The following is a 56,511-nucleotide window of genomic DNA, read 5'->3' as shown; positions in this document are numbered from 1 at the left end:
AGTACCCGCAGGGCGCGCCGGGCCGCGCCCGGGACCGGGGCCGGCTTCGGCGCGTATGTGCCGCCGTACGGCGCGAGCCCCACGTCCGCCGGGTGGTCGCGCATCAGCAGCCACACGAAGGGGGCGACGGCCAGGGCCGACAGGGAGACCGTCACCGTTGCCGGGCGCCAGCCGTGGTGGTCGACCAGCGAGGCCAGCAGGGGCAGGAAGACCAGCTGGCCGGAGGCCCCGGCCGCGGTGAGGATGCCGGTGACCAGGCCGCGCCGGGCGGTGAACCAGCGGCCCGTCACCGTGGCCGCGAAGGCCAGGGCCATGGAGCCGCTGCCCAGCCCCACGAGGACGCCCCAGAACAGCACGAGCTGCCAGGGCGCGGTCATCCACACCGTGGCCAGCGAGCCCGAGGCGATGACGAGCAGGGCCAGGACCACGACCCGGCGGATACCGAAGCGGTCCATCAGGGCGGCGGCGAAGGGGGCGGTGAGCCCGTACAGCGCGAGGTTGACGGAGACGGCGAGGCCGATGGTCCCGCGCGACCAGTCGAACTCCGCGTGCAGCGGCTCGATGAGCAGTCCCGGCAGGGAGGCGAAGCCGGCCGCGCCGATGATCGTCACGAAGGCGACGGCGGCGACGAACCAGGCGCGGTGGACGCGGGCGGGCCGCTGTGGGGAGCGGCGGTCCACGGGAGCGGAGGCGGGAGCTGTCTGGGGCACGCCGACAGCCTCCGGCCACCTGGGGACCGCACGAAAGTGGCTTGACTGTCATGCTTCGCTACGATCGGGCCATGGAGTCGGAGAAGCCGGAGAAGAAGGCACACCGGGTCGTCGTCCTCGCCCTCACCGGGCTGCTGCCCTTCGAGCTCGGTATCCCGCACCGGATCTTCGGGCGGGCCAAGGACCCGGCCGGGCGGCCGCTGTACGAGATCCTCACGTGCGGGCTCGCCCCGGGGCCGGTGCGTACCGACGCCGACTTCGCGATCCACGTCGAGCACGGCCCGGAGCTGCTGGCCACCGCCGACACGGTGGTGGTGCCGGCCTCGTACGAGCTGGGCCCGGTGCACGAGGAGGGCCGGCTGACCGGCGAGCTCGCCGCGGCCCTCGCCCACATCCGGCCCGGCACCCGGCTCGTCTCCATCTGCACGGGCGGCTACGTACTCGCCGCGGCCGGGTACCTGGACGGGCGCCCCGCCACCACCCACTGGGCCTCCGCCGAGCACTTCCAGCGGCTCTTCCCGGCCGTCCGGGTCGACCCGGACGTGCTCTACACCGACGACGGGGACGTGCTGACCTCGGCCGGGGTCGCCGCCGGGGTCGACCTGTGCCTGCACATCGTGCGCCGCGACCACGGCGCGGCCGTCGCCAACGAGGTGGCCCGGCGGACCGTCGTACCGCCCCACCGGGAGGGCGGGCAGGCGCAGTTCATCGCGCGCCCGATGCCGGAGCCGCAGCTCGCCACCACCACGGCGGCCCGCGCGTGGGTGCTGGACCGGCTGCACGAACCGCTCCGGCTGACCGACCTGGCCCGGCAGGAGGCCATGTCGGTACGGACCTTCACGCGCCGGTTCCGCGAGGAGTCGGGCGTCAGCCCCGGCCAGTGGATCGTCGGCCGGCGGGTGGAGCGGGCCCGGCAGCTGCTGGAGCAGACGGAGCTGCCGATGGAGCAGGTGGCGCGGGACAGCGGTTTCGGTACGGCCCAGTCGCTGCGCAAGCACGTGCAGGCGGCGCTGGGAGTGAGCCCGACGGCCTACCGGCGCACGTTCCGTGCGGGAGGTGAGACGGGCAACCTGCCATCTCCTGATGGGCCATCAGTTGCTGCCGGACCCGCGCATTGACTTCTCCCGCCCCCCGCTCGTGAATGGCCCCCTGCGCCGGGCTCGGGCGCGCGGGAACCCAGGGGGCGGGCAGTGCGATCAGGTGCGCGGAAGCGGAGATGGCCGGCGGCCGTGGGCATGGCCGCGCTGGCGGCCACGACCGGGGGCGCGCTGAGCGCACCCGCCGCGGCCGAGGGGGAGACACCCCCGGGCCAGGTGGACTTCCCGACCCACTGCCCGGCGCCCCAGGAGGCCGGCCTCCCGCCCGCGGACGGGCCGACCACCGCGCGGATCACCGTCGACAACCCGGCCCCGCAGGTCGGCGACACCGTCACCGTGACCTACCAGGTGGTCCGGACCCCCGCCCTCAACCCGGTCGGCGGCGAACTCCCCGCCGACGTGCTCACCCCGACCGGCCGGATCCTGCTGGCGGGCGCCCAGAGCGGCGAGGTCACCGTGGTCGGGGCCAAGCGCAACGACCCCGTCCCGGCGGGCGCGGCCCTCCCCGCCGTCACGATGACCGGCACCTTCACCGTCACCGCGCCAGGCGAGACCACGCTCGCCCCGGGCGGCTACACCCTGCATACCAGCCACCTGCTGGACCTCGACACCACCTGCACCGCTGATGCCGCGTCCACCGCCCCCGTCTCCGCCCGCCTGACCGCGACCGGGCTGCCGACGGCCAACCTGCGCAGCGTCTTCCTCGGCGCGGCCCAGGGCCGGCCGGGCGCCAAGGTCAAGGTCACCGCCGCGGGCTTCCCGCCGGGCGCGGCCGTCACGGTGGCCGGCCGGGCCGGCGCCGCCGAGACCGCCGACCGGGTGAGCGCCACCGCCGACGAGCTGGGCACGGCCCTGGTCGAGCTGCCGGTCACGGACAAGGCCACCACCGCGGTGATCGCCTACGAGGGCGGCGCCTGGTCGGCGCGCCAGGGCTCGGGCCCGGCCGCGTACACGGTCATCGACGCGGCTCCGCCGCCGTCCGCCACCCGGAAGGTCACGGCCACCGTCGAGCCGGGCGTCCTGGGCATGACCCAGACCGGTGAGGACATCACCCTGGGCGCGGTCCCGTACGGCGACGGCGGCGCCGCTCCCGGCCGGATCGGGACGGTGATCGTCACCGACGCCCGCGGCGGCCCGGCCGGCTGGTCCCTGACCGGCAAGGTCACCGACTTCACCGGCCCCGGCGGGATCCGCATCCCGGGCGCCTCCCTGTCCTGGACCCCGAGGTGCGTGGCGGCCGCGGGCAGCCACAGCACCTGTACGCCGGGCAGCGCGGGCGTGGTCGGCCCGGAGGGGGCCCTTCTGGCCTCCACCCCCGACGCCCCGCTGGTCGGCGGCACCTTCACGATCGACGCCACGGTCACCCTGCGGGTGCCGCCCTACACCCCGCCGGGTGCGTACACGGCGGTCCTCACCCTGACCTTGTCGTGACGCCGCGCCTCAATCTCCCCCGGCTACCGCTGGGAGGTGCCCCCTGGCGGGGCTTCAAGACCGGGGCTCCGCCCCGGACCCCGCGCCTCAAACTCCGCCGGCTACCGCTCGGAGGTGCCCCCCGGCGAGGCTGGATTTTTCAGCCGGGAAGGGGCGGGGCGGGGGACAGGCTCCGCGCGGCGGCAGCCCTGCTCGTCGCCGCCGGGCTCGTCCTCCTGCTCGCCGCGCCGGCCGGGTCCGCGGACAACGGGCAGTGGTCCGTGCTGCCCGCCGCGAACACCGTCGGGCAGCGGCCCTGCTTCTACCTCGCCGCCGCGCCCGGCCAGTCCGTCGCCGACGCCGTCACCCTCACCAACCGCACCGACCGGCCCCGCACCTTCCGCCTGTACGCCGCCGACGCCTACAACACGGCCCGCGACGGCGGCTTCGCCCTGCGCGGCCCCGACGAGCCGCGGCTGGCCACCGCCGCGTGGGCGAAGCTCGACCGGGAGCGGGTCACCGTGGCGGCCCGCTCGTCGGTCTCCGTCCGCTTCACCCTCACCGTCCCCGACCGGGCGGAACCGGGGGACCACCCCGGCGCCGTCGTGGCCCTGGAGGAACGGCCGGCCGCCTCGGCCGACACCGGCCGGGGGATCGGCGTACAGCAGGCCGTCGCCGCCCGGCTGTACCTGCGGGTGACCGGCCCCACCGCCCCCGCCCTGACCGTCCGGGGGGTCACCGTGAACCGGCGCGGCTCCGGCGCGGACATCTCGTACACGCTCCACAACATCGGCAATGTCACCCTCCGCCCCCGCGCCGCCCTCACCGCCACCGGCGCCTTCGGCCGCCCGCTCCTCACCCGCGAGCTCGGCGGGCTGCCCGCCGAACTGCTGCCGGGTCAGGAAGTACGGCTCGGCGCCCGTTGGGAGGGCGCGCCCAGAGCGGAATGGGCCGAGGTCACGGTGCGCGCCCGGGCCGACGGAACCACAGCTCAGGGCCGTGCGGACCTCGCCGAGTACCCCTCGCTCACGGCCGTGCCGGCCCTCGTCGCCGTGATCTGGTCGGCGCTGGGAGCCGCATCGGGGAGAATGGCCCGTATGAGCGATCGTTCCCCCGAGTCCACCGCCCCGCACCGTGCGGGGTTCGCCTGTTTCGTCGGCCGCCCCAATGCGGGGAAGTCGACCCTCACCAACGCACTCGTGGGCACCAAGGTCGCGATCACCTCCAACCGGCCGCAGACCACCCGCCACACGGTTCGCGGCATCGTGCACCGCCCCGACGCCCAGCTCGTCCTCGTGGACACGCCCGGCCTGCACAAGCCGCGCACCCTGCTCGGCGAGCGCCTCAACGACGTCGTACGGACCACCTGGGCGGAGGTCGACGTCATCGGCTTCTGCCTGCCGGCCGACCAGAAGCTCGGCCCCGGCGACAAGTTCATCGCCAAGGAGCTGGCGGGGATCAAGAAGACCCCCAAGATCGCCATCATCACCAAGACCGACCTGGTCGAGTCGAAGGTGGTGGGCGAGCAGCTCATCGCCGTCCACCAGCTCGCCGAGGAGCTCGGCTTCGAGTGGGCCGAGATCGTTCCCGTCTCGGCCGTCGGCGACACCCAGGTCCAGCTGCTGGCCGACCTGATCGCGCCGCTGCTGCCGGAGAGCCCGCCGCTGTACCCCGAGGGCGACCTCACCGACGAGCCCGAGATGGTCATGGTCGCGGAGCTGATCCGCGAGGCCGCGCTGGAGGGCGTACGGGACGAGCTCCCGCACTCCATCGCCGTGGTCGTCGAGGAGATGATCCCGCGCGAGAACCGTCCGGCGGACCGCCCGCTGCTCGACATCCACGCCAACGTCTACATCGAGCGGCCGAGCCAGAAGGGCATCATCATCGGCCCGAAGGGCTCCCGCCTGAAGGAGGTCGGGATGAAGTCGCGCAAGCACATCGAGGCGCTGCTCGGCACCCCGGTCTTCCTCGACCTGCACGTGAAGGTCGCCAAGGACTGGCAGCGGGACCCCAAGCAGCTGCGCAAGCTCGGCTTCTGAGGCGCGAACCGCGCACGAAGCGACGACACGACGACACGACGGCGAACGGACGCCGCCCCCGCACGGGGGCCGCGTCCGTTCGCCGTTCCGTCCGCCGGTGCGTCCGGTTACGCGGGCCGGCGCACCCGGACCACGTTGTCCGTACGGGTCCCGGGCGTTCCGTCGGGCTGGTTCTGGACCCGCTCGGTCTCCTCGGCCCGCAGCACCTCCCAGCCCGCCGTGACCGGCTCCAGCTGCGCGAGGACCTCCTCGGGCGTGGGGAAGTGCGCCTCCTCCCGGTCCTCCTGCCACGGCGCCCAGCCCGCGTGGCCGACCACCAGCAGGGTGCCGCCGGGGGCCACGGCCGCGGCGGCCGTGCGCAGGACCGCGTCACGGGGGAAGTCCCCGTAGTTGTGCAGGAAGCACGCGGAGACGAGGTCGAACTCCCCCTGCGGGAAGGACTCCGTCAGATCGTGGCGTGCGAAGGAGACACGGTCGGTGACCCCGGCCTCCGCCGCGTGCTCGGCCGCCCGGCCGAGGGCGACCCCGGAGATGTCGGTCCCGGTGACCGTCCACCCGCGGCGGGCCAGCCAGACGGCGTCGGCGCCCTCCCCGCACCCCAGGTCCAGGGCCCGGCCCGGGGCGAGGGCGGACACCTCGTGCACCAGCATGGCGTTGGCCTCGCCGCTCCAGATGCGGTGGTTCTCCCCGTACCGGCCGTCCCAGAACTCCGCGCCCGCCGCCGCCCCGGGCTCGGGGTGGTGGTGGGTGTGCGGGTGCGGGTGGGTGTGCGCGTGCTCGGTCATGGCTTCCTCTTCCAGTCCGGGTGCCGGTAGGGCCGATGCTCCGCCCGCCCGACGACCCACAGCAAACTTTGTTGCCGACCTGGCAAAGAGGAATGCAGCCTGCCGCCCGAGCGGGCGCATCACGCCTGCGGTTCGGCGATCAGGGCCGTGGCCACCCGGCGGAAGCCGATGCGGGCGTAGACGCGGGCCACGTCCTCGTCGCCCGCCGACAGGAAGACCGTACGGGTCCCGCGCGCCCGGGCCTGTGCGACCAGGGCGGCCGTGACCCCGAGGGCCAGGCCCTGGCGGCGGGCCGACGGCAGGGTGCCGACGCCCACCACCTCCACGACGTCCCCGACCGGGTTGTACTGGCCCGCGCAGAGCACCACCCCGTCCCGTACGGCCGCGGCCAGGACCGTGGTGCCCGCCGCCAGCTTCCCGGACACCCGGGCCCGGCTCGCCTCGGCCGCCGGATCCGCCATCGCCGCCGCCAGTTCGGCGGGGCCCGCCTCGCCGACCGACGTTCCCGGGGCCGCGAAGGCCAGGGCCGGGACCGTCACGGCGGCGGTGAGCAGCGGGTCGTCGGCGTCGAGCAGACGGACTTCCGGGTGCGGGGGAAGGGCTTCGGCCGAGGGGTCCAGGACCATCAGCGGGTGCGCGTGGACATGGAGTCCCGCCGCCTCCACCGCGGCCCGGAGCGAGGGGCTGGTTTCGGCCACCCACTCGAAGGCCTCGGGAACCTTCAGCTCCCGCTGGCGCTCCCAGACCCGTTCCACGTCGGCACGGGTCGCCTCGGGGCCGCCGAGCGCGGGCCGCGCGTAGTACGGCCAGCCCGTGCCCTCCTGGACGAACAGGGTCAGCGGGCCGAAGTCCTCGGCGCGTGCCCCGCCCACCCGCGGCACCGTGTCGTAGTACCGCTCGAGCTCGGACAGCGTTGAATCGATCATGTGGTCGGTCATCCGGCCATCCAAACAAAGCGGCGCCGCGCGGGCACCTCCTTTCCGGACCCGCTCAGGCGCCCTCCTTCAGCACGCGCGAGATCAGTGCCCGCTGGGCCTCCGACAGATTCGGCTCCGCGCAGGCCACCGTCCGCCCGTCCACCGTGATCCGGTACGAGAAGCCGTCCCGTACCCGGTCCGCCGGGTCGCCCGGCGGGCCGGGCCGCAGCGCGAGCTGGGCCAGGGTCTTCCACTCGTTCTCGTCCGGCCGGCCCGCGGTGTCCACCTCGGCCCGTCGCTCGATGCCCGCGAAGCCGCCCGTCCGTATCACCTGAATGCGCATGGGAGCCCTCTACCCCGCGAGCGGGACACCCACCGCGGACCACGCCTTCTGGAGCGCCTGGTGCTCCGCGCCGCCGTCCCCGTACCGGGCCACGGCCGCCGCCGTCGAGAGCCGGGCGAAGGCCGCGAAGTCCGCCCTGGGGGTGAGCTCGCCGCCGGTCAGGGTGTCGTACCAGATCTGCCCGGCCCGCTCCCAGGCCTTGCCGCCCAGCTCGGTCGCCACGATGTAGAAGGCGTGGTTGGGGATGCCGGAGTTGATGTGGACGCCGCCGTTGTCGCTGTGGGTGTTCACGTAGTCGTCCATCGTGGCCGGCTGCGGGTCCTTGCCGAGCTCGTCGTCGTCGTACGCGGTGCCCGGCGCCTTCATGGAGCGCAGCGCGACCCCGGTGACGTTGGGGCCGAGCAGTCCGGCCCCGATCAGCCAGTCGGCCTCCTCGGCCGTCTGCTCCAGCGAGTACTGCTTGATCAGCGAGCCGAAGACGTCCGACATCGACTCGTTCAGGGCGCCCGACTGCCCGCGGTAGGCCAGGTTCGCCGTGTACTGGGTGACCCCGTGGGTCAGCTCGTGGCCGATGACGTCCACCGACACGGTGAAGTCGAGGAAGAGGTCCCCGTCGCCGTCGCCGAAGACCATCTGCTGGCCGTCCCAGAAGGCGTTGTTGTAGTCCTCGCCGTAGTGGACGGTCGCGTCCAGGGGGAGCCCGGAGTCGTCGATCGAGCGCCGGCCGAAGCCCTTCAGGAACAGTTCGTACGTCGCCCCGAGCCCCGCGTAGGCGCGGTTGACGGTGGCGTCCTTGCTCAGCGGGTCGCCCTCCCCGCGGACCTTCGTCCCGGGCAGCCGGGTGCGGTGCTGGGCGTCGTAGACGGTCCGCTCCGGAGCGTCGGAGGCCGGCGCGGCGAGCGTGGGGACGATTCCCCGGACGGCGGTGACCCGGCGCCGGGTGCGCAGCAGGGAGTCGCGCTCCAGGGTGCGCTGGGCGAGATCGGCGCGGCGGGAGTCCTCGGACAGCGCAGCCTTGTCGAGGAGGTGCGGCGGTACGACCGTGCAGAAGACGGGGTGATGGCGGCGAGCGTGGGAGGCATTCATGCCCGGCAATGTGGCAGTGGGTCATGACGCTGTCACTACCTGCGACCATGATTCATTCACTTGTCTGAAAGCGGTAACGCTGGATTGACGGAACAACCGGACCCGGACGGGGCGAAGGAGGCTTGGCTCACATTTGGTGCAAATCGGACCCTCGGGTCTTGCATACTGAAACAGGTCCTCGCGATACGGCGCGGCTCGGCTAGGCTCGGCCCATCATGCGTTTCGGGCTGCTTCTCCTTAGCTGCCGCGGCGAGGGTCTGTAGTCGTAGGCCGACCCCCTCCCCGCGGAGTTTGGTGTTGCGGTTTTCACTACCGCCGTCGGCCGTCCCAGCGAACTACACGCGGACACGCGAGGAGCCCAACGCCATGAGCCAGCAGCCTTTTGTCGGTCGCCCCACGCCCATCACGAACGCGACCCACACCCAGAAGTCCTCCGGGATGCCGATCCACAAGTACGGCTCGTACGAGCAGGTGGACATCCCCGACCGCAGCTGGCCGGACGCCCGCGTCACCAAGGCCCCCCGCTGGCTCTCCACCGACCTGCGCGACGGCAACCAGTCGCTGATCGACCCGATGACCCCCGCCCGCAAGCGCGAGATGTTCGACCTGCTGGTGCGCATGGGCTACAAGGAGATCGAGGTCGGCTTCCCCTCCTCCGGCGAGACCGACTTCGCCTTCGTGCGCTCCATCATCGAAGAGGGCGCGATCCCGGACGACGTCACCATCTCCGTACTGACCCAGGCCCGCGAGGACCTGATCGAGCGGACCGTGGAGTCCCTGGCCGGCGCCAAGCGCGCCACCGTCCACCTGTACAACGCGACCGCGCCGACCTTCCGCCGGGTCGTCTTCCGCGGCTCCAAGGAGCAGATCAAGCAGATCGCCGTCGACGGCACCCGCCTGGTCATGGAGTACGCGGACAAGCTGCTGGGTCCCGAGACCACCTTCGGCTACCAGTACAGCCCGGAGATCTTCACCGACACCGAGCTGGACTTCGCCCTGGAGGTCTGCGAGGCCGTCTGTGACGTCTGGCAGCCGGCCGAGGGCCGCGAGATCATCCTGAACCTGCCCGCCACCGTGGAGCGCTCGACGCCGTCCACGCACGCGGACCGCTTCGAGTGGATGGCCCGCAACCTGACCCGCCGCGAGCACATCTGCATCTCCGTGCACCCGCACAACGACCGCGGCACCGCCGTCGCCGCCGCCGAGCTGGCCCTGATGGCCGGCGCCGACCGCATCGAGGGCTGCCTGTTCGGGCAGGGCGAGCGCACCGGCAACGTCGACCTGATCACCCTGGGCATGAACCTGTTCTCCCAGGGCATCGACCCGCAGATCGACTTCTCGCAGATCGACGAGATCCGTCGCACCAGCGAGTACTGCAACCAGATGGAGGTCCACCCGCGCCACCCCTACGCGGGCGACCTCGTCTACACCGCCTTCTCCGGCTCCCACCAGGACGCCATCAAGAAGGGCTTCGACGCGATGGAGGCCGACGCGGCCGCCCAGGGCAAGACCGTCGACGACATCGAGTGGGCCGTTCCGTACCTGCCGATCGACCCGAAGGACGTCGGCCGTTCCTACGAGGCGGTCATCCGGGTCAACTCGCAGTCCGGCAAGGGCGGCATCGCGTACGTCCTGAAGAACGACCACAAGCTGGACCTGCCGCGCCGCATGCAGATCGAGTTCTCCCGGATCATCCAGGCCAAGACCGACTCCGAGGGCGGAGAGGTCACGCCGAAGGCGATCTGGTCGGTCTTCGAGGACGAGTACCTGCCCAACCCCGAGAACCCGTGGGGCCGCATCCAGCTGCGCTCCGGTTCGACGGCCACCGACAAGGACGGCACGGACACGCTGACCGTCGAGGCGGTCGTGGACGGTGTGGAGACGGTCCTGGACGGCACCGGCAACGGTCCGATCTCGGCCTTCTTCGACGCGCTGGCCGGCATCGGGATCGACGCCCGCCTGCTGGACTACACCGAGCACACCATGAGCGAGGGCGCCTCCGCCGTGGCCGCCTCGTACATCGAGTGCGCGATCGACGGCCGTGTCCTGTGGGGCATCGGCATCGACGCCAACACCACCCGCGCCTCCCTGAAGGCGGTCATCTCCGCCGTCAACCGCGCGGGCCGCTGATCCCTCGTACGTGAACCCCGCTCCCTCCCTTCCGGAGGGGGCGGGGTTCCGTCGTTCCCGCGCAGGCCCGTCGTTCCCGCGCAGGCCGTCGGCCCGTCGGCCGGGCCCGCCGGGCGGGCTCAGCGGGCCAGGTAGCCGCCGTCCACCGGCAGGATCACGCCCGTCACGAACGAGGCCGCGTCCGAGGCCAGGAAGGCGATGACGCGGGCCACCTCCTCGGGCTCCCCGAGCCGGCCCATCGGGTGCGCCCCCGTGATCTCCGACAGGTACTCCGGCCCGCCCGGCTCGTCCTGCAGCGCGATCACCCGCTCCGTACGGATGGTTCCCGGTGCCACCGCGTTGACCCGGATCCCGTGCGCGGCCCACTCCACCGCGAGGTGCTTGGTCAGCCCCGACGCCACGAACTTCGCGGGTCCGTAGGCGGCCTGGCGAGCCTGCCCGGCCACTCCCGAGATCGAGGACACGCAGACCAGAGCCCCGCCGGGGCGCGGCTGCGCGGTCATCGCCTCGATGGCGTACTTGCAGGTCAGGAACATTCCGCGGCCGTCGACCGCCATGACGTGGTCCCAGTCCTCGGGACTGGTCTCCCGTACGTCGGACAGGGGGAGCACCCCGGCGTTCGCCACGGCGACGTCCAGGCGCCCGTAGGCCCCGACGGCGGCCGCGACCATCGCGCGGTTGGCCTCCGGATCGGCGACGTCACCGGCGACCGCGGTGATCGCGTACCCCTCGTCGGCCAGTTCCGTACGCAGGGCCTCGACCCCGGGGCCGTTGATGTCGGCCGCGGTCACCCGGGCCCCGGAGCGGGCCAGCAGCAGGGCGGTGGCCCGGCCGATGCCGCTCGCGGCGCCGGTGACCAGACAGGACTTCTCGTTCATGCGGCGAACCCTAGAGGGGCGGGGAGGGGGGCGGGGGGACGCCGGGGGCGCAGACCGGCCAAGTCCGGGGCCCGGGACATGTTGTCTTGTCACACGACTGACGCATCCTCATCGATGTGGCTAACATCACGCCCACCCGGCGATGTTGCCGGAAGGTTACGGAGGTGCGACGTGCTGCCAGTTCGGGGTGGGGACGGCCGGAAGCTGACGGTCTGGGGCACCCGTACCACCTGGAGCACCGTGGGGGACGGGGAGTTCTTCTGCCCCGCCTGCGGTGGGGACCGCAATTACCGCAGGCGGACCGGACGGCGCCGGTTCACCGTCCTCGGGGTGCCGCTGCTGCCCCGCGGGCAGGCCGGGCCCGTCATCGAGTGCCAGGGCTGCCGCGCGCGCTTCGCCACCGACGTCCTGGACCACCTCACCACGACCCGCTTCACGGCCCTCCTGCGCGACGCCGTGCACACCGTGGCGCTGGCCGTGCTCACCGCGGGCGGAACGGCCTCGCGCAGCGCGCTGGAGGCCGCGGTGGGCGCCGTACGGGCCGCGGGCTTCCAGGACTGCACCGAGGGGCAGCTGGAGTCCCTCGTGGAGGCGCTGTCCACGGACGAGGGCCGGCTGGGGCTGTACGACGTCCCGGAGTGCTGCGGGGCCGCGCTGTCGATAGAGCTCCACGAGGCCCTGGAACCGCTGGCGCCGCACCTGGCCGGCCCGGGCCGTGAATCGATCCTGCTCCAGGGGGCCCGTATCGCGCTCGCGGACGGTCCGTACACCCCGGCCGAGCGCGAGGTGCTCGCGACGGTCGGCGCGGCGCTGCGGATCGACACGGACGAGGTGAGCCGACTGCTCTCGGCGGTACGCGCTCCCTGAAGGGGGTGCTCCGCGGACCCGACACGGATCCGAAACGGCTCCGACCCCGAGCGGCCCTGTGCGCATTCATCGCGCAGGGCCGCTCGTGTCCGATCCGTGGACTCCGGACGGGCCCGTTCCGTCCGAAACGGCCTTCCGCGACGTAACGATCCGGCCTCGCAGGGCCCATTTCGGGACGTGTGAACGCCGTGTGAAGGGTGCGGGCGCGCGCGCCGTGCCCGATGCGTCCACCAGTCGGACGGCCGGAACAGTGCCTTCGAGTTTGCCTCTCCGAAGGGATGCAAACTCCATATCCGCACGTCACGAGGCAGGTGCTTCACGGGTGCGCGGCGGGAACGCCCGGCTTCGCACCGTCGTGCGCATACCCCTGCCGAAGGCTCCGCACCACTGGAGAAACCTACAGATCGGGCAGGCCTGAGCGTCAACAGTTTGTCGAAGTCGACGATATGTGTGAGGCCACCCACAGGCGTTCAATTCCGGTCACACGACAAGACGGCGCCGTTAACACAGCGCGGCTTCGATTCACTTCAACGTGAATGCACTGACAACCCTGGCGTACCAACGGGTTAGCGACCCACTGCGCCCAGGGATAACCAGATCTCCTCTCACTTACCTACCTTGAAGGGCAAGGCTGAGATGGCACGTGTCGCCGCCCGGCTTTCCACCGACGGAGAGCAGAGCACGCACCCGGTCGACGAGGTGCTCCCCCTCCCCAAGCTCGCGCTGTACGGCTTCCAGCACGTACTCGCCTTCTACGCCGGCGCGGTGATCGTTCCGATCATCGTCGGCAACGCGCTGAAGCTGAGCCCTGAACAGCTGGTCTACCTGATCAACGCGGACCTCTTCACCTGCGGTATCGCCTCGATCATCCAGGCCTGGGGCATCGGCCGGATCGGTGCGCGCCTGCCGCTGATCCAGGGCGTGACCTTCACCGCGGTCTCCCCGATGATCGCCATCGGCCTCGGCGCCGGCGGCGGTACCGCCGCACTGCTGGTCATCTACGGCGCGGTGATCACCGCCGGTATCGCCACCTTCGCCTTCGCCTGGCTCCCGGCCAAGGCGTTCCGGACGGTGATGCGGCTGTTCCCGCCGGTCGTCACCGGCACGGTGATCACGGTGCTGGGCATCGTCCTGATCCCGGTCGGTCTCAACGACGCGGCCGGCGGCCTCGGCAGCCCCGACTTCGGAGACCCGAAGAACTTCGCCTACGCCGGCGGCACGATGCTCTTCATCCTCATCCTGATGAAGCTCGGCAAGCCGTTCCTCTCCAGCATCTCGATCCTCCTCGGCCTGGTCGTCGGCACCACCGTCGCCTTCCTGCTCGGCGACGCGAAGTTCGGCGACGTGAGCAACTCCGAGTGGATCGGCGTCACCACCCCCTTCCACTTCGGTGTCCCGAAGTTCGAGTGGTTCCCGATCGTCCTGATGCTCATCGTCATGCTGATCACCATGGTCGAGACGACCGGTGACACCTACGCCGTCGGTGACATCGTCGGCACGGAGGTCGACAGCGAGACCGTGGCCCGCGCCCTGCGTGCCGACGGTGCCGCGACCGCACTCGGCGGTGTCCTCAACTCCTTCCCGTACGTGGCCTTCGCCGAGAACGTCGGCCTGGTGCGGATGACGAAGGTGAAGAGCCGGTTCGTGGTGGTCGCCGCGGGTGTCTTCATGATCGTCCTGGGTCTGCTGCCCAAGGCCGCCGCGATCGTCGCCGCCGTCCCGCACGGAGTCCTCGGCGGCGCCGCGACCGTCATGTTCGCCATGGTCGCCCTGGCCGGTATCCAGACCCTGGCCAAGGTGGACCTGAAGGAGGAGAAGAACGCGCTGATCGTCGGCGTCTCCCTCGCCTTCGCCCTGCTCCCCGCGACCGTCCCGGTCTTCTTCACCAAGCACATGGACCCGGACCTCTCCTCGCTGCTCAACAGCGGTGTGACGCTCGGTGCCACGGCCGCCATCGTCCTCAACCTGGTCTTCAACGGCCTGGGCAAGGAAGACGCCCACGACGCTCCCAAGGTCGAACTGCCCGCCCAGCCGACGGCGGGCGAGGAGTCCGCAGCAGCCGTACCGGCCCAGCCGGGTGAGGGCGAAGAAGCCCGCACGCCGGCCTCCTGACCCTCCCAAGGGGTGACCCCGGCCGGGCCCCGCGCCCGGCCGGGGCCGCTGCCGTTCGCGGCAGGGGCACACGCTGGCCGTGGTTCCGCCGCCGTACGGGACAATGGGCGCATGAGTCTGTTCCGCGACGACGGCATCGTGCTGCGCACCCAGAAGCTGGGTGAGGCGGACCGCATCATCACGCTGCTGACCCGCGGCCACGGCCGGGTGCGGGCCGTCGCCCGCGGGGTCCGGCGTACGAAGTCCAAATTCGGCGCCGGGCTGGAACCTTTCTCCCACGCCGACGTGCAGTTCTTCGCCCGGGGCAGCGAACTGATCGGCCGCAGCCTCCCGCTCTGCACCCAGACCGAGATCATCGCCCCGTACGGCAACGGCATCGTCACCGACTACGCCCGCTACACCGCCGGCACCGCCATGCTGGAGACCGCCGAGCGGTTCACCGAGAACGAGGGCGAGCCCGCCGTGCAGCAGTACCTGCTGCTCGTCGGAGCCCTGCGCACCCTCTCGCGCGGCGAGCACGAGCCCCACCTCATCCTCGATGCCTTCCTGCTGCGCTCCCTCGCCGTCAACGGCTACGCGCCCAGCTTCGAGGACTGCGCGAAGTGCGGCATCCACGGACCCAACCGGCACTTCTCCGTCGCCGCGGGCGGGGTCATATGCGGGGACTGCCGGGTGCCCGGCAGCGTCGTACCCTCATCGGAGGCCATCACCCTGCTCAGCGCCCTGCTGACGGGCGACTGGGGGCATGCCGACGCGTGCGAGGCGCGTCACGTGCGGGAGGGCAGCGGGCTGGTCTCCGCCTATTTGCACTGGCATCTGGAGCGCGGGCTACGCTCCTTGCGATACGTCGAGAAATAGGAGCTGGACACATGGCACGACGCGGGATTCTGGGGCGCTCTCGCCGCGAGTACAAGGTTCCCGAGCCGCACCCGTCCGGCGCGGTCCCGCCGAAGATCCCCGGCGAGCTGGTCCCGAACCACGTCGCGGTCGTCATGGACGGCAACGGCCGCTGGGCCAAGGAGCGCGGTCTGCCGCGTACCGAGGGCCACAAGGTCGGCGAGGGCGTCGTGCTCGACGTGCTCAAGGGCTGCCTGGAGATGGGCGTCAAGAACCTCTCCCTGTACGCCTTCTCGACGGAGAACTGGAAGCGCTCGCCCGACGAGGTCCGCTTCCTGATGAACTTCAACCGCGATGTCATCCGGCGCCGCCGCGACGAGATGAACGAGCTGGGCATCCGCATCCGCTGGGTCGGCCGCATGCCGAAGATGTGGAAGTCGGTCGTCCAGGAGCTCCAGGTCGCGCAGGAGCAGACCGTCGACAACGACGCCATGACCCTGTACTTCTGCGTCAACTACGGCGGCCGCGCGGAGATCGCGGACGCGGCGCAGGCGATCGCCCGCGACGTGGCGGCCGGCAGGCTGGACCCGTCGAAGGTGAACGAGAAGACCTTCGCGAAGTACATGTACTACCCGGACATGCCGGACGTGGACCTCTTCCTGCGCCCCAGCGGCGAGCAGCGCACCTCCAACTACCTGCTCTGGCAGAGCGCGTACGCCGAGATGGTCTTCCAGGACGTGCTGTGGCCGGACTTCGACCGCCGGAACCTCTGGGCGGCCTGCCTGGAGTACGCCCAGCGCGACCGCCGCTTCGGCGGCGCCGTCCCGAACCAGGCCGAGGGATCGGCCTGACCTGGCACTAAGATCCCCGCTCATGGACGACATGGGCGGGGATCAGCTGTACCGGATACACGAGTCGGCGTCGGCGGGACGGGCGGTCGAGCTCCGCTACACGCCGACCGTCGCCGACATGGCGGAGGGCCTGCGGCCCCACGGCCGGTCGAAGGCGGGCCGTCGCCAGCGCCTGCCGTTCGTCCTCATCGGCCTGGTGGGCCCCGGGTACGCCGCGGTCCTCGTCGCTCAGGACGGCGGGTCGGCCGGATCCGCCGCGGCGCTGGCCGTGGTGGGTCTCTTCGGCTGGGCCTTCGTGCTGTCCGGCCACCGGATCATGGCCTGGACGACCCGCGGGCTGCTGACGGCGGCGGGGGAGTGCCGGGCCGTCGTCGACGGGGAGGGAGTCACCGTCGACTCCGCGCAGGGCTCCACCCACCTGCGCTGGAGCGCGCTGTCGTGCTACGCGGAGACCCCCGCGACCTTCATGGTCTTCTCCGGCGACAAGCGGGTGCTCGGCGGGGTCCTGCTCCCCAAGCGCGGCCTCACGGACCCCGGGGAGCAGGACGTGCTGCGGGCGCTCCTGGACGGGAAGCTGGAGCGGATCTAGGGGTGTCCCGGCCTGCGGCCGGCGTCGGGCGCAGGCGGCCCCCGCTACGGCTGGGCGGTCGCCGCGCAGTCGGCGCAGGTGCCGAAGATCTCCACCGTGTGCGCCACGTTCACGTAGCCGTGCTCGGCCGCGATCGACTCCGCCCACTTCTCCACGGCCGGGCCCTCCACCTCGACGGCCTTGCCGCACTTGCGGCAGACCAGGTGATGGTGGTGGTCCCCGGTGGAGCACCGGCGGTAGACGGACTCGCCGTCACTGGTGCGCAGCACGTCGACCTCGCCGGCGTCCGCGAGGGACTGGAGGGTGCGGTAGACGGTGGTCAGGCCCACGGAGTCGCCACGGTGCTTGAGCATGTCGTGGAGCTCCTGGGCGCTGCGGAACTCGTCCACCTCGTCCAGCGCCGCCGCGACCGCGGCCCGCTGCCGGGTGGATCGTCCTCGTACTGGCGCGGTATTCATCTCGCCAGGCGCAGTCGCCACCGGTTCCTCCTCGTATAGGCCTGCGGCCATTGTGCCAGCCCGCTAGACCTTCACATCGTCGCGCGTGCAGACCGCTTCGGCCGCGAGCGCGGCTTTGGCCCGGCGCCGGGCCAGAGGGGCGGAGAGGGCGGTCATGACGATGAAGACGCCGATCGCGAGCAGCACGATCGTCGCGCCCGAGGGCACGTTGATGTAGTAGGTGGCCGCAGTGCCGGTCAGCGAGACGGTCACGCTGATGGCCATGGCCAGGCCCAGCGTGGCCGCGAAGCTGCGGGTGAGGCGCTGGGCGGCCGCGACCGGGATCACCAGCATCGCGCTGACCAGCAGCAGGCCGACGATGCGCATCGCGACGGTGACGGTGACGGCGGCGGTCACCGCGATCAGCAGGTTCAGGGCGCGCACGGGCAGGCCGGTGACCCGGGCGAACTCCTCGTCCTGGCAGACGGCGAAGAGCTGCCTGCGCAGGCCGATGGCCACGGCGAGGACGAACGCGGCGAGGATCGCCGTCGCGGTCACGTCCTCGGCGGCGACCGTGGTGATCGAGCCGAACATGGAGCCGAGCAGGCTGGCCGTCTGCCCGCCCCCGAGGTTGATGATCATGACGCCGCCCGCGAGGCCGCCGTAGAAGAGCATGGCGAGGGCGACGTCCCCGCTGGTCTTGCCGCGGGCTCGGATCAGTTCCATGCCGACGGCGCCGACGACGGCGACGAGGGTCGCCATCCAGACCGGGCTGGTCTGGAGCACGAAGCCGAGCGCGACACCGGTCATGGCGACGTGGCCGAGGCCGTCGCCCATGAGCGCCTGGCGGCGCTGGACGAGGTACGTGCCGATGGCGGGCGCCGTGATGCCGACCAGGGCCGCCGCGATCAGTGCGCGCTGCATGAAGGCGTAGTCGAGGATGTCCATCAGCTCAGCAGTCCCGTCCGCAGGGGCCCGGCGTCGTGCGCCGCGTGGGGGTGTACGTGGTCGTGGCCGGGCAGGGCGTGCTGCCCCACGGCCTCCGGGGGCGGGCCGTCGTGGACGACGCAGCCGTCGCGCAGGACGACGGCGCGGTCGATCAGGGGCTCCAGCGGGCCCAGCTCGTGCAGCACGAGCAGGACGGTGGAGCCGGCGGCGACCTGCGCGCGCAGGGCGCTCGCCAGGACCTCCTGGTTGGCGAGGTCCACGCCCGCCATCGGCTCGTCCATGATCAGCAGCTCGGGTTCGACGGCGAGTGCCCGGGCTATGAGCACGCGCTGGTGCTGGCCGCCGGAGAGGGCGTCCACCGAGACGTCGGCGTGCGAGTCCATGTCGACCAGGGCCAGGGCGTGCTCTATGGCGGCCCTGTCGGCCTTGCGCAGGAGGCCGAAGCGGGAGCGGGCGAGCCGGCCGGAGGAGACGACCTCGCGGACGGTGGCCGGGACGCCGCCGGCGGCGGTGGTGCGCTGGGGGACGTACCCGATGCGCGACCAGTTGCGGAAGCGCTTGAAGTCCGTGCCGAAGAGGCTGAGGGTTCCGTCGGTCAGCGGGACCTGGCCGACCACGGCGCGGACGGCCGTGGACTTGCCGGAGCCGTTGGCACCGAGCAGCGCGACGACCTCACCGCGGTGGACGGTGAGGTCGATCCCGCGCAGCACGGGGCGCGAGCCGAGCGAGGCCGTGGCCCCGCGCAGGGATATGACGGGCGGCTGGTCCGCTGCCTGTCCTGCTGTGGACTGCATGGCTCGCGCCTCCGTTGCTGCTGTCATCTACTTGGCTCCGAGCGCCTTCTGGAGGTTCTTCAGGTTGGACCGCATGACCTCGAAGTAGTCAGCGCCCTGGGACGTGTCGGTGATTCCTTCGAGCGGGTCCAGAACATCGGTCTTCAGGCCGGTGTCCGTCGCCAGGGTCTTGGCCGTCTTGTCGCTGGCCAGGGTCTCGAAGAACACGGTGGTGACATTGTCCTTCTTCGCGACGGCCTGAAGATCCTTCATCCGGGCCGGGCTCGGCTCGGACTCGGGGTCGACGCCGGAGATGCCCTCCTGGTCGAGGCCGTAGCGCTCGGCGAGGTAGCCGAAGGCGGAGTGGGTGGTGATGAAGGTCCTGGAGGCGGTGTTCTTCAGGCCGTCCTTGAACTCCGTGTCCAGCGCGGTCAGTTTGCCGACGAGCTCGTCGGTGTTCTTCCTGTAGTCCGCGGCGTGGCCGGGGTCGGCCTTCTCCAGGGCGGCGCCGACGCCCTTGGCGATCTCCGCGTACTTGACGGGGTCGAGCCAGACGTGCGGGTCCTTGCCGCCCTCGCCCTGGCTGTGGTCGTGGCCCTCGCCCTCGGCGTGGCCCTCCTCGGCGCCGTGGTCGTGGCCGGAGGAGCCGTGGGCCTCCAGTGCGGTCAGGGTCGCGGCGTCGACGACGTTCTTCACGCCGGACTGGGCGACGGCCTTGTCGACGGCGGGCTGCAGGCTCTTGAGGTAGAGGACCACGTCGGCCTCGCCGAGCTGCGCGGTCTGCTTCGGTGTGATCTCCAGGTCGTGCGGTTCGACGCCGGGCTTGGTCAGGCCGTCGACCTTCACGTGGTCCTTGCCGATCTGCTCGGCGACGAACTGCAGGGGGTAGAACGACGCCGTCACGCCGACCTTGCCGTCCTTGCTGCCGCCGGCGCCGCCGGCTCCGGAGCAGGCGGTCAGGGCCGTGGCGCCGAGGGCGACGGCTCCGGCGAGGGCGGCGGTGGGTATGAGGCGTCGTACGTTCATGACATCCATTTTCATCAAAGATGGAAACGATTGTCAAAAACCCAGGTGGGAGGCCTGGGCGGGCGGGCCTGGAAGGGGAACCGATTTGAAAGGGGGGGTGCGGGCGCCGGTAATCTAAAGACTTCGCCGTTCGTCCTCGTAATGAAGAGAGCACCGTGGCCGCCGACAAGATCGAAACCATCGTCAGCCTGAGCAAGCGCCGTGGCTTCGTTTTCCCGTGCAGTGACATCTACGGCGGCTCCAAGGCCGCCTGGGACTACGGTCCGCTCGGTGTCGAGCTCAAGGAGAACATCAAGCGCCAGTGGTGGAAGGCCATGGTCACCGGGCGCGAGGACATCGTCGGCCTCGACTCTTCCGTGATCCTGGCCCCCGAGGTCTGGGTGGCCTCCGGCCATGTCGCCACTTTCTCGGACCCGCTGACCGAGTGCACCTCCTGCCACAAGCGCCACCGCGCGGACCACCTTGAAGAGGCGTACGAGGCCAAGCACGGCCGTCTGCCCGCCAATGGTCTCGCCGACATCAACTGCCCCAACTGTGGTGTGAAGGGCCAGTTCACCGAGCCGAAGCAGTTCTCCGGCATGCTGGAGACCCACCTCGGCCCGACCCAGGACACCGGCTCGAAGGCGTACCTGCGCCCCGAGACCGCCCAGGGCATCTTCACCAACTTCGCCCACGTGCAGACCACCTCGCGCAAGAAGCCCCCGTTCGGCATCGCGCAGGTGGGCAAGTCCTTCCGCAACGAGATCACTCCGGGCAACTTCATCTTCCGCACGCGCGAGTTCGAGCAGATGGAGATGGAGTTCTTCGTCAAGCCGGGCGAGGACGAGCAGTGGCAGGAGTACTGGATGCAGGAGCGGTGGAACTGGTACCGCGACCTCGGCATCCGCGAGGAGAACATCCGCTGGTACGACCACCCGAAGGAGAAGCTGTCCCACTACTCGAAGCGCACTGCCGACATCGAGTACCGCTTCAACTTCGGCGGCAACGAGTTCTCCGAGCTCGAAGGCGTCGCCAACCGCACCGACTTCGACCTCAAGGCGCACTCCGCGGCCTCCGGCCAGGAGCTCGTGTACTTCGACCAGGAGACGAAGGAGAAGTACACCCCGTACGTCATCGAGCCGGCGGCCGGTGTGAACCGCGCCATGCTCGCCTTCATGCTCGACGCGTTCAACGAGGACGAGGCCCCCAACGCCAAGGGCGTCATGGAGAAGCGCACCGTGATGCGCTTCGACCCGCGCCTGGCCCCGGTCAAGGTCGCCGTCCTGCCGCTGTCCCGTAACGCGCAGCTGTCGCCGAAGGCCAAGGGCCTCGCCGCCGACCTGCGCAAGTTCTGGAACATCGAGTTCGACGACGCGGGCGCCATCGGCCGCCGCTACCGCCGCCAGGACGAGATCGGTACGCCGTTCTGCGTCACCGTCGACTTCGACACCCTGGACGACAACGCGGTGACCGTGCGCGAGCGCGACACCATGAAGCAGGAGCGCGTCTCCCTGGACCAGATCCAGACCTACCTCGGCAGCCGCCTGCTCGGCTGCTAGGTCCTGCCGCACGAAGACCGGTGGCCCGGTGCGCTCGCAGCGCACCGGGCCACCGGTCTTTTCGCGGGGCGGGCCCGGATCAGGAGGCCGCTGCCGCCTGGGCCGCCGCCTCGGCCGCGCGGCGCTCGCCCTCGGCCTTGGACCGCTTCCCGTACATGGCGGTCCATACGCCGAGTGCGCCCAGCACCCCGTAGATCATGATCGGGCTGACCGCCACCATGGTCTTGGTGTCCAGCGTGTAGGCGAGGAGGACGCGGACGAGGGCCTCGGTGACGTAAGCGAGGCCCCACACCAGCGTCATCCGGTTCATCGTGGTGCGGAAGCCCTCGTACTGCCACAGGCCGTTCCACCAGGCGGTGCTCTCCGGGGTGCCGTCGGTGGCGAACTTGCGGCCGAAGTAGAACATCAGCGGGCGCGGCGCGAGCAGCGTCCCCAGGCAGAGCAGCCCGAAGAGCCCGGTGACCCCCGAGTCCTTGATGAGCAGGGCGCGGGCCGAGTGCGCGCCGACGAGCGAGACGACGGCGGTGATCACCAGGAACACCAGGGTGACGACGGCGAACTCGTCGAGCTTGCGCCGCCAGGCCAGGCTGATGACGCTGTCGAGCACCGGCCAGGTGCTGCTGAGCAGCAGCGCGGAGAACTCGCTCCAGCCGTGGTCCTCGGTAAGCACGTTGTACGTGATGACCGGCGCGACCACGTTGAGCCCGATGGTCAGGATCCAGCCGAGGGCGGCGGCGCCGCCCGAGCGCTCCGGAGGTGCCGGCTGTGCGTCGTGAGTTGGCGGAGTGGACAAGGTTCCCCCCTGGAACGTGCCTGATGAAGTGTGCGGTAGGGGGACCGTAAGGAGCTTGACGGGACGCGAACAACCAAAACGCGGCCAAAATGATCATCAAGTTGACCGGACTGACGGATTCCGGACGGCTTCCGGCCGGTGGTGGCCCCGCGTCAGGCGCGCAGGCCCCGGATCACGAGGGCGGTGACCGCCTCGAACTCGGTGATGATCGTCGGCGAGAGCCAGTCGGCTGCGTACTGCGGGTCGTGGAAGCGGCCGGTGGCGTCGAACACCGCGCGGGCCGCCGCCGGCACATCGTCGGCGGCGAGCGAGCCCGCCGCGACGCCCTCGGCGATGATCCGGCCCAGCTGGTCGATCAGCTCGGTCAGGTGCGCGTCCACCACGCCGCTGTTCTCGGCGAGCAGCACGGTGTAGGTGGCGAACAGTTCCGGGTCGTCGCCCGCCTTGTGGCGCTTGGCCTCGAAGAGGGCCTCCAGCCATGCCTCCAGCTTGGAGGGGGCGCTCCCGGTGGGGGCCGAGGCGATCTCCTCCAGCATGACCACGCTCCTGGCGAGCCAGCGGTCCGTGACGGCCTCGCGCAGCGCCGCCTTCGACGGGAAGTGCCGGTACACGCTGCCGTGGCTGACGCCCAGGGCGCGGGCCACGTCCACCACGGTCGCCTTGGTGGGACCGAAGCGGCGCAGCACCTCCTCGGTGGTCGCGAGGATGCGCTCGGGAGTCAGGGGCTCGGCAGCAGCGGGAGGCATGGGTACGACCGTACCGTCAGCTCAGTGCTCACTGTCGAGGTGGGCCATCTGGGCCGCCGGGTACCTCTCGCCGGCCGCGGCGCCGGCCGGGACGGCCTCCTCGACGGCGGCCAGGTCGGCGGCGTCGAGGGAGACGTCCATGGCACCCAGTGCCTCGGCGAGCCGGTCCCGGCGCCGGGCGCCCACCAGCGGCACGATGTCGACCCCGTGCCGCGGCCCCTGCGCGAGCACCCAGGCGATCGCGGTCTGGGCGACGCTCACGCCCTTGCCCTCGGCCACCTTGCGCAGCGCCTCCACCAGGTCGAGGTTCCGGTCGAGGTTGCCGCCCTGGAAGCGGGGGCTCATGCCGCGGAAGTCGCCCGGGGCCAGTGCGCGGTCGCGGGTGAAGTGGCCGCTGATCAGGCCGCGGGACAACACCCCGTACGCCGTGATCCCTATGCCGAGCTCGCGGGCGGTCGGCAGGATCTCGGCCTCGATGCCGCGGGAGATCAGCGAGTACTCGATCTGGAGGTCGGAGATCGGGGCCACTGCGGCGGCCCGGCGCAGGGTGTCCGCGCCGACCTCCGAGAGCCCGATGTGGCGCACGTGCCCGGCCTCGACGGCCTCGGCGATGGCCCCGACGGTCTCCTCGATCGGCACGTCCGGGTCCACGCGCGCGATCCGGTAGATGTCGATGTGGTCCCGGCCGAGCCGCTGGAGCGAGTAGGCCAGGAAGTTCTTGACGGCCTCCGGCCGGCCGTCGTAACCGGTGAAGCCGCCCTCGACCGTGCGCAGCGCGCCGAACTTGACGCTGGTCAGCGCCCGCTCGCGGGCCTCGGCGGGCGCCGTGCGCAGGGCCTCGTTGATCAGCAGTTCGTTGTGCCCCATGCCGTAGAAGTCGCCGGTGTCCAGCAGCGTGTGCGTGCCGTCGGGGGTGGCGTCCAGATAGGCGTGGATGGTCGCGACGGACTCGGCGCGGTCCGCCTCCCCGTAGAGGGCGGACATCCCCATGCAGCCCAGCCCCAGCGGGAAGACGGTGGGGCCGGTGCTGCCAAGAGTGCGACGGTCGGCGGTCACGTAGGTGCTCTCGTTCTTCGTCATGCAACGAGAATGGCATGACGAGTGACAGATTTCAATATCTGTCACTCGTCAGTGTTAGGCGAGGGTCCGCAGCACCAGGGCGGCCGCCGCGACCAGGGTCAGTACGGCCGCCGGCGCCAGCTCGTAGTCCTTGACCCGGAGGTGGCTGATGACCGCGCCGATGAAGTAGAGGGTCACGCCGATGGCTGCGGCCACGCCGAGCGGAGTCACCCACAGGCCGGCCACCAGGCCGATCGCGCCCGCGGCCTTGAGTGCGGCCAGACGCGGCAGCCACGAGTCCGGGACCTGGACCTTCTGCATGCTCGCCACGATCTGGTCGTTGCGCTGGAGGGTGAAGGTGGCCGAGGCGGTGAGGACGAGGGCGAGCAGGACGCCGACGGCGGCATAGGCGATGAACATGAAGATCTCCAACGGTCGGTGATGTGAAATCATTGAATAGCATCAACGATATCCCCAATTCAATCATTTCCTGGTTGCTACGATGTGGACCATGACGGCAGATCAGGACGGACCGCACCCTCCCCAGCGGCTGGGCCTGCTGCTGGCCTGGCACGGATCGGTCACCCAGACGCGGATGAAGCGGGCACTCGGTGCGGCCGGGCTCACCCCGCGGCACGCGATGACGCTGATGCACCTGGAGGGCGGCCCCATGAGCCAGCGGGCGCTCGCCGAGCGGCTGGAGGTGGACCCGAGCGTGCTCGTCGGGATCCTGAACGACCTGGAGGGCGAGGGCCTGGCCGAACGCCGCCGGGACCCGGCCGACCGCCGCCGTCACAACGTGGCCATCACCGACGCCGGAGAAACGGCCCTCCACATGACGAACACCGCCCTCGACGAGGTCGAGAGCGGCATCTTCGCGGGCCTGTCTGCCGCGGAACGCGACCTCCTGCGCGGCCTCCTCGACCGGGTCAACACCTCGGCCGAGGACTTCAACTGCGGCGAGTAGCCACCAGGAAGAGGCGACCTAGCCGCGCGGCGAACCCGTCGTCGTCGCGGTGGTGCCGACCGCGTCCTCCAGGGTGCGGGCGGTCCGTTCCGCCGTCGCGCGGGCCCATGTACCGCTCGTCGCCGCGCCCACGACCAGGACGAGCAGCCCGCAGACCGTGATGATCCACCAGGCCGGCTGGGCCGCCGCGGAGAAGTCCGCGCCGCTCGCCAGCCCGGCCGCCAGCACCGAGCCGATCACCGCGACGCCCAGGGTGCCGCCGGTCTGCCGGCTGGTGGAGGCGATGGCGGCCGCGACCCCGGCCTGGGAGCGCGGCATCCCGGACACCGCCGTATTGGTGATCGGCGCGTTCACCATGCCGAAGCCGAGCCCGAACAGCATGTACCCGGTGAACAGGAGCGGGTTGGACGTCTCGGCCTCGAACAGGGCGAACAGCAGCCCGCTCGCCGCCATCGACACCCCCGCGATCAGCAGGCAGATCCGCGGCCCGCGGCTGCCCACCAGCCGCCCGGCCAGCGGGGCGAACAGGACGGTCAGGCCGGCCATCGGCAGCATGTAGAGCCCGGCGTGCAGGGCACTGAGCCCCCGTACGTCCTGGAGGTACAGCGTGTTCAGGAAGAGGAAGCCGGCCAGCCCGGCGAAGGCGCTGATCGCGATCACGGTCGACCCGCTGAAGGGCGCGCTCCGGAAGAACCGGAGATCGATCAGCGGCTCCTCGCAGCGGGGCTCGTGGATCAGCAGCCCCAGGAACGAGGCGACGGCCACCACCGCGCACCCCATGATCAGCGGCGAGCGCCACCCGGCGGCCGGCGCCTCGATGATCCCGTACGTCAGACTGCCCAGCAGGGCGATGACCAGTACCTGCCCCAGCGGGTCCGGGCGGCGCGGCCGGGCCGCCCGGGACTCGGGGATGTGCCGCAGGGTCAGCGCGAACGCCGCCAGCCCGATCGGCAGGTTGATCAGGAAGATCGAGCGCCAGCCCACGGAGTCCACCAGCACCCCGCCGATCAGGGGCCCCGCCGCCATGGAGATGCCCCCGACCGCCCCCCACACACCGATGGCCCGGGCCCGCTCCGCGGGATCGGTGAAGGTGTTGGTGATGATCGACATCGCCACCGGATTGAGCATCGCGCCGCCCACCGCCTGCACCATCCGGAAGACGATGAGCCAGTCGAGGCTCGGGGCGAGCGAGCAGAGCAGGGAGCCGCCGGTGAAGGCCACCAGACCGGCCACGAACACCTTCCTGCGCCCGATCCGGTCGGCCGTGGAGCCCGCGAGCATGAGCAGCGAGGCCAGCACGAGGGTGTACGCGTCGATGCTCCACTGCAGCCCCGCGACAGAGGCGTCCAGGTCGCGGCGCATCGAGGGCAGAGCGACGTTGAGCACGGTGTTGTCGAGGCTGACGATCAGCAGGCTCATGCAGCAGATCGCGAGGACGAGCGTGCGCTGCCGGGGACTCGGCTCGATCATGCGCCGATGCTACGTCCCCCGCACCCCCTCGGCATGCGGGACAATGGGCGGATGACCACGCTCCCTCCGCCTCTCGCGATCGGCCCGCACACCGTGCAGCCCCCGGTGGTGCTCGCACCCATGGCCGGCATCACCAATGCCCCGTTCCGGACCCTCTGCCGGGAGTTCTCGGGCGGCAAGGGGCTGTTCGTGAGCGAGATGATCACGACCCGCGCCCTGGTCGAGCGCAACGAGAAGACCATGCAGCTGATCCACTTCGACGAGACCGAGAAGCCTCGCTCGATTCAGCTGTACGGGGTGGACCCGGCCACGGTCGGCAAGGCGGTCCGCATGATCGTCGAAGAGGACCGCGCCGACCACATCGACCTCAACTTCGGCTGCCCGGTCCCCAAGGTGACCCGCAAGGGCGGCGGCTCGGCCCTCCCCTACAAGCGGAACCTGCTGCGCGCGATCCTGCGCGAAGCCGTCGCGGGCGCCGGTGACCTGCCGGTCACCATGAAGATGCGCAAGGGCATCAACGACGACCACCTCACCTACCTCGACGCCGGCCGGATCGCCGTTGAGGAGGGGGTCACCGCGATAGCCCTGCACGGCCGGACCACCGCCCAGCACTACGGCGGCACCGCCGACTGGGACGCCATCGCGCGGCTCAAGGAGCACGTGCCGGAGATCCCGGTGCTCGGCAACGGCGACATCTGGTGCGCCGAGGACGCGCTGCGCATGGTCCGCGAGACCGGCTGCGACGGCGTGGTCGTGGGACGCGGCTGCCTGGGGCGGCCGTGGCTGTTCAACGACCTGGTGGCGGCCTTCGAGGGGCGCCCCGAGGACTTCCGCAAGCCCACCCTGCGCGAGGTGGCCACCACCATGCACCGCCACGCGCAGCTGCTGGGGGAGTGGATCGGCGACGAGGCGCGCGGGGTGATCGACTTCCGTAAGCACGTGGCCTGGTACCTCAAGGGCTTCTCGGTGGGCTCCGAGATGCGCAAGAAGCTCGCGGTCACCTCTTCCCTGGCCGAGCTGGACGCTCATCTGAGCGAGCTCGATCTGGATCAAGCATGGCCGGAGAGCGCGGACGGGCCTCGCGGTCGGACGTCCGGAAACAACCGAGTTGTCCTGCCGGACGGCTGGCTGAAGGACCCGTACGACTGCGCGGGTGTGAGCGAGGACGCTGAACTGGACACCTCCGGAGGCTGACAAATCGCCCTCCGTGGTGCGTGATATACGCCACGCATGGGAAGGGTTTCGCTCAGATGAGCACAGAAGTCACGGGTAAGACTTTCAAAGGGTGGCACTGGGTGCCACCCTTTGTGCGTTCAAGACTTGAACGCAAATGTATCGATGATCGCTCATCCGGGCGTGATCAGGCCTCAGGAGCCCCCTCACCCTTCGGGATGTGAAGGCTCTTCGTACTTTCTGATTACCCATGAGTTACTTTCGATCTGCTGGCGCACGGGTGGTTACAGCCGTATGACGACCAAGTGGACGTACCCAGAAGCCTTTGATCTGGGTATGTTCCTGGCCGTCAGGGCAGCCACCGAGCCTCGAGGAGTCGAGACCCGTGTCGGAAAACAAAGATCAGAAGTTCGTCTACGACTTCACCGAGGGCAACCGCGACCTCAAGGACCTTCTCGGCGGCAAGGGAGCCAACCTCGCCGAGATGACCAACCTTGGTCTGCCGGTCCCTCCCGGCTTCACCATCACCACCGAGGCCTGCAAGGTCTACCTCGAGAGCGGCACGGCCCCGGCCGCGCTGCGCGAAGAGGTCAGCGCCCACCTTGCCGCCCTCGAGGCGAAGATGGGCAAGAAGCTCGGACAGTCGGACGACCCGCTGCTGGTCTCCGTGCGCTCCGGTGCGAAGTTCTCGATGCCCGGCATGATGGACACCGTCCTGAACATCGGCCTCTCCGACGAGTCCGTGACCGGCCTTGCCTCCCAGGCCGGTAACGAGCGCTTCGCGTGGGACTCGTACCGCCGCCTCATCCAGATGTTCGGCAAGACCGTGCTGGACGTCGACGGCGAGCTCTTCGAGGAAGCCCTCGACGAGGCCAAGGCCGCCAAGAAGGTCACCGTCGACACCGACCTCGACGCCGCCGACCTGAAGAAGCTGGTCACCCGCTTCAAGAAGATCGTCGCCAAGCAGGCCGGCCGCGAGTTCCCGCAGGACGCCCGCGAGCAGCTCGACCTTGCCGTCGAGGCCGTCTTCAACTCGTGGAACACCGACCGCGCCAAGCTCTACCGCCGCCAGGAGCGCATCCCGAGCGACCTGGGCACCGCGGTCAACATCTGCTCCATGGTCTTCGGCAACCTCGGCCCCGACTCCGGCACCGGCGTCGCCTTCACCCGCGACCCCGCCAGCGGCCACGCGGGCGTCTACGGCGACTACCTGCAGAACGCCCAGGGCGAGGACGTCGTCGCGGGTATCCGCAACACCGTGCCGCTCGCGGACCTGGAGGTCATCGACAAGGCCTCGTACGACCAGCTCATGACGATCATGACGACGCTGGAGACCCACTACAAGGATCTCTGCGACATCGAGTTCACCATCGAGCGCGGCCAGCTGTGGATGCTCCAGACCCGTGTCGGCAAGCGCACCGCCGGCGCCGCCTTCCGCATCGCCACCCAGCTCGTCGACCAGGGCCTGATCGACGAGGCCGAGGCCCTCCAGCGCGTCAGCGGCCACCAGCTGGCCCAGCTGATGTTCCCGCGCTTCGACGAGGGCGCCAAGACCACCCTGCTCGGCCGCGGTATCGCCGCCTCCCCGGGCGCGGCGGTCGGCAAGGCCGTCTTCGACTCCTACACGGCCGTCAAGTGGTCCCGCTCCGGCGAGAAGGTCATCCTGATCCGCCGCGAGACCAACCCGGACGACCTGGACGGCATGATCGCCTCCGAGGGCATCCTGACCTCGCGCGGCGGCAAGACCTCGCACGCCGCCGTCGTCGCCCGCGGCATGGGCAAGACCTGTGTCTGCGGCGCCGAGGAGCTCGACGTCGACACCAAGCGCCGCCGCATGACGGTCGGCGAGACGGTCATCGAAGAGGGCGACGTCGTCTCCATCGACGGCTCCACCGGCAAGGTCTACCTCGGTGAGGTACCCGTCGTACCGTCCCCGGTCGTCGAGTACTTCGAGGGCCGCATGCACGCCGGCGCCGACGACGCCGACGAGCTCGTCGCCGCCGTCCACCGGATCATGGCCTACGCGGACCGCGTCCGCCGCCTGCGCGTGCGCGCCAACGCCGACAACGCCGAGGACGCGCTGCGCGCCCGCCGCTTCGGCGCCCAGGGCATCGGCCTGTGCCGCACCGAGCACATGTTCCTCGGCGAGCGCCGTGAACTGGTGGAGCGACTGATCCTCGCGGACACCGACGAAGAGCGCGAGGCGGCACTCAGTGCCCTCCTGCCGCTGCAGAAGAAGGACTTCGTCGAGCTGTTCGAGGCGATGGACGGCCTGCCCGTCACCGTCCGCCTCCTGGACCCGCCGCTGCACGAGTTCCTGCCCGACATCACCGAGCTGTCGGTGCGCGTCGCCCTCGCCGAGTCCCGCAAGGACCACAACGAGAACGACCTGCGCCTGCTCCAGGCCGTGCACAAGCTGCACGAGCAGAACCCGATGCTGGGTCTGCGCGGTGTCCGCCTCGGCCTGGTCATCCCCGGCCTGTTCAAGATGCAGGTCCGGGCGATCGCCGAGGCCGCCGCGGAGCGCAAGAACGCCAAGGGTGACCCGCGCCCCGAGATCATGGTCCCGCTCGTCGGCACCGTCCAGGAGCTGGAGATCGTCCGCGACGAGGCCGACCAGGTCATCGCCGAGGTCGAGGCCGCGACCGGCACCGACCTCAAGCTGACCATCGGCACGATGATCGAGCTGCCGCGCGCCGCCCTGACGGCCGCCCAGATCGCCGAGGCCGCGCAGTTCTTCTCCTTCGGCACGAACGACCTGACCCAGACGGTGTGGGGCTTCTCCCGCGACGACGTCGAGGCCAGCTTCTTCACCGCCTACCTGGAGAAGGGCATCTTCGGGGTCTCGCCCTTCGAGACCATCGACAGGGACGGCGTCGGCTCCCTCGTCCGCCACGCGGTCAAGCAGGGCCGGGCCACCCGCCCCGACCTCAAGCTCGGCGTCTGCGGTGAGCACGGCGGCGACCCCGAGTCCGTCCACTTCTTCCACGAGGTAGGCCTCGACTACGTCTCCTGCTCGCCCTTCCGGATTCCGGTGGCGCGCCTTGAGGCCGGCCGTGCGGCCGCCGAGGCGAAGGGCAGCGACAGCCGCTGACCCACGGCCCGCCAAGGGCCCCATAGACCGCGCCTGTCCCCGGGTTCCCTGACGGCCCGGGGGCGGGCGCGCCTATTTTTGTTGTTCAACAAATCTTTACGCCAGCAGGCGGTGGACGGATCCCCACCCGTCCACCGCCGCTGTCATTCTGCCGGGCACGTCGGCGCTTCCCGGTGCGACCGACCGCCAGGCCCCGCAAAGCCCCCCACGGCCTTCGCGGAGCGTTTCGGTCGCACCGGAGTGTGCCCGGCGGAGTACAGGATTTCGGTTGTCACGCCCCCGCCGAAAGGGGTTTCAACTGTGGCCGAAAGGGCGTGGTGACAACGTGTGACGGCATGCATACTCATGGAGCGGGGGGATTGCGGTTGCACAGGTGGGGGTTCGGTGCTGCGTATCCATTTCACTGGAGTGGACCTGGCACGCGTACGGATGGCAGGGCGTCCCGATGCGTTGTGGGAAACGATTCTGAGCTTTCACCGCTTAAGAGACCGGCGCGATGCCCGGTTGTTCGGTGAATGGCGTACGGAAACCCGGAGCAGGTTGAATAGTGAAACACGCACGCTCGGTATGCTCATACCGAGTCGTGGCTATTTCCCCGATTTCTTAACCCCTGTGGAGGGGCAGTACGGGTGGGACGTGGGCCTCGACGCGCTGCGCGGGATCCGTCCCGAGCGCATGCGGCGCGAGCTGCAGCTGCTGGGCGCCGGTGCGCCGATGACCCCGCGGCTACGGGAGTTCATGGACGCCGGTGAGAAGCAGCTGCCGCGGCTCATGGGCGAGCTCCGCGCGTACCACCGGGCCGCCGTGGAGCCGTACTGGACGCATATCCAGGCCCAGATCGAGGCCGAGCGCGCCGCGCGCGGCCGGGCCCTGCTGGACGGCGGCGCGGACGAGCTGCTGGACTCGCTGCCGCCCATGCTGCGCTGGCGGGCCCCGGTGCTGGAGTGCGACTACCCCGTGGACCGTGACGTACGGCTGCGGGGGCGCGGGCTGCTGCTCCAGCCCTCCTTCTTCTGCCGGCGCACCGCGGTGACCCTGCACGATCCGGAGCTGCCGCCGGTACTGGTCTACCCGGCCGCCGCGCAGCTGGCCTCGGCGCCGGCAGGGGGTGAGGCGGCGCGGCCCGTGGAGGAGCAGCGCCAGCGCACCCTGGGCAAGCTGGTCGGGCACACCCGCTCGGTCGTGCTGCGGGCCATAGGGGACGGAGCGACCACCAGCGAGCTGGCCCGCCGGGCCGGGGTCTCGCTGGCCTCCGCGAGCCAGCACGCGTGCGTGATGCGGGAGGCGGGGCTGGTGACCACGCTGCGGCGGGGGAACGCGGTGCTGCACACGGTGACTCCGCTGGGGGCTGCGCTGCTGAAGGGTGGGGCCGTGGCCTCATGACGGTGGCCGCACCTCGGTGGGATGAACCCGTCGGGGTGCGGCCGGTTGTGCGGGTGCGGCGCCGTTGCGTGGGCGCTGCCCCCGGGCCCCCGCGCCTCAAACGCCGACGGGGCCGGAAGAGCGGGGCTGGCTGTGGGTCAGGTGCGGAAGGGGCCCGTCACCTCGTAGGTGATGCCGCCGGACGAGCTGCCGCTCGTACCGCGCTGGCTGGAGAAGTAGAGCCGGTTGCCGGCGGGCGAGAAGGCCGGGCCGGTGATCTCGGAGGAGGACTGGCCGGTGATCCGCAGGAAGGGCGCCACCACGTCGTCCGGGGTGATCACGCAGATCTCCATGTTGCCGCCGTCCTCGGCGACGTACAGGTCGCCGTACGAGGACCCGGTGACGTTGTCGACGCCGGTCAGCGGGGCCGCGCCGCCGGGCACGAGCGAGTCGTCGTAGGCCAGCTCGTACGTGTTGTTCGTGAGGTTCAGCTGCCAGACCCGGTTGTCGCCCTTGGTGGTGAACCAGACGGTGTCGTTGGCGTAGTGGCAGCCCTCGCCGCCGTTGAACTTCTTCGAGCCCGAGACCTGGCTGCGGGTCGCGGTCGGCGAACCGTCCGGGTCCGGGACGTTCTGCCAGGTGAAGGAGCCGGAGGTGGCGGTGCCGGCCTTCAGGACCTGGAGGGTGCCGGAGGAGAGGTTGCCCCAGGTGGCCGGGATGAAGCGGTAGAAGCAGCCGTTGGTCTCGTCCTCGGTCAGGTAGATCACCTGGCGCACCGGGTCGGCGGCGGCCGCCTCGTGCTTGAACCGGCCCATCGCAGGGCGCTGCACGGCCGCGTTCACCCCGTACGGGTCGGTCTCGTAGACGTAGCCGAGGCTTACCTCCTCGCAGGACAGCCAGGTGTTCCAGGGGGTCTTGCCGCCCGCGCAGTTCTGCCGGGTGTCGGACAGGATGCGGTAGGCGCCGGTGATGGTGCCGGAGGAGCTGAACTTCACCGCGCTCGCGCCGCCGGAGGGGTTGATCTCCGAGTTGGACACGTAGATCCAGCCCGAGCCGTCGACGAAACACGCACCGCCGTCGGGGGCGCTGTGCCAGGTGTACGAGGTGCCGCTGACGGTCTGGCCCGAGCGGGCGATGACCCGGCTGGTGAAGCCGCTGGGGAGCATGATGCCGTTGGCGTCGGCCGCGCCGAGCGCCCCGTAGGGTCCGGCACCCGGCTGGGCGGGGGCGGCGTAGGCGGCCCCGTGCATCAACGTGCCGCCGAAGGCGGCGGCCGACGAACCGATCACTGCGCCGCGCAGGAAGGTACGACGTTCCACGGTCACTCCTGTGGGAGGAAGGCCCCGCGGCCGGTCGGACGCGGGGTCGCACGCGTGGAGGAACCTAGGAGGTGCCAGTTGCCGTGGCGCCAACTCCCCGTGACGCACGAGCGACCGCTCGACGTGCAATCCGCCGACCGCGCCACGGCGGGGCGCACCGCGGGACCTTCCGCCCTGGGCAGCAGGCTCCCGGTGGGGGAGGATGGTGCAGCAATGGACCACTTCGCCGCCGCCGACATCTCGGACCGTGCCGACCTCGCCGTCGTGCTGCGCCGCTTCTACACGGCCGCCTTCGCCGACCCGCGGATCGGGCCCTTCTTCACCGAGCTCGCGGGCACGGACCTGGAGGCCCACCTGCCCCGGATCACCGATTTCTGGGAGCGGGCCCTCTTCCGCACCGCCGGCTACCGGCGCGACGCCTTCGCCCCGCACGCCGCTCTGCACGCGGTGCGGGAGCTGACCGCCGCCGACTTCGGCCGCTGGGTGCAGCTGTGGAGGGCCGCGATCGACGGCCTGCACCGGGGGCCGAACGCCGAGCGGGCCAAGGGGCAGGGGGAACGGATCGCGCTGGCCCTCCACCAGCGGCTCGCCGGGCCCGGGGCCTCGCTCCAGGGCGAGGACACGGCCGGCTTCATCCCGCTGGCGGTACTGGAGCTGAGTCTCGTCTCCGTGGCCTGACCTGCTGTTTCGCAGGCCTGGCAAGAAAGTTCGAAGAAACTTCGCGGGGAGCGATGAGTTTCCCGGGCACCCGCGGTCTACCTCTCGAAAGCAACGGGCAGCACGCACCGGGCACCGCACACGAGAGAAGAGAGACCTCGATGTCCGCCACCATGATCTTCGTCAACCTGCCGGTCAAGGACCTGGACGCCAGCAAGGCCTTCTGGAGCAAGCTGGGCTACTCCTTCAACGCGCAGTTCACCGACGAGAACTGTGCCTCGATGGTCATCAGCGACACCATCGTCGCGATGCTCCTGACCGAGGCCCGCTACAAGGACTTCACCCACAAGGAGATCGCGGACGCCACGAAGACGTCCGAGGTGCTGCTCTGTCTGAGCGCCGAGAGCCGCACGGCGGTCGACGAGCTGGTGGACGGGGCCCTGGCGGCCGGCGCCACCGAACCCCGCCCCGCCCAGGACCACGGCGTCATGTACGGCCGTGCCTTCGACGACCTCGACGGCCACACCTGGGAGATCATGTGGATGGACCCGTCGATGGTCCAGGGCTGACGACATCACCGCCCGCGGTCACGAGGTTGCGGCGGTCCGCACCGGGTAGGTCCGGACCACCGTCTCCTCGTCGTCCAGGCAGCGCCCCGACTCCAGGTCGAAGCGCTGCTTCAGCAGCGGGGAAGCCACGAAGGGCCGGCCCCCCGCCGTCCCCACCAGCCCGCGCGAGAGCACGTGCGCCCCGGTGAAGGGGTCCTGGTTGCCGATGGCGTACGGGCGCCCCGCGCGGTCGACGAACACCGCGGCCTGGCTCCCGTCGGGCAGCAGCGCCGCCACCCCGCGCCCGGGGGTGAGCGAGGACAGCTCGCACACCGTCAGCCAGCCCTGCGCAACCTGCAGTTCCACGGTCATCGGACGGCTCCTCCTATGGTCAGGACGGCCAGGTCGGGCTTGACCTGGTCGCGCTCGGGGACGAACTTCACGGTCGGGTCGGGTGCGCCGGGCGCGTTGACGAAGGACACGAACCGGCGCAGCCGCTCCGGATCCTGGAGCGTCTCGGCCCATTCGTCCCGGTAGTGCGCCACGTGGTCGGCCATCAGGGCCTCCAGCTCCGCGCACAGCCCGAGCGAGTCGTGCACGACCACGTCCCGCAGGTGGGCCAGGCCCCCCTCCAGCCGCTCCAGCCAGGTGGAGGTCCGCTCCAGCCGGTCGGCGGTGCGGATGTAGAACATCAGGAACCGGTCGATCAGCCGGACCAGTTCCGCGTCCGACAGGTCCTGGGCCAGCAGGTCGGCGTGGCGCGGGGTGGCCCCGCCGTTGCCGCCCACGTACAGGTTCCAGCCACTCGCCGTCGCGATGACGCCGAAGTCCTTGCTCTGCGCCTCCGCGCACTCGCGGGCGCAGCCGGAGACCGCCGACTTGAGCTTGTGCGGCGCGCGCAGTCCCCGGTAGCGAAGCTCCAGGTCGATGGCCATCCGGACGCTGTCCTGGACCCCGTAGCGGCACCAGGTCTGCCCCACGCAGGACTTCACCGTGCGCAGGGCCTTCCCGTACGCGTGCCCGGACTCGAACCCGGCGTCGACGAGCCGCGCCCAGATCCGCGGGAGCTGGTCCACGCTCGCCCCGAAGAGGTCGATCCGCTGGCCGCCGGTGATCTTCGTGTAGAGGCCGAAGTCCCGGGCCACCTCGCCGATCACGATCAGCTTGTCGGGGGTGATCTCACCGCCGGGGATGCGCGGGACGACCGAGTAGGAGCCGTTGCGCTGCATGTTCGCGAGGAAGTGGTCGTTGGTGTCCTGGAGGGCGGCCTGCTCCCCGTCCAGGACGTAGCCGCTCGCGCCGAGGGTCGGGGCGAGCGAGGCGATGATCGAGCCGACGGTGGGCTTGCAGACCTCGCAGCCGTCGCCGCCGCGGGCCTCCGGGCGGCCGTGGCCGTCGAGGATCTCCTCGTACGAGGTCAGCCGGCGGGTGCGGACGATCTCGTAGAGCTCGGCCCGGGTGAAGGGGAAGCAGCCGCACAGCCCCTTGTCGGTGGCGGCGGGCAGCAGCTGGCCGATCACCTTGACACAGCTGCCGCAGCCGGTGCCCGCCTTGGTGCACTTCTTGACCTCGGTGAGGGTGGCGCAGGCCGCGATGGCCTTCTTGGTGACGTTGTGGCAGGAGCAGATCACCGCGTGGTCGGGGAGCGCGGACGGGCCGAGCGCGACCGGGGCGCCGACCCCGGCGGGCAGCACCAGCTGCTCGGGGGCCACGGGCGGGACGCTGCCGGTGAGCGGGCGCAGCAGCCCGTAGGAGTCCGCGTCGCCGACCAGCACCCCGCCGAGGAGGACCCCCTCGGGCGAGACGACCAGCTTCTTGTAGACCCCGGAGCGGGAGTCGGACCAGACGACGTCGAGGCTGTCCGGGGTGGCGCCGTGGGCGTCGCCGAAGGAGGCCACGTCCACACCGAGGAGCTTGAGCTTGGTGGAGAGGTCGGCTCCGGTGAACTCCTTCTCGCGGCCCAGCAGATCGTCGGCGGCCGTCTCGGCCATCTCGTAGCCGGGGGCGACCAGTCCGTAGACACGGCCGTCGACGGCGAGGGCGCATTCGCCGATGGCGTAGACGCGCGCGTCGGAGGTGCGGCAGCGGGCGTCGACCGCGATGCCGCCGCGCTCGCCGACGTCCAGTCCGGCGTCGCGGGCCAGCTGGTCGCGGGGGCGGACGCCGGCGGAGAAGACGACGAGGTCGGTGTCGACGGTGGAGCCGTCGGAGAGCCGCATTCCGCTGACATGGCCGTCCTCGCCGGTCACCACCTCCTGGGTGCCGACGCCGGTGTGGACGGTCAGCCCCATGGACTCGATGGTGCGCAGCAGGGCCGCGCCGCCGCCCTCGTCGACCTGTACGGGCATCAGGCGCGGGGCGAACTCGACGATACGGGTGGCCAGGCCCAGCCCCTGGAGGGCGCCGGCGGCCTCCAGCCCGAGGAGACCGCCGCCGACGACCGCGCCGGAGCCGCGGCTCTTCGCGTACTCCTCGATCGCGAGCAGGTCCTCGATCGTGCGGTAGACGAAGCAGCCGGGGGCGTCCTTGCCGGGGACCGGCGGCACGAAGGGATAGCTGCCGGTGGCGAGCACCAGGACGTCGTACGGGAACACCTGCCCGGACCGGGAGGTGACGGTACGGGCGGCCCGGTCGATGTGCTCGGCGGGGTCGTCGAGGTGGAGGGCGATACCGTGCTCCTCCATGAACCCGGCGGGCGTCATGGACAGGTCCTCGGCGGTGCTGCCGGAGAAGTACGAGGTCAGGTGCACGCGGTCGTAGGCGGGCCGGGGCTCCTCGCAGAGCACGGTGATCCGGTGCGTGGCGGTGACCCCGCGCTCGGCGAGTGCTTCGAGGTAGCGCTGGCCGACCATGCCGTGCCCGATGAGCACGATCGTGGGCAGGGGCTCGGTCATGTCAGTGGCCTCCGTCGTCGGTGAGCAGGTGGAACAGGTCGTGCGGTGATTCGTCGCCCTCCCAGGTGCGGGCGAGGGCCCCCACGGTGGAGAGCTCGCCGAGCAGTACGCCGCCGACGAGGCGGTCGCCCCGCAGGACGACCTTGCGGTAGGTGCGGCGGGTGGCGTCGGCGAGGCGGACCACGTCGTCGCCGGGCAGGGGGGTGGTCTCGCCGAAGGCGGCGAGATCGAGGGGCCCGTTCCCGCCGGTGCCCTCGCCGGTGGTGAGGGTGAGGCGGGTGAGGGCGCGGGTGCCGGTGTACTGCGTGGGCTCGCCGGTGAGGAGCGCGGCCAGGGTGTCGGCCTGCTCCAGGGCGGCGCCCGCGAGGCCGTACACCTGGCCGGCGTGTTCGGCGCAGTCGCCGATGGCGTGGATGCGGGGGTCGCTGGTGCGGAGGTGGTCGTCGACGACGATGCCCTTGCGGACCTCCAGTCCGGCGGCCTGGGCGAGGCCCGTGCGGGGGCGTACGCCGCAGGCGAGCACGACGACATCGGCCGTCAGGCGGTAGCCGTCGGCGAGCTCGACCCCGGTGACCTTGCGAGGGCCTGCCGAAGCGCCCGGGCGCGGGGCCGCCGCTGCTGGCTCCGCTGCCGGCTCCGCTGCCGGGGGCGCTGCCCCCGGACCCCCGCTCCTCAATCGCCGGAGGGGCTGGACTTCCAGGCCGCGGACCCGGCATTCCGTGTGGATCTCCACGCCGAGTGCGGTCAGGTGCGCGTGCAGAAGGGCGGAGGCGTCCGCGTCCAGCTGGCGCTCCATCAGCCGCTCGCCCTGCTGGGCCAGGACCACCTGCGCCCCCCGCGCGGCCAGCGCACGGGCCGCCGAGACGCCCAGCAGGCCCCCGCCGATCACCACCACGCGGACCCCGGGCCGCACGGCCGCCGAGAGCGCCAGGCAGTCGTCCATCGTGCGGAAGGCGTGCACCCCGTCCGGGAGGTCCCGCCCCTCGCGTTCGAACAGCCCGCGCAGCGGCGGGAGCACCGCGTTCGAACCCGTGGCCAGCACCAGCGTGTCGTACCGGGCCACCGTGCCGTCGTCGCAGCGCACGGCCCGCTCCGCGCGGTCCACGCGCACCGCCCGGACCCCGCGCCGCAGCGCCGGGCCGGGCGCCGGGAGGGCCGTCACCTCCGGGGCGTACCGGCCCGCGAGGACCTCGGCGAGCAGGACCCGGTTGTACGGCACGTGGGTTTCCTCGCCGAGGACGGTCACCGCCGCGGCCGGGCCGAGCCGCTGCGCGAGCCGCAGGCCCGCGAGGCCGCCGCCGATCACCACCACACGCTGTTCCGAGGTCATGCCACGAGCGTGCGCGGCCGCTGTTTCCCCACGGCATCGCCTCTGTTACCCGGACGGAACGCCGGCCTCAGCGCCCGGGTTAAGGGTCGGTGAGGCCTTCCTCAAGGCCGCCTTAAGGGTCATCAGGGCCGCCACCTGCGGCCTTAGCTTGATCCGTATGCGGAATGCGGTGGTGCGGGTGAGGGGCGGGATGCTGGCCGGTGCGGGGGTGGTGACCCTGCTCTGGGCGGCGCAGGTGCGGCCCTCTGCCCGGCCCGACGCGCTGTTCGCCACCGCCGCGCACCTGTCCGGCCTGCTCGCCGGGTACGGGGTGCTGGTGCTGCTGTTCCTGATGGCCCGGGTACCGGCCGTGGAGCACGGGGTCGGCGCCGACCGGCTCGCCCGCTGGCACGCCTTCGGCGGCCGGTACGTTCTGCTGCTCATCTTCGGGCACGGGCTCTTCGCCCTGCTCGGATACGCCGTGCACGAGGGAATCGACGTGGTCTCCGCCGTCCGGGAGCTGCTCGGTTACCCCGCGCTCGCCGCCGCCGCGGCCGGGACCGCCCTCCTGGCCGCGGTCGGTGTGACCTCCGCCCGGGCGGTACGCCGACGGGTGCCGCACGAAACCTGGCGCGGGGTGCACCTGCTCGTCTACCTCGCCGCCGCCCTCGCCTTCGGGCACCAGCTCGCCGGGCCCGATCTGGCCGTGGCCGCCTGGTTCTGGGCGCTCGCCCACACCGTGGTCGCCGTCCTGCTGATCTGGTACCGCGCCGTGGTTCCCGTACGGCAGGCCCTGCGGCACGCGCTGCGGGTCGCGGACGTCCGGGTCGAGGGGCCCGGGGTGGTCTCCGTCGTCGTCTGCGGACAGCACCTCGCGGAACTGCGTGCGGAGCCGGGCCAGTTCCTGCGCTGGCGGTTCCTCCAGCGGCGGCTGTGGCACACCGCCCTGCCGTTCTCGCTGTCCGCGCCCGTCCGCGGGAACGCCCTGCGGATCACCGTGAAGGGGCTCGGCGGCCACTCCCGCCGGATCCGCCGGCTGCGCCCCGGGACGCGGGTGCTGGCCACCGGGCCGTTCGGCGCGCTCACCGCCGCCCGGCGGACCCGGCCCAAGGTGCTGCTGATCGCGGGCGGGGTCGGGATCACCCCGATGCGGGCCCTGTTCGAGACGCTGCCCGGAGGCCCCGGGGACATCACCCTGCTCTACCGGGCCTGGGCCGAGGAGCACCTCGTGCTGCGGGCCGAGCTGGAGGCCATCGCCGCCGAGCGGCAGGCCGGTCTGCACTACCTGCTCGGGCCGTCCGGGGCGGCCTACGACCCCCTGGCCCCGCAGGCGCTGGCCGCACTGCTGCCCGACCTGGCCGAGCACGACGTGTACCTGTGCGGGCCGCCGGGGATGGCCGAGGCCACCCGGGCCGCGCTGCTGCGGGCCGGGGTGCCGGCCGGTCGTATCCATTCGGAGTGCTTCAGCTTCTGAGCCCCGTGCCCACGGCCCGCGTTCCCCGCGTTCCCCGTGCTTTCCGCGTTCCCCGAGGAGTCACCGCCCCATGCGACACCCGCTGCACGTCGCCCTCTCCGTACCCGTCGGGGCCGAGGCTCCTGCGGCGGCCGTGGCCCGGCACCGCAAGCCGCGGCGCCCCTCGCCGGTACGGGCCGCGCTGGCCGCGCTGGCCTGCGTACCGCCCGCGCGGCGGCTGGCGGCGGGGCTGGGGGCGGCCAGTGTGCTGGCCGCGAGCGTGCTGACGGCAGCCGTGGACCCGGCGGCCCCGGTGGCCCCGGACCGCGTGCCGGCCCGGCAAAGCTCAACCTTTGCGCAAGTTTCCGGGGATTGATGGTCGCTGCACCCAACTGCTCCATAAGGTCGAGCCGTGCCTGACATATCAACGACGATGATCATCGTCCTGTGCGTGGCCGCGGCCGCGGCCGGCTGGATCGACGCGGTCGTGGGCGGCGGCGGCCTGCTGCTCCTGCCCGCGCTCCTCCTCGGCCTGCCGAACGCCCACCCCGCCACCGTCCTCGGTACCAACAAGGCCGTGGCCATCGTCGGCACCGCCGGTGCGGCCGTGACGTACGCCCGCAAGGCCCCGGTGAACGTGAAGCTGGCCGTCCGCATCGGCCTGGCCGCGCTCGCCGGCTCGATGGGCGGTGCCGCGCTCGCGGGCGGCATCAGCAAGGACGCGCTCCGCCCGCTGATCATGGTGGTACTCGTGATCGTCGCGGGCGTCGTGATCTTCAAGCCGGGCTTCGGCACCGCCCCCTCGACCGCACCCGTCAGCCGGCAGCGGGTGCTGCTCGCCATCGGGCTCGCGGGCCTGGGCATCGGCTTCTACGACGGCCTCATCGGGCCCGGCACCGGCACCTTCCTGGTGCTCGCGCTCACGGCAGTGCTCCACCTCGACCTGGTCACCGCCTCCGCCACCGCCAAGATCGTGAACTGCTGCACCAACGGCGGGGCGCTCGCGATGTTCGCCTACCAGGGCATGGTGCTGTGGCAGCTGGCCGCGCTGATGGCGGCGTTCAACCTGGCCGGCGGCATGATCGGCGCCCGTATGGCGCTCAAGAAGGGCAGCGGCTTCGTCCGCGGCGTGCTGCTGACGGTGGTGGGCGCGCTGGTGCTCAAGCTCGGCTTCGAGCAGTGGGGCTAGTTGCACCCGGCCACAGCACTAGTACGTCCCGGTGAGGTGCGCGAAGACCACCACGTTGCCGCGGTAGCCCGTGCGCGGCGAGAAGCCGCCGCCGCAGGTGATCACCCGCAGCTCGGCGCGCGCCGAAGGCCCGTACACGCGGGTGTCGGGGAAGGCCTTGGCGTCGTACACCTCGACCGCGTGCACCGTGAACACCGCCGTACGGTCGTCCGCGCGCGGGATCTCGATGGAGGCCCCGCGGTGCAGCGCGCCCAGGTGGTAGAAGACCCCCGGCCCGGCTGCGTCGTCCACGTGCCCGGCGATGACGGCGGTGCCGGTGGCGCCCGGGGTGGTGCCGTCGCGGTACCAGCCGGCCAGGTCGCGCCGGTCCGGCGGCGGCACTTCGAGGCTGCCGCGCGGATCCAGTCCCAGCCCGGTCAGCGGGGCGTCGACCCGGATGGAGGGGATCCGGATCCGGGCCGGCGGGGAACCGGGGAGCGGGGCGATCCCGGGACCCACCACGCCGGCGGCGGTCAGTGACTCGGCCGCGGAGGGCAGCGGCGGTCCGACGGGCTCACGTGAACCGCTGGTCACGAGCCAGATGCCGACGCAGGCGGCGAGCGCGACGAGTCCGCCGTGGCGGGCGGTCGGGGTGCGGACGGCCCGGCCCGCCGTTCGCCCGGGGTGCGCTCCGGATCCGGGGCGGTCGCCGTTGGTGGTCCGGGGCTGGCGGTCGCGGCCCCGCGCGCCACCGAAATCGCCACCCATGTGTACCCCCTCGGCTTCCGTTTCGGGGTGACTGGCCGTCGCCCGGCCCCGCGAACGGGGGGACCTCGCGGGGCGGGCGACGGGGGACGGTACCGGTCGGACCGCGGCCGGAGCCGCGGTGGGCGTCCGTCAGCTCCGCGTGCCGCTCGCCCGGCGACGCAGGAGCCAGGTACCGCCGACGGCGGCAGCGGCCAGTACGGCCGCCCCCGCCGCGATCTTGGCGGGGTCGGTGGTGGTGGTCGTGCCACCGCCCACCCCGGTGTTGACGTGGCCCTGCGGGCCGCGTTCGGTGACGATCAGGTTGCCGGTGGCGAACTTGCCGTTCGCGCAGGTCGCGCCGATGCCGTAGGTGCCGCCGCGGGTGCCGTGGGCGATCTGGAACTGCCCCACGACCACCTCCTTGTGGGTGCCAGGGACCAGCTTGAACCGGCCGCCGCCCACCGTGGTGGCATCGCCGTCCGCGTGGCTGCCGCTGCCGCAGGCGGTGGTGTTCACGGTGACGGTGGCGCCGGGGGCGGCGGATTTGGGCCACACCTCCAGCGGCGCGAAGTCCCCGGGGGCGAAGCCCACCACGCCGAGGTCCGCGGCGGCGACCGCGCCGGCGACCGGCCCGGTGAACGCGGCGGCGGTCAGCGCAGTCGCGGTCAGCAGGTGTGCGGTACGTCGGCGCATGGGGACTCTCCTGGAGACACGGGGTCGTGTTCCGAGGAAACCCGGCCCGCCCGCCGCGCGCCTGCTGATGTTCCGTCAGGTGCGCCGTCCCCTGGCCCGCCTACGGAATGTCTTCGCAGGTCAACACAGGTTCTGCGGCCATCGGAGCGCCCCGCTCCGTCCGGGTGACTCCGGCTGCCCGGGGGTCGCCCCCGCCGGACGCGGGTTCGCGAGGGTGACCCGGGCCCCGATGACCTGGGCCTGGCCGAGGGCGATGGCCGGGCCACCCCAGGCCCGCAGGGCCTGGGGGAAGCATCGCAAGGCGGTGCGTACGGTGGTGGGGCGCGGGAAGGCCGGGATTTCCGGCCCGGCCCGCGCACCGCCGTGCCATACCCGAGGGAGGGCCCCGTGACATCGGTCGAACGGCTACCGGACCCGAGCGATCCGCTCCCGTTCTTCGTCTACGGGACCCTGCGCCCGGGCGAGGTCAACCACGACCTCTTCCTGCGCGGCCGCACGGCCTCGGAGGAGCCGGCCGTCCTCCCGGACGCGGCGCTCTACGACGGCCCCGGATACCCGTACGCGGTCCACCGCCCCGGCACCGCGGTCGTCGGCGAGCTGATCACGGCGGCGCCGGGTGCGTACGGGAAGCTGCTCGCCGCGCTGGACCAGCTGGAGGAGTACCAGGGCCCGGGCCGCCCGGGGAACATCTACGACCGGATCGCCCGCCCGGCCCTGCGTCCCGACGGCACCACGGTCCGCGCCTGGGTCTATCTGGCGGCCCCGCTGATCGCCCGCGACCTGCGGGAATCGGGCACCGAGATACCCGGCGGCGACTGGTTCAAGCGCCGGTGAACCTTGCCGGACGCCGCGCTAGAGGCCCTCGGCGCCGCGGTTGCGCAGCCGCTGGCCGTACTGCTGGAGCACCCACAGCTCCTCCTGGACGGCCGCCAGTTGTTCCGGCGGAGCCTGCGGGCCCAGCCGCGACAGCGTGCCCTGGATCTCGTGGACCCGGCGGTCGACGGCGCGCAGCCGCACCTGGACCAGCTGGACCCCCGCGTAGATCTCGTCCACCGTCTTCGCGTGGATGGCCTCGACCGCCAGCTCCGTGACGAGCGCGCGCACGGTGTCGTTCGGGGCGGCCTCGCGGACGCGGGCCAGGTAGTCATCCGTGCCGAGCGAGGCACCGCCCGCGTCCAGGATCGCCTGGCGCACGGCCGCGTAGGGCGGGGCGGTGAACTCGTCCATCCCGTACGCGTCGAAGGCCGGGGAGACCAGGGCGGGCCGCTGGAGGGCGAGCTTCAGCAGCTCGCGCTCGGTGCGGTGGGCCGGGCTGCGCAGGTTCAGCGCGGGGCCCCCGGCCGGCTGGGCGGCGGCGGGCGCGGCGACGTCCCCGTAGGACGGGCGGCCCCGCTGCGGCTTGCCGCCGGGCCGGCCGCCCTGCGGGCCGTCGCCCTGGCCGCGCTCGCGGGCCCAGCGCGCCAGCTGGGCGACCCGCTTGACCACGAACTGCTCGTCGCGGATGCCCAGCATGCCCGCCAGCTGGACCGCCGACTCGTGCTGGATCGCGATGTTCTTGATGTTGGCGACGACGGGCGCGGCCTCGTCCAGGGCGGCCGCCCGGCCCGCGGGGTTCTCCAGGTTGTGCCGGGCGACGATGTGCCGCAGCGCGAACTCGAACAGCGGCGTGCGGGCCTCCACCAGGCCGGACACGGCCGCGTCGCCCTGTGCCAGGCGCAGGTCGCAGGGGTCCATGCCGCCGGGGGCGATGGTGATCGAGGTCTCCGCGGCGAACTTCTGGTCGTCCTCGAAGGCCCGCAGGGCGGCCTTCTGGCCCGCCGCGTCGCCGTCGAAGGTGAAGATCACCTCGGCGGTGGCGTTGTCCATCAGCAGCCGGCGCAGGATCTTGATGTGGTCCCCGCCGAAGGCGGTGCCGCAGGTCGCGATCGCGGTGGTGACCCCGGCCATGTGGCAGGCCATCACGTCCGTGTAGCCCTCGACGACCACGGCCCGGGAGGTCTTCGCGATCTCCTTCTTCGCCAGGTCGATGCCGTACAGCACCTGGGACTTCTTGTAGATCGCGGTCTCGGGGGTGTTCAGGTACTTCGGGCCGTTGTCGTCGTCGCGCAGCTTGCGCGCGCCGAAGCCGACCACCTCGCCGCTGATGTCGCGGATCGGCCACATCAGCCGGCCGCGGAAGCGGTCGATCGGCTTGCCGCTGCGGCTGTCCTGGGCGAGCCCGGAGGTGATCAGCTCCTTGTCGCTGAACCCCTTGCCGCGCAGGAAGCGGGTCAGGTGGTCCCACCCGGCCGGGCTGTAGCCCACGCTGAAGTGTGCGGCCGCGGCCTGGTCGAAGCCGCGCTCCGCCAGGAACTTGCGGCCGATCTCCGCCTCGGGGCTGCCCAGCTGGTCGACGTAGAACTGGGCGGCGGCCTTGTGCGCCTCGACCAGCCGGATGCGGTCGCCGCGGCCGCTGGTGCCGGCGGTGTAGCCGCCCTCCTCGTACCGCAGGGTGATGCCGGCCAGGCCGGCCAGGCGCTCGACCGCCTCCGAGAAGGAGAGGTGGTCGATCTTCATGACGAAGTCGAGGGTGTCCCCGCCCGCCTGGCAGCCGAAGCAGTGGTAGAGCCCCTTGCTGGGGCTGACCTGGAAGGAAGGGGACTTCTCGTCGTGGAAGGGGCACAGGCCCTTGAGGTTGCCGCCGCCCGCGTTGCGCAGCTGGAGGTACTCGGAGACCACGGCGTCGATCGGGACCGCGTCCCGTACCGCCTTCACGTCGTCGTCGTTGATCCGTCCTGCCACCCGTGAAGTCTACGGCCGGGCGCCGGCAATCCGGTCAGGCCCCCTCGGCCCGCACCAGGGACTCAAGCGGAACGGACGGGTCCGCCAGCGCCTCGCGGTTGACCGGGGTCTTCGACCTGATCAGGGCCTGGATGTGCTCGGTGACATCCCACACATTCACGTTCATCCCGGCCAGGACCCGCCCCTCCGACAGCCAGAACGCGATGAACTCCCGCTTGCCCGCGTCCCCGCGGATCAGCACCTGGTCGTAGCCGCCGGCCGGCGCGTACCCGGAGTACTCCAGGCCCACGTCGTACTGGTCCGAGAAGAAGTACGGCACCCGGTCGTAGCCGACCTGCTGGCCCAGCATGGCCCGCGCGGCGGCCGGGCCGCCGTTCAGCGCGTTGGCCCAGTGCTCGACCCGCAGCCGGGTCCCGAGCACCGGGTGGTGGGCGGCGGCCACGTCCCCGACCGCGTAGACGTCCGGGTCGGAGGTGCGCAGGGAGGAGTCCACCGCGATCCCGCCGCCATGCTCCCGGTCGACCAGGGCCAGCCCGGCGGTCTCGGCCAGCGCGGTCCGCGGGGCGGCCCCGATCGCGGAGAGCACCGCGTGCGCCGGGTGCTCCTCCCCGTCGTCGGTGCGGGCGGCCAGCACCATGCCGTCGTGGCCCACGATCTCGGTCAGCCGCGCCCCGAAGTGGAACCGCACCCCGTGATCGGCGTGCAGGTCCGCGAAGAGCCGGCCGATCTCCGGGCCGAGGACCGCGTGCAGCGGCGTGGCCTCCGGCTCGACGACGGTGACCTCGGCGCCGTAGCCGCGGGCCGCGGCGGCCACCTCCAGCCCGATCCACCCGGCGCCCGCGATGAGCAGGTGCCCGTTGTCCCGGCCGAGCCCGGCCAGTACGCCCTTCAGCCGTTCGGCGTGCGCCAGGCGCCGCAGGTGGTGCACCCCGGCCAGGCCGGTGCCGGGGATGTCCAGGCGGCGCGGCTCGGCGCCGGTGGCGAGCAGCAGCTTGTCGTAGTACAGGACGGTGCCGTCGCCCAGAACCACCTTCTTGGCCTCCCGGTCGAGGTGGACGGCGGGCTGGCCGAGGTGGAGCTCGACGTCGGCGGCCGCGTACCAGGACGGCTCGTGGACGAAGACGCTCTCCCGGTCGTCCTTGCCGGTCAGGTAGCCCTTGGACAGCGGGGGGCGTTCGTAGGGATGGTCGCGCTCGTCGCCGATCAGGATCACCCGCCCCGTGAACCCCTCGGACCTCAGCGTTTCGGCCGCCTTTGCCCCGGCGAGCCCTGCGCCGACGATGACGAATGTCCGGTGTGCGTCGACCACCTGATGCCTCCTCATAACCTCTCCGCCACATGCGAGCACATGCGAGCGTCCCGCACCGAGCCTGCCGCGTGAAGGGGGAGTGGCTCGATCAGCTCACCTTTCGGCGCGTCGGCCGCGCCGGGTGAGGCGTGCGTGAAGGGAACGGGCGGATGCGTCGGTGAGGCACGCGATCTGGTCGATGACCGCCCTTTTCCTCGCCTTGTCGTCCGGGGCCGCGTCGAAGATCGCCCGGAACTGCGGGTCCAGCCCCTCGGGGGCGCGGGCGCTCAGCGCCTCCGCGAGTTCGGCCAGGACGATGCGCTGGTCGGCGCGGATCCGTTCCTGCTCGTCGCGCTGCATCACGTAGAGGTCGGCGACCGCCTTGAGCACCGCGCACTCGTTGCGCGCCTCGCGCGGGATCACCAGTTCGGCACCGTACCGGGTGAGGCGGCCGGAGCCGTACGCCTCCCGGGTGGCCCCCTCGGCGGCCAGGCAGAACCGGCCGATCAGCTGGCTCGTGGCGTCCTTCAGCCGGGACTGGGCGATGGCCGAACCGTCGTACCCGTGCGGCCACCACTCCTGCTCCATCAAACGGTCGAGGGCGGCCCGCAGTTCCTCGGGCGCGGTGTCGGCGGGGACGTACCGGCCGATGGCCACCTGCCAGATCGCCGTGCGCTCGGGTTCGGCGTAGAGCATGTTGGGGTCGAGGTGGCCGGCGTGCAGGCCGTCCTCGAAGTCGTGGACGGAGTACGCGACGTCGTCCGCCCAGTCCATGACCTGGGCCTCGAAACACTTGCGGTCCGCGGGCGCGCCGCGGCGCAGCCAGGCGAAGACCGGCAGGTCGTCCTCGTACGCGCCGAACTTCACCGAGCCGGGGTCGGTGGGGTGGTCCCCGCGGGCCCACGGGTACTTGGTGGCGGCGTCCAGGCAGGCCCGGGTGAGGTTGAGGCCGACGCTGACGAGCTCCCCGCTCGCCGGATCGGGCACGAACCGCTTGGGCTCCAGGCGGGTCAGCAGGCGCAGCGACTGGGCGTTGCCCTCGAAGCCGCCGCAGTCCTTGGCGAACTCGTTGAGCGCCTCCTCGCCGTTGTGGCCGAAGGGCGGGTGGCCCATGTCGTGGGAGAGGCAGGCGGCTTCGACGAGGTCGGGGTCGCAGCCGAGCGCGGCGCCGAGCTCCCGCCCGACCTGGGCGCACTCCAGCGAGTGGGTGAGGCGGGTACGGGGGCTCGCGTCCCAGTCGTAGGAACGGCTGCCGGGGGTGACGACCTGGGTCTTCCCGGCGAGGCGGCGCAGCGCGGCCGAGTGCAGTACGCGGGCGCGGTCGCGCTGGAAGGCGGTCCGGCCGGGCCGTTTGTCGGGCTCGGCGGCCCAGCGCTCGGTGTCGGCCGCGTTGTAGAGGTCGCGGTGGTCGTCGGTGAGGGCGTGCGTGGTGCCTTCCATGCAGAGACGGTAACCGGAACAACTGACAAACCGGGATCAGGCGGAGACGAGTTCCGGCCCGATCGGCACGACACCCCCTGCGGGCAGCGCGCGGGCCTCGTCGTAGCGGTGCAGCAGCAGCCGGGCCAGGGCCGGGTGATCGCCCAGCGGGGCGGCGGCGAGGCCGGGCGCCGCCGCGGCGGTCTGGGTGGCGAACCGGCCGGGAGCGGCGAAGTACGAGGCCACGGCGATCCGGTGGTGACCGCGGGCGGCGAGGGCCCGGACCGCCTCGGGCGCACTCGGCGCGGCGGCGGAGGCGTAGGCGGGGGTCACCGGGACGCCGCCGAGGCGTTCGGAGAGCAGGGCGGCGGTGCGGCGGGTGTCGGCCGCCGAGTCGGGGTCGCGGGAACCGGCGGCGGCCAGCACGACGGCCGAACCGGGGGCCGGGGTCCAGCCCGTCTCCAGGAGCCGCTCGTACAGGGCCTCGACGAGCAGCGGGTGCGGGCCCAGCGGGGCGGCGACGCGGGTGAGCAGGTGGCCGGCCCGGGCGGCGGCCGCGGGGAGATCACGCTTGACGTGGTACCCGCGGCCGAGCAGCAGCGGGACGAGCACGGCCGAGCCGGACAGCCCGGCCAGGGTGTCGTCGAGCAGCGGCTCGTTCAGCTCGACGTGGCCGAGCCGGACGTCGAGCCGGGGGCGGAGTTCGCGGACCCGTTCGAGAAGGGCGAGGGCGGTGTGCAGGGCGCGCGGGTCACGGCTGCCGTGGGCCACGGCGACGAGGGTGGGCTGCATGGGCGGACTCCGGGTCGGCGCAGGCCGCTGAGCTGGGTGCCCAGCTGGCGGGTGATGCGGCCGAGCAGCTCGGCCGTGCTGTCGAAGGGGAGGGCGGGAAACTCGGGAGGGTGCACCGGCTCCGTCATGAACCGATCCTCCGCGCCGGAGGTTGCCGCCGCGTTGCGCGGGGATGACGGGTCTTTGCCGTGTGCTCACAGGGCGGCCGGCGCGGCTGTTCGCAGCCCCGGTCCCCGGCGGCGTACCTGCCGGAGATCGGGGGCCGGGCGAACCGTGCGGCCCCGGTACGCGTCCTGACCAGCGGACGAGCAGTCGAGACACCAGGGGATGGATGATGCGCCGACCGCGCCTGCCGAGAGTCGAGTGGAGCCGGGCGGTGACGGCGCTGAGCAGCGTACGGACCCGGCGGCGGGCGGTGCAGGCCGTCATGGCGGGCTGCGTACTGGCGCTGCTGCCCTCGGCGTGGATGCACGCGGTGGCCGCCGACCGGCTGCGGACCACGGCCGACGCGCCCGCCGCCGAGGTGGCCGTGGTGTTCGGCGCGGGCCTGTGGCGGGGGCGGCCGACCCCCTACCTGGCCGACCGGCTCGACGCCGCGGCCGAGCTGTACCGCACCGGCAAGGTCAAGGTCGTGCTGGTCACCGGGGACAACGGCCGGCGGGAGTACGACGAGCCCGACGCGATGCGCACGTACCTCACCGCGCACGGGGTGCCGGACGGGCGGATCGTCAGCGACTACGCGGGCTTCGACACCTGGGACTCCTGCGTGCGGGCAAAGGAGATCTTCGGTGTGGAGCGGGCCGTGCTGGTCACCCAGGGCTTCCACATCCGCCGGGCGGTCGCCCTGTGCCAGGCGGCGGGCCTGGAGTCGTACGGCGTCGGGGTGGCCGACGTGCACGACGCCACCTGGTACTACGGCGAGACCCGCGAGGTCTTCGCGGCGGGCAAGGCGGCGCTGGACGCGGCCTTCAAGCCGGCCCCGCGCTTCCTGGGGCCGAAGGAGGAAGGGGTGTCGCGGGCCCTGGCCGCTCTGGCAGACTGACGCGACGCCGATTATGCCGATTAGTCATATGCCGGTCAGTCCGTACGAGAGCGTCAGGGGTGTGGAACCGTGGCTGTTGTGGATCTGAGCGGCAAGGTCGTCGTCATCACCGGTGGAGCCCGCGGCCTGGGCGCCGCGGCCGCGCAGGCCGTCGTGGACGGCGGCGGCCAGGTGCTGATCACCGACGTGCTGGAGGCGGAGGGCGCCGAGACGGCCGCGAAGCTCGGCGGCGCGGCGCGTTTCCTCCGGCACGACGTGACCAGCGAGGCCGACTGGCAGGCGGCACTGGACCACGCGGTCGCCGAGTTCGGCCGCATCGACGGCCTGGTGAACAACGCGGGCATCTCCACCGGCCAGTTCCTGGAGCACGAGAGCGTCGAGCACTTCCGCCAGGTCGTCGAGATCAACCTGGTCGGCGTGTTCATCGGCATCAAGACCGCGATCCCGCTGCTGCGCGCGAACGGCGGCGGGTCCATCGTCAACATCTCCTCCGCCGCCGGTCTGACCGGCCTCGCGCTCACCGCCGGGTACGGGGCCTCCAAGTGGGGCGTGCGCGGCCTGTCGAAGATCGGCGCGGTGGAACTCGCCGAGGCGGGGATCCGCGTCAACTCCGTCCACCCCGGCATGACCCTGACCCCGATGACCGCCCCGATCGGCATCCGGGCGGGCGAGGGCAACTACCCCGGCGCCCCGCTCGGCCGCGTCGGCGTCCCCGAGGAGATCGCCGCCGCGATCGCCTTCCTGCTCTCCGACGCCGCCGGCTACATGACGGGCGCCGAACTCGCCGTCGACGGCGGCTGGACCGCGGGCCTGACGGTGAAGTACCTGACGGGACGGTGACCCGCCCCTGCGCCCCGGCGGGACGGCCGCATATTCGCGTGCCGCCGGAGGGGCGCCGGGCTACCGTCTGCCCGTGGAACAGGACGCCATGGAACGGGACGTCGTGGAACGGGACGGACCACTCGTACGTGACGTCTTCCCCGGCCTGACGGCAGACCTCGTGCGGCTGCTGGAGGCGGAAGGGGAGCTCTGGCTCGCCGTCTGCGCGTACGACCTCCGCCTGCTGGAGGAGTGCGACTGCCGGAACGACTTCTGCCAGAGCTTCCGCACCCACCGGCATCCGCCCGGCACGCCGTACGGTCCCGGTCACCGCATGATGGCCCTCGACCCGGGCAACGGGTTCCTGAACCTCGACGTCGTCGACGGCCGGATCGTGTACGTCGAACTCGTCGACCGCCCACCGCTGCGCCGGGCCTCACCGCAGCCGTCCGGCGGCGCTGAGGCGGAGCACCCGGACTTGTAACGCGCAGCGGCGGCCGGCGTAACACCGCCGACCCACGCTGGACCGTATGCACACCTCCGACTCCGTCACCGACACGCACTGCCCTTACTGCGCCCTGCAGTGCGGGATGAGGCTGCGCCCCGCACCGGGCGGCGCCACCGTGACAGTGGAGGAGCGGGCCGACTTCCCCGTCAACCGGGGCGCGCTGTGCGGCAAGGGCCGCACCGCCCCCGCTGTGCTCTCCTCCCGGGTGCGCCTGACCCGGCCGCTCGTCCGCACCCACGCCGGGCGGCTGGAGCCGGCCACCTGGGAGGAGGCCCTCGACGCCGTCACCGAGGGACTCGCCCGCACCGGCCGCACGTACGGCCCCGACGCCGTCGGGGTCTTCGGCGGCGGCGGGCTCACCAACGAGAAGGCCTACGCGCTCGGCAAGTTCGCCCGCGTCGCCCTGCGCACCTCGCAGATCGACTACAACGGCCGGTTCTGCATGTCCTCGGCCGCCGCCGCCCACCAGCGGGCCTTCGGGCTCGACCGCGGACTGCCCTTCCCGCTGGCGGACATCCCGCGCACCGGCTGCGTGATCCTCGTCGGCTCGAACCTGGCCGAGACCATGCCGCCCGCCCTGCGCTACCTCACGGAGCTCAAGGCCAACGGCGGCACCCTCATCGTCATCGACCCGCGCCGCACCCGCACCGCCGAACAGGCCGACCTGCACCTCGCCCCGCGCCCCGGCACCGACCTGGCCCTCGCGCTCGGCCTGCTGCACCTGATCGTCGCGGAAGGCCGGACCGACGAGGAGTTCATCGCCGCCCGCACCACCGGCTGGGAGGAGACCCGGGCCGCCGCGATGGCCCACTGGCCGGAGCTGGTGGAGCGCATCACCGGGATACCGGTCCCCAGGCTCCGCGAGGCCGTGGCGATGTTCTGCGCCCCCGAATCCGCCATGGTCCTCACCGCCCGGGGGCCCGAGCAGCAGTCCAAGGGCACCGACACCGTCGGCGCCTGGATCAACCTGTGCCTGGCCACCGGCCGGGCCGGCCGCCCGCTGTCCGGCTACGGCTGCCTCACCGGGCAGGGCAATGGCCAGGGCGGCCGCGAGCACGGCCAGAAGGCCGACCAGCTCCCCGGCTACCGCAAGCTCACCGACCCCGCGGCCCGCGCCCACGTCGCCGGGGTCTGGGGCGTCGACCCCGACAGCCTCCCGGGCCCGGGCCGCAGCGCCTACGAACTCCTCGACGCCCTCGGCACGGACGTGAAGGCCCTGCTCCTGATGGGCTCCAACCCGGTGGTGTCCGCCCCCCGCGCCGGACACATCGAGGACCGCATCCGCTCCCTGGACTTCCTCGCGGTGGCCGACGTCGTCCTCTCCGAGACCGCGGCCCTCGCGGACGTGGTCCTCCCGGTCACCCAGTGGGCGGAGGAGACCGGCACCACCACCAACCTGGAGGGCCGCGTGCTGCTGCGCCGCCGGGCGCTGACCCCGCCGCCGGGGGTCCGCAGCGACCTGGACGTCCTGCACGGACTCGCCGCCCGCCTGGGCGTCGAGAAGGGCTTCCCCACCGAGCCGGAGGAGGTCTTCGAGGAGCTGCGCCGCGCCTCGGCCGGCGGCCCCGCGGACTACTCGGGCATCACCTACGCCCGGATCGAGGCCGAACAGGGCGTCTTCTGGCCCTGCCCCGCAGGCCCGGAAGACCCTGGAGGCACCGAGGGCACCGAAGGCCCCCCGGGCACCGAGCGGCTCTTCCTCGACCGCTTCGCCACCGACGACGGCCGGGCCCGCTTCGTCCCCGTCTCCCACCGCGACGCCGCCGAGGTCCCCGACGCGGACTACCCGCTGCTGCTCACCACGGGCCGGGTGGTCGCCCAGTACCAGTCCGGAGCCCAGACCCGCCGGGTGGACGAGCTCAACGCGGCCGCCCCCGGCCCCTTCGTGGAACTGCACCCGCGGCTGGCCGCCCGGATCGGCGCGGTCGAGGGCAGCCCGCTGGCGGTGACCTCCCGTCGCGGCCGGGCCGTCGCCCCGGCCCGCATCACCGACACCATCCGGGCGGACACGGTCTTCATGCCCTTCCACTGGCCGGGCGAGGGGCGCGCCAACACCCTGACCAACCCGGCCCTGGACCCCACGTCCCGCATGCCGGAGTTCAAAGTCTGCGCGGTCCGCGTCGAGCCGGCCTAGGAGAGGTCCGCGAAGGTCGGGCGCAGGGCCTCCACCAGCCGGGCCAGGAACGCCTCGTCCCCCGGGGCGGCCAGCTCCGGGTACTCCGCCTCGAAGTGCTCCCACTCGGCGCCCACATAGCCCTCGGGGGCGATGTGCACGATGTCCAGCAGCTCCACGTCCCGGTTCGGCTGCGGGGCCTCGCCCGCCTGCCGGAACACCTCCTGGAGCAGGGCGTTCGGCAGCCGGTGCCGTTCGGCGAGCAGGACCGCGTCGTACAGGTCCTTGCCCTGGGGGTGCCGGTCGCTGACGAGCCACAGCACCTTCCAGGCCAGCGACAGCGCCGGAGTCGCGGCGAGGACCACCGCCCCGCAGGCGAGTTCGGCCGGCTCCGGCCGGACCGGGAGACGCTCGTTGAAGACGAAGTCCAGCTGGACGTGCCCGTCCGGCAGGCCGGGCACGGACCACGGCAGCACCATGCGCCGCCCCGGCACCCGGTCGTACGTCCAGATGTCCTCCGACACCGCCCCCGGGGCCTTGATCCCGGCCCGCCCGTCGGCCGCCGCCGCGATGCCGTCCAGCATCCGGCCGGTCCGGCCGTCCTCCATCCGCCACGTCTCGGGGACCACCACGAAGTCCAGGTCGCCGGGCTCCCGGGCCCGGTCCCCGAACCAGTCGGCGAGCAGCATGCTGCCCCGCAGCACCAGCGAGCCCGCCCACTCGGACTCCGAGACCGCCAGCAGGACCGCCTCCATCGCCGCCCGCCGCGCCCGCATCCAGGCGACGGTTCGCTCCGGGGAGTCGAAGACCGGGTCACCGGCCCGGTAGCCCTGGAAGTTGTGCCGCAGCGACGGGTCGAAGACCGCCCGCTGACGTACGTCGTCCCCGACGACCGGACGCAGCGTCCGCGGCAGGTGCCGGGCCGCACGCGTCTCCTCGTCCAAGGGCTCACTCGGCACGTGCGTGCTGTCGATGCCGAACTTCTCCCATTCCCCGGTCATGCCGTCACCCTTCGCCGATCCACCCGTCGTCCACCGACAGGTCACTGTCGTACAGCACGAACTCCCGCTCCTCCGAACGGATTTCGTACCCGGCCGCGCCGAGCGCGGCGACCAGCGCGTCGCAGGCCGCGCCCGCCTCCGCCGCCGTGCCGCGCCACCGCTGGGTCACGAACCGCTCGTGCGCGCCTGCGGCCGGGACCCGGCGGGCGTTCCAGGACAGATGGGCCGAGTGCCGGACGACCAGGGACTCCAGGGCCGCGCGGTCGAAGTCCGCGGGCAGCAGCAGCTTCAGGTGGTGCTCGAAGTAGCCGCCGCCCGGGCCGGGGGAGTCCGCGGTCCACGGGACCGTCTCCACCTTGACCCGGACCGGGTCGAAGCCGGCCGCCCGCAGCCGCGGCACCAGGAGCTCGTGGCCCGTGCGGTCCGGCAGGGTCAGCATCGGCTGGGACACCGTCCGGCCGCGGGCCAGCACGATGTGCGTGACCTTCAACTCCCGTGCCCCGGCCCAGGCTTCGAGGCGCGCCAGCTCGGCCGCGTCCGCGCAGCGCAAGGTCACATGGGTCTCGTACTCCGACATGGAGTCGATCATCTCGGACATGCGCCCGATCCGCATCGGGGTTCCCACCGGGGGGTAACCATCCGGTCACGCACCGGACTCAGAAAGTGCTCGCACGCCCCTCGTGGCCGCGATGTGTCGTACCCCACACTGAGGTGCGGTGCCCCCGTCCTCGGAGCCCTGGAGGTCGCCCCCGTGCAGACCCGGACCCTGACCGTGAACGTGAGCGAGTCCTCGGAGGCCAAGGCCGTGGACGAAGAGCCCGAGGTACTGGAGCTGATCGAGCCGGTGCCCGTGCAGCGCAGGCGCAGCAGCAGTGACAGCGGAGGTGGAGCGGGACCGTCCGCCGACCTGTTCCGGCAGTACCTCCGCGAGATAGGCAGGATCCCGCTGCTCACCGCCGCCGAGGAGGTGGACCTCGCGCGACGCGTCGAAGCCGGCCTGTTCGCCGAGGAGAAGCTCGGCAACACCCCCGACCTCGACTCCCAGCTCGCCCTCGACCTCGACAAGCTCGTCGTCATGGGGCGGATGGCCAAACGCCGGCTCATCGAGTCGAACCTGCGGCTCGTCGTCTCCGTCGCCAAGCGGTACGTGGGCCGCGGACTCACCATGCTCGACCTCGTGCAGGAGGGGAACCTCGGGCTGATCCGGGCCGTCGAGAAGTTCGACTACGCCCGCGGGTACAAGTTCTCCACCTACGCCACCTGGTGGATCCGGCAGGCGATGTCCCGGGCCCTCGCCGACCAGGCCCGGACCATCCGCGTGCCCGTCCACGTCGTCGAACTGATCAACCGGGTCGTCCGCGTGCAGCGCCGGATGCTCCAGGAGCGCGGGTACGAGCCCACGGCCGAAGAGGTGGCCGTCCACCTGGAGCTGACCCCCGAGCGGGTCCTGGAGGTGCTCCGCCTCGCCCAGGAGCCGGTCTCCCTGCACGCCCCGGTGGGCGAGGAGGACGACGTCGCGCTCGGCGACCTCATCGAGGACGGGGACGCCGCCTCGCCCGTGGAGTCGGCCGCCTTCTTCCTGCTGCGCGAGCACCTGGAAGCCGTCCTGTCGACCCTCGGCGAGCGCGAACGCAAGGTCGTGCAGCTGCGGTACGGCCTTGCCGACGGGCGGCCCCGCACCCTGGAGGAGATCGGGCGGATCTTCGGCGTGACGCGCGAGCGGATCCGCCAGATCGAGTCCAAGACCCTCAACAAACTGCGCGACCACGCCTTCGCCGACCAGCTCCGCGGCTACCTGGACTGACGGCACCGGACGGCGGACCAACGGAAAAGGTGCCTCTATGGTTTTCGTCAAGCCGTGACGGGGGTGGGCGGCTGGTAGAAGGTGCCGTCCCGGAGCATGGCGAACAGGACGTCGATGCG

General features: G+C 72.0%; 51 protein-coding genes and 2 pseudogenes (1 of these 53 only partly in view). 26 read left to right on the top strand and 27 right to left on the bottom strand.

Annotated features, from left to right (window positions below; all coding sequences use genetic code 11):
* Positions 1-710, bottom strand: partial view of an MFS transporter gene (locus tag ACFY04_RS03155; protein ID WP_389113962.1) — the 5' portion only. Its footprint begins 568 nt before the window's first position; only the first 710 of its 1,278 coding nucleotides appear in the window; it begins with the start codon at positions 708-710; its stop codon lies off the left edge, out of view.
* 71 nt (positions 711-781) lie between these two features.
* On the opposite strand from ACFY04_RS03155, the gene ACFY04_RS03150 reads away from it, so the two are divergent.
* The 4 genes and pseudogenes from ACFY04_RS03150 to era all read left to right on the top strand — a co-directional run bounded on the left by ACFY04_RS03150 (position 782) and on the right by era (position 5,256).
* Complete coding sequence (locus tag ACFY04_RS03150) at positions 782-1,828, top strand: GlxA family transcriptional regulator (protein ID WP_389113961.1); 1,047 nt, start codon at positions 782-784, stop codon at positions 1,826-1,828.
* A 117-nt stretch (positions 1,829-1,945) separates the two neighbouring features.
* On the top strand, positions 1,946-3,238 hold the full coding sequence (locus tag ACFY04_RS03145; RefSeq protein ID WP_389114277.1) for a beta-xylosidase: 1,293 nt from the start codon (positions 1,946-1,948) through the stop codon (positions 3,236-3,238).
* Positions 3,235-3,810 (top strand): annotated as a pseudogene (locus ACFY04_RS03140) (WxL protein peptidoglycan domain-containing protein); the annotation flags it as partial. The gene ACFY04_RS03145 and the pseudogene ACFY04_RS03140, both read left to right, overlap by 4 nt.
* Before the next feature lie 495 nt (positions 3,811-4,305).
* Positions 4,306-5,256, top strand: coding sequence for a GTPase Era (era, locus tag ACFY04_RS03135; RefSeq protein ID WP_389114276.1), 951 nt, complete (start codon positions 4,306-4,308; stop codon positions 5,254-5,256).
* Positions 5,257-5,363: 107 nt separating this feature from the next.
* Here era and ACFY04_RS03130 read toward each other — a convergent pair whose 3' ends face one another.
* The 4 genes from ACFY04_RS03130 to ACFY04_RS03115 all read right to left on the bottom strand — a co-directional run bounded on the left by ACFY04_RS03130 (position 5,364) and on the right by ACFY04_RS03115 (position 8,387).
* Positions 5,364-6,041 carry a class I SAM-dependent methyltransferase gene (locus ACFY04_RS03130; protein WP_389113960.1) on the bottom strand — a complete coding sequence of 226 codons (678 nt, stop codon included), beginning with the start codon at positions 6,039-6,041 and terminating at the stop codon, positions 5,364-5,366.
* Positions 6,042-6,160: 119 nt separating this feature from the next.
* Positions 6,161-6,979, bottom strand: a complete 819-nt coding sequence (locus tag ACFY04_RS03125) for a GNAT family N-acetyltransferase (RefSeq protein WP_389113959.1) — start codon at positions 6,977-6,979, stop codon at positions 6,161-6,163.
* Positions 6,980-7,031: 52 nt separating this feature from the next.
* Positions 7,032-7,301, bottom strand: a complete 270-nt coding sequence (locus ACFY04_RS03120) for a protealysin inhibitor emfourin (RefSeq protein ID WP_389113958.1) — start codon at positions 7,299-7,301, stop codon at positions 7,032-7,034.
* Between the two features lie 9 nt (positions 7,302-7,310).
* Positions 7,311-8,387 carry a M4 family metallopeptidase gene (locus ACFY04_RS03115; protein WP_389113957.1) on the bottom strand — a complete coding sequence of 359 codons (1,077 nt, stop codon included), beginning with the start codon at positions 8,385-8,387 and terminating at the stop codon, positions 7,311-7,313.
* A gap of 366 nt (positions 8,388-8,753) precedes the next feature.
* Here ACFY04_RS03115 and leuA point away from each other — a divergent pair, with 366 nt between their 5' ends.
* The gene (gene leuA, locus ACFY04_RS03110) at positions 8,754-10,517 is read left to right on the top strand and encodes a 2-isopropylmalate synthase (RefSeq protein ID WP_389113956.1); all 1,764 of its coding nucleotides are present in this window, start codon (positions 8,754-8,756) and stop codon (positions 10,515-10,517) included.
* 119 nt (positions 10,518-10,636) lie between these two features.
* On the opposite strand, the gene ACFY04_RS03105 is transcribed toward leuA, so the two are convergent.
* Positions 10,637-11,395 carry an SDR family NAD(P)-dependent oxidoreductase gene (locus tag ACFY04_RS03105; RefSeq protein ID WP_314244866.1) on the bottom strand — a complete coding sequence of 253 codons (759 nt, stop codon included), beginning with the start codon at positions 11,393-11,395 and terminating at the stop codon, positions 10,637-10,639.
* 171 nt (positions 11,396-11,566) lie between these two features.
* On the opposite strand from ACFY04_RS03105, the gene ACFY04_RS03100 reads away from it, so the two are divergent.
* The 5 genes from ACFY04_RS03100 (at position 11,567) to ACFY04_RS03080 (ending at position 16,651) form a co-directional block, all read left to right on the top strand.
* Positions 11,567-12,262, top strand: a complete 696-nt coding sequence (locus tag ACFY04_RS03100; protein WP_389113955.1) for a TerB family tellurite resistance protein — start codon at positions 11,567-11,569, stop codon at positions 12,260-12,262.
* Positions 12,263-12,898: 636 nt separating this feature from the next.
* Positions 12,899-14,374 (top strand): nucleobase:cation symporter-2 family protein, encoded by a 1,476-nt coding sequence (locus ACFY04_RS03095; RefSeq protein WP_389113954.1) that lies wholly within the window; start codon positions 12,899-12,901, stop codon positions 14,372-14,374.
* Positions 14,375-14,485: 111 nt separating this feature from the next.
* Positions 14,486-15,232 carry a DNA repair protein RecO gene (gene recO, locus ACFY04_RS03090; RefSeq protein ID WP_389113953.1) on the top strand — a complete coding sequence of 249 codons (747 nt, stop codon included), beginning with the start codon at positions 14,486-14,488 and terminating at the stop codon, positions 15,230-15,232.
* Positions 15,233-15,243: 11 nt separating this feature from the next.
* Complete coding sequence (locus ACFY04_RS03085; RefSeq protein ID WP_314244869.1) at positions 15,244-16,062, top strand: isoprenyl transferase; 819 nt, start codon at positions 15,244-15,246, stop codon at positions 16,060-16,062.
* Between the two features lie 22 nt (positions 16,063-16,084).
* Entirely contained in the window at positions 16,085-16,651 is a 567-nt protein-coding gene (locus ACFY04_RS03080) for a YcxB family protein (RefSeq protein ID WP_389113952.1), read from the top strand.
* A 44-nt stretch (positions 16,652-16,695) separates the two neighbouring features.
* Here the strand turns inward: ACFY04_RS03080 and ACFY04_RS03075 are convergent, their stop codons facing one another.
* The 4 genes from ACFY04_RS03075 to ACFY04_RS03060 are packed head-to-tail and all read right to left on the bottom strand — an operon-like array spanning position 16,696 to position 19,835.
* Positions 16,696-17,130 (bottom strand): Fur family transcriptional regulator, encoded by a 435-nt coding sequence (locus ACFY04_RS03075; RefSeq protein ID WP_373046343.1) that lies wholly within the window; start codon positions 17,128-17,130, stop codon positions 16,696-16,698.
* Positions 17,131-17,172: 42 nt separating this feature from the next.
* A complete protein-coding gene (locus ACFY04_RS03070) occupies positions 17,173-18,036 on the bottom strand; it encodes a metal ABC transporter permease (protein WP_389113951.1) in 864 nt (287 codons plus the stop codon).
* The gene (locus tag ACFY04_RS03065; protein ID WP_389113950.1) at positions 18,036-18,830 is read right to left on the bottom strand and encodes a metal ABC transporter ATP-binding protein; all 795 of its coding nucleotides are present in this window, start codon (positions 18,828-18,830) and stop codon (positions 18,036-18,038) included. The genes ACFY04_RS03070 and ACFY04_RS03065 overlap by 1 nt, the downstream gene beginning before the upstream one ends.
* A gap of 27 nt (positions 18,831-18,857) precedes the next feature.
* On the bottom strand, positions 18,858-19,835 hold the full coding sequence (locus tag ACFY04_RS03060; protein ID WP_389113949.1) for a metal ABC transporter substrate-binding protein: 978 nt from the start codon (positions 19,833-19,835) through the stop codon (positions 18,858-18,860).
* A gap of 155 nt (positions 19,836-19,990) precedes the next feature.
* On the opposite strand from ACFY04_RS03060, the gene ACFY04_RS03055 reads away from it, so the two are divergent.
* A complete protein-coding gene (locus ACFY04_RS03055) occupies positions 19,991-21,373 on the top strand; it encodes a glycine--tRNA ligase (protein ID WP_351149467.1) in 1,383 nt (460 codons plus the stop codon).
* A 79-nt stretch (positions 21,374-21,452) separates the two neighbouring features.
* Here the strand turns inward: ACFY04_RS03055 and ACFY04_RS03050 are convergent, their stop codons facing one another.
* From ACFY04_RS03050 to ACFY04_RS03035, 4 genes are all read right to left on the bottom strand, one after another.
* Entirely contained in the window at positions 21,453-22,166 is a 714-nt protein-coding gene (locus tag ACFY04_RS03050) for a VC0807 family protein (protein ID WP_389113948.1), read from the bottom strand.
* 152 nt (positions 22,167-22,318) lie between these two features.
* A complete protein-coding gene (locus tag ACFY04_RS03045) occupies positions 22,319-22,912 on the bottom strand; it encodes a TetR family transcriptional regulator (protein WP_030008968.1) in 594 nt (197 codons plus the stop codon).
* 21 nt (positions 22,913-22,933) lie between these two features.
* On the bottom strand, positions 22,934-23,992 hold the full coding sequence (locus tag ACFY04_RS03040) for an aldo/keto reductase (RefSeq protein WP_389113947.1): 1,059 nt from the start codon (positions 23,990-23,992) through the stop codon (positions 22,934-22,936).
* A 54-nt stretch (positions 23,993-24,046) separates the two neighbouring features.
* On the bottom strand, positions 24,047-24,391 hold the full coding sequence (locus ACFY04_RS03035) for a DoxX family protein (RefSeq protein WP_389113946.1): 345 nt from the start codon (positions 24,389-24,391) through the stop codon (positions 24,047-24,049).
* A gap of 91 nt (positions 24,392-24,482) precedes the next feature.
* On the opposite strand from ACFY04_RS03035, the gene ACFY04_RS03030 reads away from it, so the two are divergent.
* Positions 24,483-24,938, top strand: a complete 456-nt coding sequence (locus ACFY04_RS03030) for a MarR family winged helix-turn-helix transcriptional regulator (protein WP_389113945.1) — start codon at positions 24,483-24,485, stop codon at positions 24,936-24,938.
* 18 nt (positions 24,939-24,956) lie between these two features.
* Here ACFY04_RS03030 and ACFY04_RS03025 read toward each other — a convergent pair whose 3' ends face one another.
* Positions 24,957-26,408, bottom strand: a complete 1,452-nt coding sequence (locus ACFY04_RS03025) for an MFS transporter (protein ID WP_389113944.1) — start codon at positions 26,406-26,408, stop codon at positions 24,957-24,959.
* Positions 26,409-26,459: 51 nt separating this feature from the next.
* Here ACFY04_RS03025 and dusB point away from each other — a divergent pair, with 51 nt between their 5' ends.
* From dusB to ACFY04_RS03010, 3 genes are all read left to right on the top strand, one after another.
* Complete coding sequence (gene dusB, locus ACFY04_RS03020; protein ID WP_389113943.1) at positions 26,460-27,602, top strand: tRNA dihydrouridine synthase DusB; 1,143 nt, start codon at positions 26,460-26,462, stop codon at positions 27,600-27,602.
* Between the two features lie 364 nt (positions 27,603-27,966).
* Positions 27,967-30,675, top strand: a complete 2,709-nt coding sequence (gene ppdK, locus ACFY04_RS03015) for a pyruvate, phosphate dikinase (protein WP_389113942.1) — start codon at positions 27,967-27,969, stop codon at positions 30,673-30,675.
* A gap of 384 nt (positions 30,676-31,059) precedes the next feature.
* Entirely contained in the window at positions 31,060-32,058 is a 999-nt protein-coding gene (locus ACFY04_RS03010; protein ID WP_389113941.1) for an ArsR/SmtB family transcription factor, read from the top strand.
* A 137-nt stretch (positions 32,059-32,195) separates the two neighbouring features.
* Here ACFY04_RS03010 and ACFY04_RS03005 read toward each other — a convergent pair whose 3' ends face one another.
* Entirely contained in the window at positions 32,196-33,356 is a 1,161-nt protein-coding gene (locus tag ACFY04_RS03005) for an alkaline phosphatase PhoX (RefSeq protein WP_389113940.1), read from the bottom strand.
* Positions 33,357-33,569: 213 nt separating this feature from the next.
* On the opposite strand from ACFY04_RS03005, the gene ACFY04_RS03000 reads away from it, so the two are divergent.
* Together ACFY04_RS03000 and ACFY04_RS02995 are read left to right on the top strand one after the other, a co-directional pair.
* Positions 33,570-34,034 carry a group III truncated hemoglobin gene (locus tag ACFY04_RS03000; protein ID WP_389113939.1) on the top strand — a complete coding sequence of 155 codons (465 nt, stop codon included), beginning with the start codon at positions 33,570-33,572 and terminating at the stop codon, positions 34,032-34,034.
* A gap of 140 nt (positions 34,035-34,174) precedes the next feature.
* Positions 34,175-34,582: a VOC family protein gene (locus ACFY04_RS02995; protein WP_030010766.1), complete on the top strand. Its 408-nt coding sequence runs from the start codon at positions 34,175-34,177 to the stop codon at positions 34,580-34,582.
* Positions 34,583-34,600: 18 nt separating this feature from the next.
* Here the strand turns inward: ACFY04_RS02995 and nirD are convergent, their stop codons facing one another.
* From nirD to ACFY04_RS02980, 3 genes are read right to left on the bottom strand one after another with little or no spacing between them, the layout of a single operon-like run.
* Entirely contained in the window at positions 34,601-34,933 is a 333-nt protein-coding gene (gene nirD / locus ACFY04_RS02990; protein ID WP_301371303.1) for a nitrite reductase small subunit NirD, read from the bottom strand.
* A complete protein-coding gene (gene nirB / locus ACFY04_RS02985) occupies positions 34,930-37,455 on the bottom strand; it encodes a nitrite reductase large subunit NirB (protein WP_389113938.1) in 2,526 nt (841 codons plus the stop codon). The genes nirD and nirB overlap by 4 nt, the downstream gene beginning before the upstream one ends.
* Position 37,456: 1 nt before the next feature.
* On the bottom strand, positions 37,457-38,785 hold the full coding sequence (locus ACFY04_RS02980) for an NAD(P)/FAD-dependent oxidoreductase (protein ID WP_389113937.1): 1,329 nt from the start codon (positions 38,783-38,785) through the stop codon (positions 37,457-37,459).
* Positions 38,786-38,942: 157 nt separating this feature from the next.
* On the opposite strand from ACFY04_RS02980, the gene ACFY04_RS02975 reads away from it, so the two are divergent.
* The 3 genes from ACFY04_RS02975 (at position 38,943) to ACFY04_RS02965 (ending at position 41,406) form a co-directional block, all read left to right on the top strand.
* Positions 38,943-40,238 (top strand): ferric reductase-like transmembrane domain-containing protein, encoded by a 1,296-nt coding sequence (locus ACFY04_RS02975; RefSeq protein WP_389113936.1) that lies wholly within the window; start codon positions 38,943-38,945, stop codon positions 40,236-40,238.
* Between the two features lie 70 nt (positions 40,239-40,308).
* On the top strand, positions 40,309-40,593 hold the full coding sequence (locus tag ACFY04_RS02970; RefSeq protein WP_373039113.1) for a hypothetical protein: 285 nt from the start codon (positions 40,309-40,311) through the stop codon (positions 40,591-40,593).
* A 36-nt stretch (positions 40,594-40,629) separates the two neighbouring features.
* Positions 40,630-41,406, top strand: a complete 777-nt coding sequence (locus tag ACFY04_RS02965; protein ID WP_389113935.1) for a sulfite exporter TauE/SafE family protein — start codon at positions 40,630-40,632, stop codon at positions 41,404-41,406.
* Positions 41,407-41,424: 18 nt separating this feature from the next.
* Here the strand turns inward: ACFY04_RS02965 and ACFY04_RS02960 are convergent, their stop codons facing one another.
* Entirely contained in the window at positions 41,425-42,153 is a 729-nt protein-coding gene (locus ACFY04_RS02960) for a class F sortase (protein WP_389113934.1), read from the bottom strand.
* A gap of 129 nt (positions 42,154-42,282) precedes the next feature.
* A complete protein-coding gene (locus ACFY04_RS02955) occupies positions 42,283-42,825 on the bottom strand; it encodes a hypothetical protein (RefSeq protein ID WP_301371315.1) in 543 nt (180 codons plus the stop codon).
* 387 nt (positions 42,826-43,212) lie between these two features.
* On the opposite strand from ACFY04_RS02955, the gene ACFY04_RS02950 reads away from it, so the two are divergent.
* A complete protein-coding gene (locus tag ACFY04_RS02950) occupies positions 43,213-43,659 on the top strand; it encodes a gamma-glutamylcyclotransferase family protein (RefSeq protein ID WP_389113933.1) in 447 nt (148 codons plus the stop codon).
* Between the two features lie 18 nt (positions 43,660-43,677).
* Here the strand turns inward: ACFY04_RS02950 and dnaG are convergent, their stop codons facing one another.
* From dnaG to ACFY04_RS02930, 4 genes and pseudogenes are all read right to left on the bottom strand, one after another.
* Positions 43,678-45,606, bottom strand: coding sequence for a DNA primase (gene dnaG / locus ACFY04_RS02945; protein WP_389113932.1), 1,929 nt, complete (start codon positions 45,604-45,606; stop codon positions 43,678-43,680).
* 34 nt (positions 45,607-45,640) lie between these two features.
* The gene (locus ACFY04_RS02940) at positions 45,641-46,915 is read right to left on the bottom strand and encodes an NAD(P)/FAD-dependent oxidoreductase (RefSeq protein WP_389113931.1); all 1,275 of its coding nucleotides are present in this window, start codon (positions 46,913-46,915) and stop codon (positions 45,641-45,643) included.
* 93 nt (positions 46,916-47,008) lie between these two features.
* Positions 47,009-48,334 carry a deoxyguanosinetriphosphate triphosphohydrolase gene (locus ACFY04_RS02935; protein ID WP_389113930.1) on the bottom strand — a complete coding sequence of 442 codons (1,326 nt, stop codon included), beginning with the start codon at positions 48,332-48,334 and terminating at the stop codon, positions 47,009-47,011.
* A gap of 36 nt (positions 48,335-48,370) precedes the next feature.
* Positions 48,371-49,233, bottom strand: a pseudogene (locus tag ACFY04_RS02930) (sirohydrochlorin chelatase).
* A 206-nt stretch (positions 49,234-49,439) separates the two neighbouring features.
* On the opposite strand from ACFY04_RS02930, the gene ACFY04_RS02925 reads away from it, so the two are divergent.
* From ACFY04_RS02925 to ACFY04_RS02910, 4 genes are all read left to right on the top strand, one after another.
* The gene (locus ACFY04_RS02925; protein ID WP_389114275.1) at positions 49,440-50,147 is read left to right on the top strand and encodes a vancomycin high temperature exclusion protein; all 708 of its coding nucleotides are present in this window, start codon (positions 49,440-49,442) and stop codon (positions 50,145-50,147) included.
* 69 nt (positions 50,148-50,216) lie between these two features.
* A complete protein-coding gene (locus ACFY04_RS02920) occupies positions 50,217-50,987 on the top strand; it encodes a glucose 1-dehydrogenase (protein ID WP_389113929.1) in 771 nt (256 codons plus the stop codon).
* A gap of 73 nt (positions 50,988-51,060) precedes the next feature.
* Positions 51,061-51,450: a hypothetical protein gene (locus tag ACFY04_RS02915; protein ID WP_389113928.1), complete on the top strand. Its 390-nt coding sequence runs from the start codon at positions 51,061-51,063 to the stop codon at positions 51,448-51,450.
* A gap of 46 nt (positions 51,451-51,496) precedes the next feature.
* The gene (locus ACFY04_RS02910) at positions 51,497-53,608 is read left to right on the top strand and encodes a molybdopterin oxidoreductase family protein (RefSeq protein ID WP_389113927.1); all 2,112 of its coding nucleotides are present in this window, start codon (positions 51,497-51,499) and stop codon (positions 53,606-53,608) included.
* On the opposite strand, the gene ACFY04_RS02905 is transcribed toward ACFY04_RS02910, so the two are convergent.
* Positions 53,605-54,588: a nucleotidyl transferase AbiEii/AbiGii toxin family protein gene (locus tag ACFY04_RS02905; protein WP_389113926.1), complete on the bottom strand. Its 984-nt coding sequence runs from the start codon at positions 54,586-54,588 to the stop codon at positions 53,605-53,607. The two genes, ACFY04_RS02910 and ACFY04_RS02905, sit on opposite strands and share 4 nt — an antisense overlap.
* Before the next feature lie 4 nt (positions 54,589-54,592).
* Positions 54,593-55,186: a hypothetical protein gene (locus ACFY04_RS02900; protein ID WP_389113925.1), complete on the bottom strand. Its 594-nt coding sequence runs from the start codon at positions 55,184-55,186 to the stop codon at positions 54,593-54,595.
* Here ACFY04_RS02900 and ACFY04_RS02895 point away from each other — a divergent pair.
* Positions 55,145-56,392, top strand: a complete 1,248-nt coding sequence (locus ACFY04_RS02895) for an RNA polymerase sigma factor (RefSeq protein ID WP_389113924.1) — start codon at positions 55,145-55,147, stop codon at positions 56,390-56,392. The genes ACFY04_RS02900 and ACFY04_RS02895 overlap by 42 nt on opposite strands.
* Positions 56,393-56,511: the final 119 nt, after the last annotated feature.

Source organism: Streptomyces sp. NPDC001549, from assembly GCF_042894025.1.
Classification (GTDB): Bacteria; Actinomycetota; Actinomycetes; order Streptomycetales; family Streptomycetaceae; genus Streptomyces; species Streptomyces kutzneri.
Note: the sequence above shows the minus strand (reverse complement) of the source record. Positions and strands in the feature narration are given on the sequence as shown.

Coding starts and splice junctions, on each gene's coding strand:
- ACFY04_RS03120 (WP_389113958.1), bottom strand. CDS start 7,301: ATGCGCATTCAGGTGATACGGACGGGCGGCTTCGCGGGCATCGAGCGA.
- ACFY04_RS02970 (WP_373039113.1), top strand. CDS start 40,309: ATGCGACACCCGCTGCACGTCGCCCTCTCCGTACCCGTCGGGGCCGAG.
- ACFY04_RS03125 (WP_389113959.1), bottom strand. CDS start 6,979: ATGACCGACCACATGATCGATTCAACGCTGTCCGAGCTCGAGCGGTAC.
- ACFY04_RS02960 (WP_389113934.1), bottom strand. CDS start 42,153: ATGGGTGGCGATTTCGGTGGCGCGCGGGGCCGCGACCGCCAGCCCCGG.
- nirB (WP_389113938.1), bottom strand. CDS start 37,455: ATGACCGAGCCCCTGCCCACGATCGTGCTCATCGGGCACGGCATGGTC.
- ACFY04_RS03000 (WP_389113939.1), top strand. CDS start 33,570: ATGGACCACTTCGCCGCCGCCGACATCTCGGACCGTGCCGACCTCGCC.
- ACFY04_RS02895 (WP_389113924.1), top strand. CDS start 55,145: ATGGGTCTCGTACTCCGACATGGAGTCGATCATCTCGGACATGCGCCC.
- ACFY04_RS03060 (WP_389113949.1), bottom strand. CDS start 19,835: ATGAACGTACGACGCCTCATACCCACCGCCGCCCTCGCCGGAGCCGTC.
- leuA (WP_389113956.1), top strand. CDS start 8,754: ATGAGCCAGCAGCCTTTTGTCGGTCGCCCCACGCCCATCACGAACGCG.
- ACFY04_RS03030 (WP_389113945.1), top strand. CDS start 24,483: ATGACGGCAGATCAGGACGGACCGCACCCTCCCCAGCGGCTGGGCCTG.
- ACFY04_RS03035 (WP_389113946.1), bottom strand. CDS start 24,391: ATGTTCATCGCCTATGCCGCCGTCGGCGTCCTGCTCGCCCTCGTCCTC.
- recO (WP_389113953.1), top strand. CDS start 14,486: ATGAGTCTGTTCCGCGACGACGGCATCGTGCTGCGCACCCAGAAGCTG.
- ACFY04_RS02980 (WP_389113937.1), bottom strand. CDS start 38,785: ATGACCTCGGAACAGCGTGTGGTGGTGATCGGCGGCGGCCTCGCGGGC.
- nirD (WP_301371303.1), bottom strand. CDS start 34,933: ATGACCGTGGAACTGCAGGTTGCGCAGGGCTGGCTGACGGTGTGCGAG.
- ACFY04_RS03130 (WP_389113960.1), bottom strand. CDS start 6,041: ATGACCGAGCACGCGCACACCCACCCGCACCCGCACACCCACCACCAC.
- ACFY04_RS03115 (WP_389113957.1), bottom strand. CDS start 8,387: ATGAATGCCTCCCACGCTCGCCGCCATCACCCCGTCTTCTGCACGGTC.
- ACFY04_RS03045 (WP_030008968.1), bottom strand. CDS start 22,912: ATGCCTCCCGCTGCTGCCGAGCCCCTGACTCCCGAGCGCATCCTCGCG.
- ACFY04_RS03150 (WP_389113961.1), top strand. CDS start 782: ATGGAGTCGGAGAAGCCGGAGAAGAAGGCACACCGGGTCGTCGTCCTC.
- dusB (WP_389113943.1), top strand. CDS start 26,460: ATGACCACGCTCCCTCCGCCTCTCGCGATCGGCCCGCACACCGTGCAG.
- ACFY04_RS03145 (WP_389114277.1), top strand. CDS start 1,946: ATGGCCGCGCTGGCGGCCACGACCGGGGGCGCGCTGAGCGCACCCGCC.
- ACFY04_RS03085 (WP_314244869.1), top strand. CDS start 15,244: ATGGCACGACGCGGGATTCTGGGGCGCTCTCGCCGCGAGTACAAGGTT.
- ACFY04_RS02995 (WP_030010766.1), top strand. CDS start 34,175: ATGTCCGCCACCATGATCTTCGTCAACCTGCCGGTCAAGGACCTGGAC.
- ACFY04_RS02925 (WP_389114275.1), top strand. CDS start 49,440: ATGCGCCGACCGCGCCTGCCGAGAGTCGAGTGGAGCCGGGCGGTGACG.
- ACFY04_RS03040 (WP_389113947.1), bottom strand. CDS start 23,992: ATGACGAAGAACGAGAGCACCTACGTGACCGCCGACCGTCGCACTCTT.
- ACFY04_RS02905 (WP_389113926.1), bottom strand. CDS start 54,588: ATGACCGGGGAATGGGAGAAGTTCGGCATCGACAGCACGCACGTGCCG.
- ACFY04_RS03025 (WP_389113944.1), bottom strand. CDS start 26,408: ATGATCGAGCCGAGTCCCCGGCAGCGCACGCTCGTCCTCGCGATCTGC.
- ACFY04_RS03095 (WP_389113954.1), top strand. CDS start 12,899: ATGGCACGTGTCGCCGCCCGGCTTTCCACCGACGGAGAGCAGAGCACG.
- ACFY04_RS03080 (WP_389113952.1), top strand. CDS start 16,085: ATGGACGACATGGGCGGGGATCAGCTGTACCGGATACACGAGTCGGCG.
- ACFY04_RS03065 (WP_389113950.1), bottom strand. CDS start 18,830: ATGCAGTCCACAGCAGGACAGGCAGCGGACCAGCCGCCCGTCATATCC.
- ACFY04_RS02900 (WP_389113925.1), bottom strand. CDS start 55,186: ATGTCCGAGATGATCGACTCCATGTCGGAGTACGAGACCCATGTGACC.
- ACFY04_RS03105 (WP_314244866.1), bottom strand. CDS start 11,395: ATGAACGAGAAGTCCTGTCTGGTCACCGGCGCCGCGAGCGGCATCGGC.
- era (WP_389114276.1), top strand. CDS start 4,306: ATGGCCCGTATGAGCGATCGTTCCCCCGAGTCCACCGCCCCGCACCGT.
- ACFY04_RS02910 (WP_389113927.1), top strand. CDS start 51,497: ATGCACACCTCCGACTCCGTCACCGACACGCACTGCCCTTACTGCGCC.
- ACFY04_RS02935 (WP_389113930.1), bottom strand. CDS start 48,334: ATGGAAGGCACCACGCACGCCCTCACCGACGACCACCGCGACCTCTAC.
- ACFY04_RS02955 (WP_301371315.1), bottom strand. CDS start 42,825: ATGCGCCGACGTACCGCACACCTGCTGACCGCGACTGCGCTGACCGCC.
- ACFY04_RS02975 (WP_389113936.1), top strand. CDS start 38,943: ATGCGGAATGCGGTGGTGCGGGTGAGGGGCGGGATGCTGGCCGGTGCG.
- ACFY04_RS03070 (WP_389113951.1), bottom strand. CDS start 18,036: ATGGACATCCTCGACTACGCCTTCATGCAGCGCGCACTGATCGCGGCG.